The sequence below is a fragment of the Aeromonas sp. 25-AL00135 genome, from assembly GCF_054052385.1.
In genome coordinates this window covers 1-57671 of the sequence record NZ_JBSTYQ010000005.1, presented here as the reverse complement: position 1 = coordinate 57671, position 57671 = coordinate 1, and the positions used below count along the sequence as shown (strand labels likewise).

The 57671-nt window shown below is 58.9% G+C and carries 50 protein-coding genes (1 of these 50 running past the window's edge); 18 read left to right on the top strand and 32 right to left on the bottom strand.

All coding sequences use genetic code 11. The annotated features are described in order from the left end of the window. The 11 genes from nuoG to ACW5XC_RS05695 form a co-directional block, all read left to right on the top strand. On the top strand, positions 1-2123 hold the 3' portion of the coding sequence (nuoG, locus tag ACW5XC_RS05745) for an NADH-quinone oxidoreductase subunit NuoG (RefSeq protein ID WP_042056108.1). 634 nt of this gene lie to the left of the window's left edge; only the last 2123 of its 2757 coding nucleotides appear in the window; the start codon falls outside the window, past its left edge; its stop codon occupies positions 2121-2123. After that, on the top strand, positions 2120-3088 hold the full coding sequence (gene nuoH / locus ACW5XC_RS05740; RefSeq protein ID WP_005337244.1) for an NADH-quinone oxidoreductase subunit NuoH: 969 nt from the start codon (positions 2120-2122) through the stop codon (positions 3086-3088). Before nuoG ends, nuoH begins: the two co-directional genes overlap by 4 nt. Before the next feature lie 10 nt (positions 3089-3098). Further along, positions 3099-3641: an NADH-quinone oxidoreductase subunit NuoI gene (gene nuoI, locus ACW5XC_RS05735; protein WP_005337245.1), complete on the top strand. Its 543-nt coding sequence runs from the start codon at positions 3099-3101 to the stop codon at positions 3639-3641. Between the two features lie 10 nt (positions 3642-3651). After that, positions 3652-4203, top strand: coding sequence for an NADH-quinone oxidoreductase subunit J (gene nuoJ, locus ACW5XC_RS05730; protein WP_042056111.1), 552 nt, complete (start codon positions 3652-3654; stop codon positions 4201-4203). Next, entirely contained in the window at positions 4200-4508 is a 309-nt protein-coding gene (nuoK, locus tag ACW5XC_RS05725; protein WP_005337247.1) for an NADH-quinone oxidoreductase subunit NuoK, read from the top strand. Before nuoJ ends, nuoK begins: the two co-directional genes overlap by 4 nt. Further along, positions 4505-6352, top strand: coding sequence for an NADH-quinone oxidoreductase subunit L (gene nuoL / locus ACW5XC_RS05720; RefSeq protein WP_042056113.1), 1848 nt, complete (start codon positions 4505-4507; stop codon positions 6350-6352). The genes nuoK and nuoL overlap by 4 nt, the downstream gene beginning before the upstream one ends. Positions 6353-6451: 99 nt before the next feature. Next, entirely contained in the window at positions 6452-7996 is a 1545-nt protein-coding gene (gene nuoM, locus ACW5XC_RS05715) for an NADH-quinone oxidoreductase subunit M (RefSeq protein WP_005337249.1), read from the top strand. After that, positions 7993-9456 carry an NADH-quinone oxidoreductase subunit NuoN gene (gene nuoN, locus ACW5XC_RS05710; RefSeq protein ID WP_042056116.1) on the top strand — a complete coding sequence of 488 codons (1464 nt, stop codon included), beginning with the start codon at positions 7993-7995 and terminating at the stop codon, positions 9454-9456. Before nuoM ends, nuoN begins: the two co-directional genes overlap by 4 nt. Positions 9457-9689: 233 nt before the next feature. Beyond that, entirely contained in the window at positions 9690-10826 is a 1137-nt protein-coding gene (locus ACW5XC_RS05705; protein ID WP_042056119.1) for an FIST C-terminal domain-containing protein, read from the top strand. Continuing rightward, positions 10823-12280, top strand: a complete 1458-nt coding sequence (locus ACW5XC_RS05700) for an HD-GYP domain-containing protein (protein ID WP_042056121.1) — start codon at positions 10823-10825, stop codon at positions 12278-12280. Before ACW5XC_RS05705 ends, ACW5XC_RS05700 begins: the two co-directional genes overlap by 4 nt. Before the next feature lies 1 nt (position 12281). Further along, entirely contained in the window at positions 12282-13826 is a 1545-nt protein-coding gene (locus tag ACW5XC_RS05695; RefSeq protein WP_042056123.1) for an HD domain-containing phosphohydrolase, read from the top strand. 63 nt (positions 13827-13889) lie between these two features. On the opposite strand, the gene purL is transcribed toward ACW5XC_RS05695, so the two are convergent. Continuing rightward, positions 13890-17813, bottom strand: a complete 3924-nt coding sequence (purL, locus tag ACW5XC_RS05690; RefSeq protein WP_042056125.1) for a phosphoribosylformylglycinamidine synthase — start codon at positions 17811-17813, stop codon at positions 13890-13892. Positions 17814-17962: 149 nt separating this feature from the next. On the opposite strand from purL, the gene mltF reads away from it, so the two are divergent. After that, the gene (gene mltF, locus ACW5XC_RS05685; RefSeq protein ID WP_042056128.1) at positions 17963-19447 is read left to right on the top strand and encodes a membrane-bound lytic murein transglycosylase MltF; all 1485 of its coding nucleotides are present in this window, start codon (positions 17963-17965) and stop codon (positions 19445-19447) included. A gap of 372 nt (positions 19448-19819) precedes the next feature. On the opposite strand, the gene ACW5XC_RS05680 is transcribed toward mltF, so the two are convergent. The 20 genes from ACW5XC_RS05680 to trmJ form a co-directional block, all read right to left on the bottom strand. After that, complete coding sequence (locus ACW5XC_RS05680; protein ID WP_042056368.1) at positions 19820-20044, bottom strand: zinc ribbon domain-containing protein; 225 nt, start codon at positions 20042-20044, stop codon at positions 19820-19822. A gap of 124 nt (positions 20045-20168) precedes the next feature. Next, the gene (gene der / locus ACW5XC_RS05675; protein ID WP_042056131.1) at positions 20169-21665 is read right to left on the bottom strand and encodes a ribosome biogenesis GTPase Der; all 1497 of its coding nucleotides are present in this window, start codon (positions 21663-21665) and stop codon (positions 20169-20171) included. Between the two features lie 74 nt (positions 21666-21739). Beyond that, positions 21740-22924, bottom strand: a complete 1185-nt coding sequence (gene bamB / locus ACW5XC_RS05670; RefSeq protein ID WP_040066510.1) for an outer membrane protein assembly factor BamB — start codon at positions 22922-22924, stop codon at positions 21740-21742. Then, positions 22917-23567, bottom strand: coding sequence for a YfgM family protein (locus ACW5XC_RS05665; protein ID WP_019446074.1), 651 nt, complete (start codon positions 23565-23567; stop codon positions 22917-22919). Before ACW5XC_RS05665 ends, bamB begins: the two co-directional genes overlap by 8 nt. A gap of 3 nt (positions 23568-23570) precedes the next feature. Continuing rightward, a complete protein-coding gene (hisS, locus tag ACW5XC_RS05660; RefSeq protein ID WP_042056135.1) occupies positions 23571-24848 on the bottom strand; it encodes a histidine--tRNA ligase in 1278 nt (425 codons plus the stop codon). A gap of 138 nt (positions 24849-24986) precedes the next feature. Continuing rightward, positions 24987-26102, bottom strand: a complete 1116-nt coding sequence (gene ispG / locus ACW5XC_RS05655; RefSeq protein ID WP_005333801.1) for a flavodoxin-dependent (E)-4-hydroxy-3-methylbut-2-enyl-diphosphate synthase — start codon at positions 26100-26102, stop codon at positions 24987-24989. Between the two features lie 10 nt (positions 26103-26112). Then, a complete protein-coding gene (gene rodZ, locus ACW5XC_RS05650; RefSeq protein ID WP_042056138.1) occupies positions 26113-27081 on the bottom strand; it encodes a cytoskeleton protein RodZ in 969 nt (322 codons plus the stop codon). Beyond that, positions 27071-27862 carry a PilW family type IVa pilus biogenesis/stability lipoprotein TapF gene (tapF, locus tag ACW5XC_RS05645; protein ID WP_085943024.1) on the bottom strand — a complete coding sequence of 264 codons (792 nt, stop codon included), beginning with the start codon at positions 27860-27862 and terminating at the stop codon, positions 27071-27073. The genes rodZ and tapF overlap by 11 nt, the downstream gene beginning before the upstream one ends. Before the next feature lie 11 nt (positions 27863-27873). Beyond that, positions 27874-28977, bottom strand: a complete 1104-nt coding sequence (locus ACW5XC_RS05640) for a bifunctional tRNA (adenosine(37)-C2)-methyltransferase TrmG/ribosomal RNA large subunit methyltransferase RlmN (protein WP_005344856.1) — start codon at positions 28975-28977, stop codon at positions 27874-27876. 167 nt (positions 28978-29144) lie between these two features. Continuing rightward, positions 29145-29573 carry a nucleoside-diphosphate kinase gene (gene ndk / locus ACW5XC_RS05635; RefSeq protein WP_005333805.1) on the bottom strand — a complete coding sequence of 143 codons (429 nt, stop codon included), beginning with the start codon at positions 29571-29573 and terminating at the stop codon, positions 29145-29147. Positions 29574-29840: 267 nt separating this feature from the next. Then, entirely contained in the window at positions 29841-31124 is a 1284-nt protein-coding gene (pepB, locus tag ACW5XC_RS05630; protein WP_042056140.1) for an aminopeptidase PepB, read from the bottom strand. Then, a complete protein-coding gene (gene pepB / locus ACW5XC_RS05625; protein ID WP_042056142.1) occupies positions 31121-32425 on the bottom strand; it encodes an aminopeptidase PepB in 1305 nt (434 codons plus the stop codon). The genes pepB (ACW5XC_RS05630) and pepB (ACW5XC_RS05625) overlap by 4 nt, the downstream gene beginning before the upstream one ends. Positions 32426-32598: 173 nt before the next feature. Further along, positions 32599-32937 carry an ISC system 2Fe-2S type ferredoxin gene (gene fdx / locus ACW5XC_RS05620; RefSeq protein WP_005333808.1) on the bottom strand — a complete coding sequence of 113 codons (339 nt, stop codon included), beginning with the start codon at positions 32935-32937 and terminating at the stop codon, positions 32599-32601. A gap of 1 nt (position 32938) precedes the next feature. Continuing rightward, positions 32939-34786 (bottom strand): Fe-S protein assembly chaperone HscA, encoded by a 1848-nt coding sequence (gene hscA / locus ACW5XC_RS05615; RefSeq protein ID WP_042056145.1) that lies wholly within the window; start codon positions 34784-34786, stop codon positions 32939-32941. A 28-nt stretch (positions 34787-34814) separates the two neighbouring features. Beyond that, positions 34815-35333 carry a co-chaperone HscB gene (gene hscB / locus ACW5XC_RS05610; RefSeq protein WP_042056148.1) on the bottom strand — a complete coding sequence of 173 codons (519 nt, stop codon included), beginning with the start codon at positions 35331-35333 and terminating at the stop codon, positions 34815-34817. Between the two features lie 118 nt (positions 35334-35451). Next, positions 35452-35775 carry an iron-sulfur cluster assembly protein IscA gene (iscA, locus tag ACW5XC_RS05605; protein ID WP_005333812.1) on the bottom strand — a complete coding sequence of 108 codons (324 nt, stop codon included), beginning with the start codon at positions 35773-35775 and terminating at the stop codon, positions 35452-35454. 15 nt (positions 35776-35790) lie between these two features. Further along, positions 35791-36174, bottom strand: a complete 384-nt coding sequence (iscU, locus tag ACW5XC_RS05600) for a Fe-S cluster assembly scaffold IscU (protein WP_005333813.1) — start codon at positions 36172-36174, stop codon at positions 35791-35793. A 41-nt stretch (positions 36175-36215) separates the two neighbouring features. Next, positions 36216-37430: an IscS subfamily cysteine desulfurase gene (locus tag ACW5XC_RS05595; RefSeq protein WP_013723838.1), complete on the bottom strand. Its 1215-nt coding sequence runs from the start codon at positions 37428-37430 to the stop codon at positions 36216-36218. Positions 37431-37483: 53 nt separating this feature from the next. Continuing rightward, on the bottom strand, positions 37484-37987 hold the full coding sequence (gene iscR / locus ACW5XC_RS05590; RefSeq protein WP_026035025.1) for a Fe-S cluster assembly transcriptional regulator IscR: 504 nt from the start codon (positions 37985-37987) through the stop codon (positions 37484-37486). 92 nt (positions 37988-38079) lie between these two features. Then, positions 38080-38802, bottom strand: a complete 723-nt coding sequence (gene trmJ / locus ACW5XC_RS05585; protein ID WP_042056152.1) for a tRNA (cytosine(32)/uridine(32)-2'-O)-methyltransferase TrmJ — start codon at positions 38800-38802, stop codon at positions 38080-38082. A gap of 187 nt (positions 38803-38989) precedes the next feature. Between trmJ and ACW5XC_RS05580 the strand changes: the two genes are divergently transcribed. Then, complete coding sequence (locus ACW5XC_RS05580) at positions 38990-39406, top strand: hypothetical protein (RefSeq protein WP_005351023.1); 417 nt, start codon at positions 38990-38992, stop codon at positions 39404-39406. Here ACW5XC_RS05580 and ubiT read toward each other — a convergent pair. Next, entirely contained in the window at positions 39359-39892 is a 534-nt protein-coding gene (ubiT, locus tag ACW5XC_RS05575) for a ubiquinone anaerobic biosynthesis accessory factor UbiT (RefSeq protein WP_005344837.1), read from the bottom strand. The genes ACW5XC_RS05580 and ubiT overlap by 48 nt on opposite strands. 189 nt (positions 39893-40081) lie before the next feature. On the opposite strand from ubiT, the gene ubiU reads away from it, so the two are divergent. Together ubiU and ACW5XC_RS05565 are read left to right on the top strand one after the other, a co-directional pair. Then, entirely contained in the window at positions 40082-41077 is a 996-nt protein-coding gene (ubiU, locus tag ACW5XC_RS05570) for a ubiquinone anaerobic biosynthesis protein UbiU (protein ID WP_042056156.1), read from the top strand. A gap of 11 nt (positions 41078-41088) precedes the next feature. Further along, complete coding sequence (locus ACW5XC_RS05565; protein ID WP_042056157.1) at positions 41089-41961, top strand: U32 family peptidase; 873 nt, start codon at positions 41089-41091, stop codon at positions 41959-41961. Between the two features lie 65 nt (positions 41962-42026). On the opposite strand, the gene nlpI is transcribed toward ACW5XC_RS05565, so the two are convergent. From nlpI to queA, 7 genes are all read right to left on the bottom strand, one after another. Further along, positions 42027-42971 carry a lipoprotein NlpI gene (gene nlpI / locus ACW5XC_RS05560; RefSeq protein ID WP_005351017.1) on the bottom strand — a complete coding sequence of 315 codons (945 nt, stop codon included), beginning with the start codon at positions 42969-42971 and terminating at the stop codon, positions 42027-42029. A 90-nt stretch (positions 42972-43061) separates the two neighbouring features. Continuing rightward, positions 43062-43430, bottom strand: coding sequence for a rhodanese-like domain-containing protein (locus ACW5XC_RS05555; RefSeq protein WP_005351016.1), 369 nt, complete (start codon positions 43428-43430; stop codon positions 43062-43064). Positions 43431-43514: 84 nt separating this feature from the next. After that, positions 43515-44462, bottom strand: coding sequence for a protein translocase subunit SecF (secF, locus tag ACW5XC_RS05550; RefSeq protein WP_005337322.1), 948 nt, complete (start codon positions 44460-44462; stop codon positions 43515-43517). Between the two features lie 10 nt (positions 44463-44472). Beyond that, positions 44473-46326, bottom strand: coding sequence for a protein translocase subunit SecD (gene secD, locus ACW5XC_RS05545; RefSeq protein WP_040066527.1), 1854 nt, complete (start codon positions 46324-46326; stop codon positions 44473-44475). 18 nt (positions 46327-46344) lie between these two features. After that, positions 46345-46680 carry a preprotein translocase subunit YajC gene (gene yajC, locus ACW5XC_RS05540; RefSeq protein WP_005337327.1) on the bottom strand — a complete coding sequence of 112 codons (336 nt, stop codon included), beginning with the start codon at positions 46678-46680 and terminating at the stop codon, positions 46345-46347. Positions 46681-46732: 52 nt separating this feature from the next. Beyond that, complete coding sequence (gene tgt, locus ACW5XC_RS05535) at positions 46733-47869, bottom strand: tRNA guanosine(34) transglycosylase Tgt (protein WP_042056159.1); 1137 nt, start codon at positions 47867-47869, stop codon at positions 46733-46735. Positions 47870-47943: 74 nt separating this feature from the next. Beyond that, on the bottom strand, positions 47944-48996 hold the full coding sequence (gene queA / locus ACW5XC_RS05530) for a tRNA preQ1(34) S-adenosylmethionine ribosyltransferase-isomerase QueA (protein WP_042056163.1): 1053 nt from the start codon (positions 48994-48996) through the stop codon (positions 47944-47946). Between the two features lie 212 nt (positions 48997-49208). Here queA and ACW5XC_RS05525 point away from each other — a divergent pair, with 212 nt between their 5' ends. The 3 genes from ACW5XC_RS05525 to ahpF all read left to right on the top strand — a co-directional run bounded on the left by ACW5XC_RS05525 (position 49209) and on the right by ahpF (position 52618). Beyond that, positions 49209-49655, top strand: a complete 447-nt coding sequence (locus tag ACW5XC_RS05525; RefSeq protein ID WP_042056166.1) for a CBS domain-containing protein — start codon at positions 49209-49211, stop codon at positions 49653-49655. A gap of 692 nt (positions 49656-50347) precedes the next feature. Beyond that, complete coding sequence (ahpC, locus tag ACW5XC_RS05520; protein ID WP_005337335.1) at positions 50348-50914, top strand: alkyl hydroperoxide reductase subunit C; 567 nt, start codon at positions 50348-50350, stop codon at positions 50912-50914. Positions 50915-51037: 123 nt separating this feature from the next. Further along, positions 51038-52618, top strand: coding sequence for an alkyl hydroperoxide reductase subunit F (ahpF, locus tag ACW5XC_RS05515; protein ID WP_042056169.1), 1581 nt, complete (start codon positions 51038-51040; stop codon positions 52616-52618). Positions 52619-52752: 134 nt separating this feature from the next. Here ahpF and ACW5XC_RS05510 read toward each other — a convergent pair whose 3' ends face one another. The 3 genes from ACW5XC_RS05510 to ACW5XC_RS05500 all read right to left on the bottom strand — a co-directional run bounded on the left by ACW5XC_RS05510 (position 52753) and on the right by ACW5XC_RS05500 (position 57654). After that, positions 52753-53469, bottom strand: a complete 717-nt coding sequence (locus ACW5XC_RS05510) for an SIMPL domain-containing protein (protein WP_042056170.1) — start codon at positions 53467-53469, stop codon at positions 52753-52755. Between the two features lie 56 nt (positions 53470-53525). Further along, on the bottom strand, positions 53526-54086 hold the full coding sequence (locus tag ACW5XC_RS05505) for a hypothetical protein (protein ID WP_042056172.1): 561 nt from the start codon (positions 54084-54086) through the stop codon (positions 53526-53528). 85 nt (positions 54087-54171) lie between these two features. Beyond that, entirely contained in the window at positions 54172-57654 is a 3483-nt protein-coding gene (locus tag ACW5XC_RS05500; RefSeq protein WP_143182521.1) for a VWA domain-containing protein, read from the bottom strand. Between the last annotated feature and the right edge of the window lie 17 nt (positions 57655-57671).

The following is a 57671-nucleotide window of genomic DNA, read 5'->3' as shown; positions in this document are numbered from 1 at the left end:
CCGAGCGTTACAACCGCAAATGGGACATGCAGTTTGCCCCGAGCGTCTGCCAGCAGTGTTCCGTGGGCTGCAACATCAGCCCGGGCGAACGTTATGGCGAACTGCGCCGTATCGAAAACCGCTTCCACGGCAGCCTCAACCACTACTTCCTCTGCGATCGCGGCCGCTTTGGCTATGGCTATGTCAACCTGGCCGACCGCCCGCGCCAACCGCTGCTGCGTGAAGGTAACGACAAGCTGGCCATCACGGTCGATGGAGCCCTCAACCGCGCCGCCGATGCCCTGCGCACCGCCAGCGGAGTGATCGGTATCGGTTCGCCCCGTGCGTCGCTGGAGAGCAACTTCGCTCTGCGCGAACTGGTGGGTGAAGAGAACTTCTATTGCGGCATGGAGCAGGCCGAATGGGAATGCCAGCAGAAGATCCTGCAGATTTTGCAGCATGGCGGCGTATCAACACCTAGCCTGCGCGACATGGAAGAGGCCGACGCCATTCTGGTACTCGGCGAAGATGTCACCATGAGCGCGGCTCGAATTGCGCTGGCCCTGCGTCAAGCCGTCAAGGGCAAGGCCCGCGAACTGGCCCGCAAGATGAAGGTGGATCTGTGGCAAGTCGCTGCCGTTCAGACCTTGGGTCAGAACGAGCGCTATCCGCTGCTCATCACCAGTCTCGACAACACCCGTCTCGATGATGTAGCGGCCGACAAACTGCACGCTCCCTACGCCGATCAGGCGCGCCTTGGCTTTGCCATCGCCAACATGCTCGACAATGCGGCACCAGCTATCGCCGACCTCTCTGCCGAGCAGCAGGCTCAGGCTGCACGCTGGGCCGAACTGCTTGGCAATGCCAAAAAACCGCTCATCATCGCCGGCTCCAGCGCACGCAGCGTGGCGCTGGTTGAAGCAGCCAGCAATATTGCTCGTGCCCTGAAAGGGCGTGGTCTGGAAGCCAGCATCGCGCTGGTTGCCCAGGAGGCCAACTCGCTCGGCCTGGCCATGCTGGGCGCTCAAACCTTGTCAGACAAGTCGCTCGAAGCCGCCCTTGCACGTATCGAGGCCGAAGAGGGGTTGGCGCTGGTCACTCTGGAGAACGATCTCTACCGCCGCGCGCCGCGCAACCGGGTGGATGCTGCATTGGCGAGACTGCAGCACCTGCTGGTCATCGATCATCAGGACACCCGGACTGCACAAAAGGCTGATCTGATCCTGCCGGCCGCCAGCTTTGCCGAGGCCGATGGCACCCTGGTGAACATGGAAGGGCGCGCCCAGCGCTTCTTCCAGGTCTATGCACCCGCCTTCTACAACGCCGATATTCAGGTGCGTGAAGGGTGGCGCTGGCTGGCGGCGCTGCAAGGGGCGATCGAACGCAAGCCGCTGCGTTGGCAGAACTTCGACCAGGTCAATCATGACTGCGCCACCAGCAATCCGCTGCTCGCTACCATGCTGGAAGCGGCGCCCAACGCAGGCTTGCGGATCCGTGGCATGCGACTGGCCCGTGAGCCACACCGCTACAGTGGTCGCACCTCCATGCTGGCGGATCAGAACGTCAGCGAGCCGCGGGTAGCGCAAGATCCCGACTCCCCCTTCAACTTCTCCATGGAAGGGTATGCCGGAGCCCGTCAGCCGCTGCCGCAAGTACCGTTCGCCTGGGCGCCGGGCTGGAACTCTCCCTCCGCCTGGAACAAGTTCCAGGATGAAGTGGGTGGCAAACTGCGTGCTGGCGATCCGGGTCGCCGTCTGCTGGAAGCAACAGACCCGCAGGCAGAAGGCAAGGCGCTGCTCGGCTGGTTCACCACCATCCCCGCCCCCTTCAAGGCCGCAGAGGCGCTGCAAGTGGTCAATTATGCCCAGCTGTTTGGCGGTGAGGAGCTGTCGGCCCGCAGCCCGGTCATTCAGGCCCGGATGAACGAACCCGAGCTGGTGCTCAATCCCCTTGATGCGCAGCGTCTGGCCCTCCACGGGGGCAGTCAGGTCTCCTTCTCCTGGGGCGGTAGCCACTGGCAACTGCGTCTGCGGCTTAGCGATCAGCTGAGCGCCGGTCTGGTGGGACTCCCCCTTGGGGTGAACGGCCTGCCGACGGCCCTGCAACAAGCCTCAATCACTAACCTGCAGGAGGTGATCGCATGAGCGAGTCGCTGATCGATCTGTTGCTGGAGGTGGGCAAGGCACTGATCGTGCTGGTGGGGATCGTAGGGGCAGGCGCCTTTATGAGCTTTATCGAGCGCCGTCTGCTGGCCCTATGGCAGGATCGCTACGGCCCCAACCGGGTGGGGCCGTTTGGTCTGCTCCAGCTGGCCGCCGACATGATCAAGATGTTCTTCAAGGAGGACTGGATCCCGCCGTTTGCCGATCGGCGGATCTTTATCCTGGCCCCCATCATCGCCTTCACCGCCTTTATTCTGGCGTTTGCGGTGGTGCCCATCACCCCCACCTGGGGCGTGGCGGATCTCAATGTGGGGCTGCTCTACATCCTGGCCATCGCGGGGCTGGCGGTCTATGCGGTGCTGTTCGCCGGCTGGTCAAGCAACAACAAATACTCATTGCTCGGCAGCTTGCGCGCCTCGGCCCAGACCCTCTCCTACGAGGTGTTCCTGGGCTTGTCGCTGATGGGGATCGTGATCCAGACCGGCAGTTTCAACCTGCGGGATATCGTCGAGGCACAGGCAGACTTGTGGAACGTGGTGCCCCAGATCCTGGGCTTTGTCACCTTCCTGTTTGCCGGTGTCGCCGTCACCCACCGTCACCCGTTCGATCAGCCGGAAGCCGAGCAGGAGCTCGCCGACGGCTATCACATCGAGTATGCGGGGATGAAGTGGGGTCTCTTCTTCGTGGGCGAATATATCGGCATCGTGCTGATCTCCTCGCTCATCGTGACCCTCTTCTTCGGTGGCTGGCACGGCCCCTGGCTGCCCCCCTTCATCTGGTTTGCCCTGAAGACCGCCTGTTTCATGGTGTTCTTCATCCTGCTGCGGGCCTCCCTGCCTCGCCCGCGCTTTGACCAGGTGATGTCGTTTGGCTGGAAAGTCTGCTTGCCGCTGACCCTGATCAATATGCTGGTCACCGCGGCAGTTGTACTGATAAGTACGCAGTGAGGCACTCAATATGAAAATTGTTAGCATTATTCAGGGTGTCGGCACCCAGTTACGCAGTCTGGCCATGGTCTTCTCCCATGCCTGGCGGCCCCGTGAAACCCTCAACTATCCGGAGCAGGCTGTCTATGCGGCCCCCCGCTACCGCGGTCGCATCGTGCTGACCCGCGACCCCGACGGGGACGAGCGCTGCGTGGCCTGCAACCTCTGCGCAGTTGCCTGCCCGGTCGGCTGCATCTCGCTGCAAAAATCTGAGCGGGAAGATGGTCGCTGGTATCCGGAGTTCTTTCGCATCAACTTCTCTCGCTGCATCTTCTGCGGCCTGTGTGAAGAGGCCTGCCCCACCACCGCCATCCAGCTGACGCCGGATTTCGAAATGGGTGAGTATCGCCGCCAGGATCTGGTGTACGAGAAGGAAGATCTGCTGATCAGCGGGCCCGGCAAATACCCGGACTACAACTTCTATCGCATGAGCGGGATGGCCATTGACGGCAAGCCGAAAGGGGATGCCGAAAACGAAGCCAAACCCATCGATGTCAAGAGCCTGCTGCCCTGAGGAGTCAATCATGGAACTGGCATTTTATGCCTCGGCCCTGGTGGCCATTTACAGCACGCTGCGGGTGATCAGCACCAGCAATCCCATGCATGCGCTGCTCAATCTCATCATCTCCCTCATCGCCGTGGCCATGATCTTCTTCTGCCTGGGTGCCGCCTTTGCGGGCGCCCTGCAGGTGATCGTCTACGCCGGCGCCATCATGGTGCTGTTCGTGTTCGTGGTGATGATGCTGAACCTGGGCTCAGCGCAGGCGCAGGAGAAAAACTGGCTCACCCCCATGACCTGGGTGGGGCCAGCCCTGCTCTCGCTGATCCTGCTGGGCTTCCTGGCCCACGGCATCCTCGGTGTTACCGGCGGCCTGCTCGGGGTGACCGATGTCACCGCCAAACAGGTTGGTGTAGAACTCTTTGGCCCCTATGTGCTGGCGGTGGAGCTCGCCTCCATTCTGCTGCTGGCGGGTCTGGTAACCGCCTATCACCTGGGTCGGGAAGAGAAGAGCGGTGAAGTGCTCTCAGTCCCCCGCACAGCATCCCGCTCTGCACAAGAAGGAGGTCAGCAATGAATGGAATCCCTATGGAGCACGGCCTCCTGCTGGCCGCGGTGCTCTTCTGCATCGGCTTGTGCGGTCTGCTGATCCGCCGCAACCTGCTCTACATCCTGATGAGTATCGAAATCATGATGAATGCCTCGGCACTGGCGTTTGTGGTGGCGGGTAGCCGCTGGGCCCAGGCCGATGGCCAGATCATGTATATCCTGGTGATTTCTCTGGCGGCAGCGGAGGCCAGTATCGGCCTTGCCCTGTTACTGCTGCTCTATCGTCGTTACCACACCCTGAACGTGGACACTGTGAGCGAGATGCGCGGATGAGCCTCTTATATCTGACTTTTCTATTTCCGCTGCTGGGATGGCTGGTGCTGGCCTTCTCCCTCGGCCGGTTTGGCGAGCGTACCTCTGCAATGATCGGGGTGGGCTCCATTGGCCTGTCGGCCCTCACTACCCTGTGGGTGGGCATCGACTTCCTGGGCAACCCGCCCGAGGGGGGCGTCTATGTCCAGCGCCTGTGGCAATGGATGGCGGTGGGCAACTTTACCCCGAGCTTCTCGCTGGCACTGGATGGCCTGTCGCTGACCATGCTGGGGGTGGTGACCGGGGTGGGTTTCTTTATCCACCTGTTCGCCTCCTGGTATATGCGCGGTGAAGAGGGCTACTCCCGCTTCTTTACCTACACCAACCTCTTTATCGCCAGCATGCTGTTTCTGGTGCTGGCTGATGACCTGCTGTTTGTCTACCTCGGCTGGGAAGGGGTAGGGCTGTGCAGCTATCTGCTGATCGGCTTCTACTACAAGGATCGCAAGAACGGCGCAGCGGCCCTCAAGGCATTTGTCGTGACCCGGGTGGGTGATGTCTTCCTCGCCATCGGCCTATTTATCCTCTATCGGGAGCTGGGCACCCTCAATATCCACGAGCTGCTGGTGCGCGCACCGACCCTGTTTGCCGAGGGCTCCCCTGCCCTGTCGCTGGCCTGCCTGATGCTCTTGGGCGGCGCGGTCGGCAAATCGGCACAGCTGCCGCTGCAAACCTGGCTGGCGGATGCGATGGCAGGCCCGACGCCCGTCTCCGCGCTGATCCACGCCGCCACCATGGTGACCGCCGGTGTCTACCTGATTGCCCGTACCCACGGCCTGTTCCTGCTGGCGCCAGAGATCCTCCATCTGGTCGGGCTGGTTGGCGCCATCACGCTAGTGCTGGCAGGCTTTGCCGCGCTGGTTCAGACCGATATCAAGCGGATCCTCGCCTACTCCACCATGAGCCAGATTGGCTACATGTTTCTGGCACTGGGTGTCGGCGCATGGGAAGGAGCCATCTTCCACCTGATGACCCACGCCTTCTTCAAGGCGCTGCTGTTCCTCTCCGCCGGTGCCGTTATCGTTGCCTGCCACCATGAGCAGAACATCTTCAAGATGGGTGGCCTGCGCAAGAGTCTGCCACTGGTCTATGCCTGTTTCCTGGTGGGGGGCTCGGCGCTGGCGGCGTTGCCGCTGGTCACTTCCGGTTTCTACAGTAAAGACGCCATCCTGTGGCAAGTAGAAGCCTCGGGCCAAAGCGCGCTGCTGTGGGCAGGTCTGGTAGGGGCATTCCTCACCTCGCTCTACACCTTCCGGCTGATCTTTATCGCCTTCCATGGCCAAGAGCAGACCAAAGCCCATGCGGGCCACGGCCTGGCTCACCATCTGCCGCTGCTGGTATTGCTGGTACTTTCTACCGGCATAGGCGCGCTGATCACCCCGCCACTGGCAGGTGTACTACCCGCAGGCCCGGGGGACCATATCGAAGAGGGGCGCCATGCACTGGAAATCACCTCTGGCATCATCGCCATCGCAGGCATTGCGCTGGCCGCGTTTCTGTTCCTTGGTAAGCGCCGTCTGGCCACCTCCATTGCCAACAGCGCACCGGGCCGCCTGCTCAGCACCCTCTGGTTCAACGCCTGGGGCTTTGACTGGCTCTATGACCAGCTGTGGGTCAAGCCCTATCTGCTGGCGACCCGGCTGCTGGCCCGAGACCCGCTGGACTGGATGATGGGCCTGCCCGCCTGGTTTGCCCTGCGTGGCAACCAGCTGCTGGCCTGGACCGTGACCGGCAAGTTGCGCTGGTATGCCGCTTCCATGGGGATCGGTGCCGCACTGGTGCTGGCACTGCTGCTACTGGGGTAAACGCGATGAACAACACGAAAATCGTACAGCCGGGCTGTTTGCCGATCTTGATGGAACAGGGCGTGCAATCTCATATGAACTTGAACGAGAGCTGATACCGTGACCTTACTCTGGATCTTGTTAATTCCTTTTATCGGCGGCTTGCTCTGCTGGCAGATGGAGCGTCTCGGCGGGCAGTTTGTCCGCTGGGTAGCCCTGCTCTCCATGAGCGCCAGCCTGCTGCTCTCCTGTGCCATCTGGCTAAGTGGTGATTTCTCCCTTGCCACCACGGGCCTAGACAGCGCGGGCGTCTCCGGTGCTGCCTCCGCCTGGGCCGCCGAGTGGCGCCTGCCGTGGATCCCCCGCTTCGGCATCTCTTTGCATCTGGCGGTGGATGGCCTGTCGCTCCTGATGGTGATCCTCACCTGCTTTATCGGGGTACTGGCCATTCTCTGTTCGTGGAAAGAGATCGTGCAGCGCATCGGCTTCTTCCACCTCAACCTGCTCTGGATCCTGGGCGGCGTGCTCGGGGTCTTTATGGCGCTGGACCTGTTCCTCTTCTTCTTCTTCTGGGAGATGATGCTGGTTCCCATGTACTTCCTGATTGCGCTCTGGGGCCATTCGGTCACTGACGGCAAATCACGGATCAACGCCGCAACCAAGTTCTTCATCTACACCCAGGTGAGCGGCCTTATCATGCTGGTGGCCATCATCGGGCTGGTGCTGACCCACCAGCATGCCACCGGAGTCTTCACCTTCAACTATCTGGAGCTACTCAATACCCCGATGAGCAAGGGCGTTCAATGGCTGCTGATGCTGGGCTTCTTTATCGCCTTCGCGGTCAAGATGCCGCTGGTGCCGCTGCACGGCTGGCTGCCGGATGCCCACAGTCAGGCGCCGACTGCAGGCTCGGTGGATCTCGCTGGTATTTTGCTCAAAACCGCGGCCTATGGCCTGCTGCGCTTTGCCCTGCCGCTCTTCCCCGAAGCCTCCGCCGAGTTTGCTCCCTACGCCATGGTGCTTGGCCTGATCGGGATCGTCTACGGTGCCATCGTGGCCTTTGCCCAGACCGACATCAAACGGCTGGTAGCCTACACCAGCATCTCCCACATGGGCTTTGTGATGATCGCCATCTACTCGGGTAGCGAGCTGGCCCTGCAGGGCGCCGTGGTGCAGATGATCGCCCACGGACTCTCCGCAGCCGGCCTCTTTATCCTCTGCGGTCAGCTCTACGAGCGGTTGCACACCCGAGATCTGCGCCAGATGGGCGGCCTGTGGGGACGCCTGCGCTATCTGCCCGGCGTGATGCTCTTCTTCTCGGTGGCGTCGCTCGGCATGCCGGGCACCGGCAACTTTGTCGGCGAGTTCCTGATCCTGGTCGGCAGCTTCCAGGTTGCCCCTGTTATCACGGCAGTCGCCACCTTCGGTCTGGTACTGGCCTCGGTCTACTCCCTCATCATGTTGCAGCGCGCCTGCTTTGGCCCCGCCAAGGATGAGAGCATGCTCAAGGGACTGGATCGCCGCGAGCTGACCATGATGATGGTGATCGCGGGACTGCTGGTTCTGCTTGGCCTCTATCCCCAACCCGTGATTGATACCGCCAGCAGCAGCCTTATCAACGTGCTGCACTGGTATCTGCTGCCGACTGCTGGAGCCCTGCAATGACTTTCTCCGCTTCCCAACTGCTGGCACTGCTTCCCCTGCTGTTGACCACCGGGGCCATGGCGGCCCTGATGCTGGCCATCGCGTGGCGCCGCTGTGTCACCACCGCCTTTACCGTGACCATTGTTGGCCTCAATCTGGCACTGTTCTCGCTGCCCATCGTGATGGCTCAGGGGGATCAGGGGGTCACCCCGCTGCTGCAAGTGGACAGTTACGCCGTCTTCTATATGGGACTGGTGCTCATCGGCGCCCTGGCCACCTGCACCTTCGGTCAATCGTGGCTGAAAGCCTACCCGGACAACCGGGAAGAGTTCTTCCTGCTGCTGCTGATCGCCACCGCTGGTGGTCTGGTGCTGGCCTGCTCCCGTCACCTCGCCTCTCTCTTTATCGGGATCGAGATGCTGACCCTGCCGATGTTCGGTCTGGTGGGTTACGCCTACCGCGAGCGCCACTCGCTGGAAGCAGCGGTGAAATACATGGTGCTCTCTGCCGCCGCCACCGCCTTCCTGCTGTTTGGCATGGCGCTGCTCTATGCACAGGCTGGCAGCCTGAGCTTTGCTGCCCTGGGGCAGACCCTGGCCGAGAGCCCGGCTCACCATCCGCTGCTGATGGGCGGTTTGGGGTTAATGCTGGTCGGCTTTGCCTTTAAACTCTCCCTGGCCCCCTTCCACCTCTGGACCCCGGATGTCTACGAAGGTGCCCCGGCACCGGTCGCCACCTTCCTCGCCACCGTCAGCAAGGTGGCGGTTTTTGCCGTGCTGTTGCGCTTCTATCTGGCGGTACCGGCGGCGAGCGATCCCATGATCCACTGGCTGCTGGCAGCCATGGCGGTCATATCCATCATGGTCGGCAACCTGCTGGCCCTGGTGCAGACCAACGTCAAACGGATGCTGGGTTACTCCTCCATCTCCCACTTCGGTTACCTGCTGGCGGTGATCGTGGCGAGCCGATTCGGCCAGATGCCGGTGGAAGCGGCCGGGGTCTACCTGCTGATGTATCTCTTCACCAGCCTCGGCGCCTTTGGCGTCGTCAGCATGATGTCGAGCCCCTATCGCGGCAAGGATGCAGACTCCCTGCACAGCTATCGTGGTCTGTTCTGGAAGCGCCCCTATCTGACTGCCGTACTGACGGTGATGATGTTGTCACTCGCGGGCATCCCGATGACCCTCGGCTTTATCGGCAAGTTCTACCTCATCGGCGTCACCGTCGAGGCGCAGCTTTGGTGGCTCTCCGGTGCCATCGTGCTCGGCAGCGCACTGGGTCTCTACTACTACCTCAAGGTGATGGTAACCCTCTATCTGCGCGAACCGGGTATGCAGCAGCGCGATGCCAGCGCCGACTGGGCTCTCTCCTCCGGTGGTGTGGTAGTGCTGCTCTCTGCCGTGCTGGTGGTGTTGCTGGGGCTCTATCCCCAGCCGGTCATCAGCCTGGTACAAGGGTTCCAGCACGTGGTATTGCAGTAACCTTTACCGTCGCTACCCCTCATTACCCGCAAAACCGGCAGCCTTGGCTGCCGGTTTTCTATTTGCGGACCGACAGCATCGCGCACTCCACAGTGCCAGCAAATGACAGATCAGTCAGCGAGGGTGATGCCCATCATGGTTTTTGCCATACAACCAGAACCGGGCGAGATCCTCATACCCTCTTGAATTCCTTATTGATATATTGGTTATATTCTGGAATGGAGTTCAGATTGATGAAGCAACACTACGTTTGCCAATTTAACCCGACAGAACTGGCCGCCACGCTGGCACCCTTGCAAGGAGGCAAGCTGACCATACTGCTGGCCGAACAGGATTGCGCGCAGGTTCCCCTGTTGCAGCAGTTGTGCCGCGACTTCAACATCGCCCTGGATGGCGCCATTTTCCCCCAGCTGATCGGTGCGCAAGGATTGTTGCCGCAGGGTGCCTGGCTACTGCCCAGAGCCAACCCCTATCACGCCACACTGCTGCCTCTGACACCGCAAGCCAGCGCAGCATCCCTTGCCCACCGGATTGCGGAACAGGTGGAGAGCATGCTGGCCACCTGGCCAACCCCTTCGCCGCCACCAACCCTGTTTCTGACCTTCGACAACCTCATTCCCAATATCGCCTCCATTCTGGATGCGCTTTATCTGCAACTGGCCAATCGCGTCAACTATGCCGGCGCCAACGCAGGCAGCGGCAGCTTCACCCCCCTTGCCTGCCTGTTCGACAATCAACGGCAACTTGCCTACGGGGTCAACTGCACGCTGCTGCCCAGCAACAGCTTTCCTTTTCTGGAACATGGTTACCAGCTCTCGGCCCAACCGATGCTGGCCACCAGCAGTGAAGCGAACAAGATTGCCTACATCGATTGGCAACCGGCCTTTCAAAAATATCAGGGGCTGATCCGCCAGCAATTCCAGCACACTATGGTGCGCGAGGAGCTCTACCGTTTCGTGGTGCACATGCCACTGGGCCTGCTGCGGGCCAACGGGGATGTGATTGTCAGGATCCCCGTCGAGGCAAACGATGACGGCGCCCTGCTCTGCGCCGGCGAGGTCGCGGAGCACAGCATCCTCACCCTGCTGAAGGCGCCAGAGAGTGCCACCGAACATACCTGCTCACTGGCCAGGCGCCTCAACCAGCAACAAACCCTCACCCGGGCACACTTGTTGGAGGTCTACTACTGCGCAGGACGCCAGCTGCACTTCGACCAGCAGACGGTGACCGAGCTGCGCACCCTGCTGACCCACTCGGGGGCCGGCGATCTGGCAGGAGCCCTCTCCCTTGGCGAAATTGGCAGCGTGCGCCATGGGGATTACCCCCAATTTCATAACGGCGCCATTCTCTGTAACGGGGCAGTGATATGAACAACGACCACGCCATGGCCATCGTCTGCGATCTGGCGCTCTGCATCGGGCGTGAAGTGACGCTGGATGCGCTGCTCACCAAGGTACTGCAACGTTTGATGCATCACTGCGCCACGCCGGTTGGCGCGGTATTGCAGCAACAACGGGAGGGATACAAGCTGCTCAAGGTGATCGGCGACGAGCAGCTGCGTCAGCACACCGGCACCACCCTGACCCTGCCTGGGTGGGTCAGCGAGGAGGAGCACTGCCTGCTGCAACAGACGCTCCCCCTGCCGGGCAGCCGCCCCTACCAGTTTGCCTATCGGCTCAAGGTTGAAGGGGGTTATCTCATCTTGCTGCTCGCCCCCCAGCCACATCAGCAGATCGTACCGGTCTGCCATCTGTTCAGCCCGGTGCTAGGCAACCTGGCCCGCGCCATTTCCCTCTGCAAGGACAGCGAGCTGCTCGCCCTGCGTCAGCAGGCCGAACTGAAGGATCTGAAACACTTCAACGAATCCCTGCTCAAGGCTATCCCGATCCCGGTGTTCTACAAAGATATCGAAGGGCGATTTCTGGGCTGCAACCAGGCCTTCAATCAGGTGATCGGCATCGGCAAGGAGGCACTGCTGGGTCGACGGGTCGAGGAGCTGCTGCCAGTCGGGCTTGCCGAGGCCTACAGCATGCGGGAAGCCGAGTTGCTGCGAAGTCGCCAGCCCCAGTGCATCGAACAGCAGTTGCATGACCGCAATGGCATGCGCTATCAGGTCATCTGTTTCAAGGATCTCTTCTATGACCATCAGGGGATGGTTGCCGGCATCATCGGCACCCTGGTCGACATCACCCGCCTCAAGGAGAGCGAGCGCCACCAGCGTGACCTGCTGTTCCAGACCATCAGTGCCCTCGCCAGCGCCATCAGCCACAAGGATCGCAACAGTGCGGGCCATGAGCTGAGGGTGCGCGATTTGGCACTGGCCATCGGGCAGGCCATGCAACTGCGGCAAGAGCGGCTGGATGCGCTAGGACTGGCGGCCATGGTGCACAATATCGGCCTGCTGCAGATCCCCACCGAGATCATCACCCGCCCACGTGAATTGCGGCCGGTGGAGCTCGAACTGATCAAGCAGCACCCCCAGGCCGGCCACGATATTCTCAAACAGATCGACTTCCCCTGGCCCATCGCCACCATAGTGCTGCAGCACCACGAAAACCTCGATGGCAGCGGCTATCCACAGGGGCTGGCGGGCAACGCCATTACCCTGGAGGCGCGCATTATCCGGGTGGCCGACTCGCTGATCGCCATGACCTCCCATCGCCCGTTCCGCCGGGCCATGCCCCTGAGTGACGCCTTTGCCGAACTGACCCGCTATGCCGGGATCCATTACGATGAAAAAGTGGTCAACAGCTGTATCGTGCTCTGGCAGACCGGCTACCACTTCGGTCCTCCCATCAGTCAACTTGCAGACAAGGCGGGATAAGATGTCAGAACTCCTCACCTCCTGTGTACTCCCCCACCCACTGACCGATGCGCTCCCCTCCTCGGCGCTGTTGCTGACCCAAGTGATGGATCAGCTTCCCTATCGGGTGCTGCTCAAAGACACCCGATTCAGCTACATCGCGGGCAACCGCCTGCTGGCGGCGGATCTTGCCCTCTCACCAGAGGCTCTGGTGGGCAAGAATGACTGCGACTTTTTTCCCCCCGAACTGGTACAACGCTATCGGGAGGATGACGCCCGAGTCATGCGCGAGGGGATACACCAGCACATCGAAGAGCCCTATCTGAAGGGGGGAGAAGCCCGCTGGCTCAGCAGCACCAAGTTTCCCCTACGTGATGAGGCGGGGGTCATCGTGGGGGTCGGCGTCTTCTTCGAAGACATTACCGAGCAGAAGTGGCAGCAGGAGAAACTGCAACAGCACACCTGGACCCAGCAGGCGATCAGCCGCGCCCACCACGCCCTGCTCAAACCGGGCGATGAGCCGCAACTGCTGCAGGATATCTGCGATGCCATCGCCGTCGATGACCGTTTTCCGCTGGTGGCAGTGCTGCAAGGCCAGCCCGAACTCGCCCACCCGCCGAGGATCGTGGCGCAGGCAGGCAGTGCCGATGCCTCGGAACAAACGCTGTGGTTGAACGATGAGGCCCTCACCCAGGCCATCCTCCACCAGCGGCGCCTCAATCAGGTGATCTTCCACGAGCGGCCCCATACCGGCCGCCACCCGTTGCGCTCCCGCCTGCTTATCCCCTTGCCACTGCAGGAGGATCAGGCCGGTGCGCTGATCATTCACAGCGACCAGCCGCGGTTGTTCAGCCAGGAGGAGGAGCAGCTCTTCATCCAGCTGACCGACTACCTCACCTATGGCCTGCAGGCGCGCCATACCCAGCAGGCTTATCTGCGCTCGCAACAGGAGAAGATCTTCCATGCCCGCCAGCTGGAGCTGGCACTGGAAGATGCGCTGGGTGCCATCGCCGCCGTGCTGGAGCAGCGCGATCCCTATACCGCTGGCCATCAGAAACATGTGGCCAAGCTGGCCCAAGCCATCGGCCGGGAGCTCAGGCTGGAAGAGAAGCGGCTGCGGGGGATCTATCTGGGCGCCATGGTGCACGATATCGGCAAGATCCAGGTACCGGCTGAAATTCTCACCAAACCGGAACGCCTCACGCCACTGGAGTTCGAGCTGGTCAAGGAACACCCCGCCATCGGCTATCTGGTGCTCAAGGATATCGACTTCCCCTGGCCCATCGCCCGGATGATCCACCAGCACCACGAGTATCTCGATGGCTCCGGCTATCCGCTGGGACTCAAGGGGGATGAGATCCTGCTGGAGGCCCGCATCCTCACCGTCGCCGATATCGTCGAATCCATGTCCTCGGATCGCCCCTATCGCGCCGCCCTCGGCATTCCCCAGGCCAGGGAGCAGATCATCCAGATGCGCGGCCATCAGCTCGATGCGGATGTGGTGGATGCCTGTCTGCGGATCCTCGACCGGGGAGACTTTATCCCCCAACCGCTCGGCAAGCCGTAACGACACGGATAAAAAACCGGCCAATTGGCCGGTTTCTGTTTTTATGCGCTGGTGCTGTCTCTATTAACCCAGACGAACCCGGGCGTTGCGGAACATCCGCATCCAGGCGCCGTCCTCGCCCCAGTTGTCGGGGTGCCAGGAGTTGGCCACGGTGCGGAACACCCGCTCCGGATGCGGCATCATGATGGTGGCGCGACCGTCGGTGGTGGTCACTGCGGTGATACCATCCGGCGAGCCATTCGGGTTGGCCGGGTACTGCTCGGTCACGCTGCCGCGGTTGTCGACAAAGCGCAGCCCTACCAGACCGCTCTGCTGCAGTGCGCTCAGGTGAGCGGCATCGCGCACCTCGACACGCCCTTCCCCGTGGGAAACGGCAATGGGCATCACGGAGCCTGCCATCCCCGCGAAGAAGGCCGACGGGGACTCCTGCACCTCAACCAGACTGAAGCGGGCCTCGAAGCGCTCGGAGCGGTTACGTACAAAGCGCGGCCACAGATCGGCACCCGGGATGAGATCCCGCAAGTTGGACATCATCTGGCAACCGTTGCAGACACCCAGAGAGAGGGTATCGCCACGCTCGAAGAAGCGCTGGAACTGCTCGCGGGCGTTGTCATTGAACAGGATGGACTTGGCCCAGCCTTCCCCCGCCCCCAGCACATCACCGTAGGAGAAACCGCCACAGGCCACCAGGGTCTGGAACTCCTCCAGCTTGATGCGACCGGAGAGAATGTCGCTCATATGGACATCGACCGCCGCGAAACCTGCACGATCGAACGCCGCCGCCATCTCCACATGGGAGTTGACTCCCTGCTCGCGCAGCACCGCCAGACGGGGGGATACCCCACGGGCAATGTAAGGTGCAGCCACATCCTCGGACGGGTTGTAAGTCAGCTTGGCATGCAGACCCGGATCGGTGGCGTCCTGACGGGCCGCGTGCTCACTGTCGGCGCACGCCGGGTTGTCGCGCAGGCGCTGCATCTGCCAGCTGGTCTCGCCCCAGATGGTGCGAAGAGCGGTACGGCTGGCACGATAGACCTCCTGACCGCCCCGCTGCAGGGTGATGAGATCCCCCTCGCGCACGGTGCCGAGCACATGGGAGCAGGCTGCCAGACCGTGACCGGCCAGCAGGGTCATCACCGCCTCTTTATCTTCGCGGCGCACCTGAATGACGGCGCCCAGCTCTTCGTTGAACAGCGCAGGCAGCAGTTCGCCGCCGATGCGATCGAGCTGGATGTCGAGGCCACAGTGACCGGCAAACGCCATCTCGGTCAGGGTGACGAACAGGCCACCGTCGGAGCGGTCGTGGTAGGCGATCAGTTTGCGATCAGCCACCAGCGCCTGAATGGCGTTGAAGAAGCCCTTGAGCTGGACCGGATTGTCGAGATCCGGCGCCTTGTCACCCAGCTGGCGATAGACCTGCGCCAGCGCCGAGGCGCCGAGGCGCTGTTTGCTGTTGCCAAGGTCGATGAGGATAAGGTCGGTTTCACCGAGATCGGTACGCAGCTGCGGAGTAACCGTGTTGCGCACATCCTCGACCCGGGCAAAGGCGGAGATGAGCAGGGAGAGCGGCGAGGTGACGCTGTGCTCCTTGCCATCCTGCTGCCAGCGGGTCTTCATGGACATGGAATCCTTGCCCACAGGAATGGTGATGCCCAGGGCCGGGCAGAGCTCCTCGCCCACCGCTTTGACCGCCTCATAGAGACCGGCATCTTCCCCCGGGTGACCGGCAGCGGCCATCCAGTTGGCGGAGAGCTTGACCCGCTTGAGGGAACCGATGTGGGCCGGCGCCAGGTTGGTAAGCGCTTCCGCCACCGCCATGCGAGCGGAGGCGGCATGGGAGAGCAGCGCCACCGGGGTACGCTCGCCCATGGACATGGCTTCGCCGTGATAGCTGTCATAGGTGGCAGCGGTGACGGCGCAGTCAGCCACCGGGATCTGCCAGGGGCCAACCATCTGGTCGCGATTGACCAAGCCAGTCACGCTGCGATCGCCGATGGTGATAAGGAAGGACTTCTCCGCCACGGTCGGCAGACGCAGAACCCGCTCGGCCGCGTCACTCAAAGTGATGCCATCGAGCTGGAGCGCTTTGCCCTGTGCAGGCAGGGTCACCACGTCGCGGTGCATCTTGGGCGCCTTGCCGAGCAGCACGTCCAGCGGCAGATCGATGGGCTGATTGTCAAAGTGGCTGTCAGAGAGGGTCAGATGCTTCTCTTCGGTCGCGGTGCCGATGACGGCATAGGGTGCGCGCTCACGCTCGCACAGCGCCTTGAACAGCGGCAACTTGTCCTGCGCCACTGCCAGTACGTAACGCTCCTGGGATTCGTTGCACCAGATCTCCAGCGGGCTCATGCCCGGCTCGTCGCTCTGAATGGCGCGCAAATCGAAACGACCGCCACGCTCACCGTCGTTGACCAGCTCCGGCATGGCGTTGGAGAGACCACCCGCCCCCACATCGTGGATAAAGACGATAGGGTTGTCGTCACCCAGCTGCCAGCAGCGATCGATCACCTCCTGGCAACGGCGCTCCATCTCGGGGTTGTCACGCTGCACCGAGGCAAAGTCGAGATCTTCGGCCGACTGGCCGGAGGCCATGGAGGATGCGGCACCACCGCCCAGACCGATGTTCATCGCCGGGCCGCCCAGCACGATCAGCGCCGCGCCGACCGGGATCTCCCCTTTCTGGACATGTTCGGTGCGGATGTTGCCGATGCCGCCTGCCAGCATGATGGGTTTGTGGTAGCCACGCACCTCGACGCCGTTGTGGCTCGGCACCTCCTCTTCGAAGGTACGGAAGTAACCGAGAATGGCCGGACGGCCGAACTCGTTGTTAAACGCGGCGCCGCCGAGCGGCCCCTCCTGCATGATGTCGAAGGCACTGACGATACGGCTCGGCTTGCCGAAATCCTGCTCCCAGGGCTGCTCGAAGCCGGGAATGCGCAGGTTGGAGACGGAGAAACCGACCAGACCCGCCTTGGGCTTGGCACCGCGACCGGTTGCACCCTCGTCGCGGATTTCGCCGCCGGAGCCGGTGGCTGCCCCCGGGAACGGGGAGATGGCGGTCGGGTGGTTGTGGGTCTCCACCTTCATCAGGATGTCGACCTGTTCCTGGTGATACTGGTATTCGCCGTTGGCCGGGCTCGGGAAGAAGCGGCCACCCTGGCTCCCTTCCATCACGGCGGCGTTGTCTTTATAGGCAGAGAGGACATGATCCGGCGTCTGCTCGAAGGTGTTCTTGATCATCTTGAACAGCGACTTGGGCTGCTGTTCGCCATCGATGGTCCAGTCGGCATTGAAGATCTTGTGACGGCAGTGTTCGGAGTTCGCCTGGGCGAACATGTAGAGCTCGATGTCGTTGGGGTTGCGACCCAACTTGGTGAAGTTCTCCACCAGATAGTCGATTTCGTCGTCGGCCAGCGCCAGACCGAGCGCCACGTTGGCTTCGGCCAAGGCTGCGCGACCACCGCCCAGCACATCCACCTGGGTGAAGGGGCGCGGCTCGTGGTGAGCAAACAGGGCGGCAGCTTCGCTCATCTCGGCAAACACCACTTCCATCATCCGATCATGGAGCACGGCGGCAATGGCGCTGCGCTGGGCGGCACTCAACTCACCCTGCCCCTTGATGGTCAGGTAATAGGCAATACCACGCTCCAGCCGCTTGACCTGTTTCAGGCCGCAGTTGTGGGCGATGTCGGTTGCTTTGGAAGACCAGGGGGAGATAGTGCCGGGGCGGGGGGTAACAAGAAACAGCTGACCGCTGGGGGTGTGTTCGGGGATGGTCGGGCCGTAGCGCAAGAGCTGGCCCAAGGTCGCTCGCTCGGGGGGAGAGAGGGGGCTTGTCAGCTCGGCAAAGTGCACATACTCGGCATAGACATCCTCTATCTCTACTCCGCTCTCTACTCCACTCTCATTTCTCATCTGTGCGAAGCGTTGCAGCAGTTTTTGGACACGAAAATCAGACAGTGCTGGGGCACCACGCAAGATATCCATATGACCTTTCTCACCAAGTTTTAAAGTGGGGGGGAATTGAGACGCGCGTATTATAGGGATCTGGCTCACAGCGGACAAACGTTTTTCTCACTTCGTGCAGTGTGACTCTGCGCACACTCTCTGGTATAAAGGTGCCTCTTTTTTGACAAATGCCGATTTTTTCAACAAAGGTACTCACCTACTTGCGCTGCATTTTTCGACTGTTTATCGGGCTGTTGTTGACGCTGACACTGGTTGGCTGCGACTTCTATAGCCCCTCCAGCCAGCTGGAGCAGATCCGCCAGCGAGGCGAGATCCGGGTTGGCACCATCTATGGTCCCACCTCCTATTACCAGCGTGACGACCTCGCCCAGGGGTTCGATTACGAGCTGGCGCAAAATTATGCCGACTGGTTGGGGGTGAAACTCACCATCATCCCGGTCGACACCACTGACCAACTGGTCACCCTGCTGAAAAAGGGCAAACTCGATCTGGCGGCTGCCGCCATCATGGTCACCCCCGAACGGCGCGAGCTGTTTCGCTTCGGCCCGGGCTTCTACCAGGTCTCTCCCAAACTGGTCTACCGCAACGGCAAACCCAAGCCTGCCTCGTTAAACGATATCAAGGGCAAGCTGGTGGTGGCCGCCGGCTCCACCGGTGAAGATCTGCTCAAAGAGATGAGTAAAGAAAATCCGAAACTAGCCTGGAGCACCAGCGACAACGCCGATGTGGAGGAGCTGCTCAAGCTGGTGGTGGATGGCAAGATTGACTACACGGTGGTGCAGGATACCGTGCTGGCCCGTACCCAGCGCTACTACCCGGAGCTCACCGAGGGGCTGACCTTGGCCCAGAAGCAGACCGTTGCCTGGGCCATGAGCAAGCTGCCCGATGACAGCCTCTATGCCAGCGTGATCGACTTCTTCGGTCAGCGCTTTATGGATGGTGCCATCGCCAAACTGGACGAGAAGTACTTCGGTCATGTGCAAAACTTCGACTTTGTCGATACCCGTACCTTCCTCAAACGCGCCAAGAGCCTGCTGCCCAAGTACCAGCCGCTGTTCCAGACTCACGCCAAGAATATCGACTGGCGTCTGCTCGCCGCCATCAGCTATCAGGAGTCCCACTGGGACCCGCAGGCCCGCTCCTACACCGGCGTGCGCGGCATGATGATGCTGACCGAGCCCACAGCCAAGGCGATGGGAGTCAACGACCGGCTTCATCCGGAAGAGAGCATCAAGGGTGGCTCCCTCTATCTGCAACAGATGATGGAGAAGGTGCCGGATTCGGTGCCCGATGACGAGAAGGTGTGGTTTGCCCTCACCGCCTACAACATCGGTTACGGCCACATGATGGACGCCCGCCGCCTGACCAAAGAGCTCGGCAAGAATCCCGACGCCTGGAGCGACGTGAAAGAGGTGCTGCCGCTGCTGCAACAGGCGCGCTGGCACCGCAAGGTACGTTACGGCTATGCCCGTGGCAGCGAGGCGCGCAACTATGTCAACAACGTACGCCAGTATTACCAGAGTCTGCTCTGGCTCGACAACGAGCAGCAGAAGGCACATCAGCGGGAGAGTCTCGACAACGACAGCGAACCCGAGCTGGCCGAGCGCCCCACCGCCATTGCCGAAGTGGTCAATCAGATCACCATGCGCTAACCAGCCACTATTCGGCTGTTTTCACGCAAACTTCTCTGTTACCATCGATTCACATCGGAGCCTATCCGAAATCGCATTGTTTTCATTATGTTGAGAGATTAAATAACAGCAATTTCGGATGGGCTCCATCAATGACCCAAGGCCGGGATGGCCAACTGAGTTGGGAGGAGACCAAGATGCAAAAACGTAGAAAAATCAGTCTGGTCAGAAAAGCGAAGTGCAGCTGGAGCCCCAGACGCAAACTCAAGCTTAATGACATCAAGCGCAATCTGTGGCGCAGAAATCGATCCTATACCCTGCTTATTGCAGAGCACACAGCATAAACCCGGCATTCGCCGGGTTTTTTATCTTCTTTCTCACCTGATTATCGTCTTACACCAGCGCAGCCTTGAACTGTACCGACCGCTTGGAGATCAGGGAGTTGCAGTGGTTGCAGAAGTAATCCACTGCGCCGCACGCCTTGAGACGCTCCAGCTCCTGCTGGCAGGTGGGGCAGATGGCCGTAACGTGAACGTTAGCCTGGCACTGGCCACAGGTTTGCTCCTTGCTGCGGGTATCCAGTTCAGCCTGGCATGACGGACAAAGCAGGGCTTCCATAATCAACTCCTCGAAAAGTGGATCTGCCATGGTCTGGCTCCATGGCAGATCCCCCTCCCCTTATTCCTCACCCTAACATGGCGAGGATAACAAAGCGGCTGCCGGTGAGGGCAGCCGCAAGGACTTATTTCTTCTTCATTTTCAGCAGGCGTTTGCGCTGACGTTCCTGACTCAGGGTCATGGTGTTCTTCTTGCCTTCAAACGGGTTGACCGACTCCTGGAACTCGACCCGGATCGGCGAGCCCATGATCTTGAGGGACTTGCGGAAGTAGTTGATCAGATACCGCTTGTAGGAGTCCGGCAAGTCGTTCAGCTGGTTGCCGTGGATCACGATGCGCGGCGGGTTGTAGCCACCAGCGTGAGCATACTTGAGCTTGACGCGGCGACCGTTGACCATCGGCGGCTGGTGATCTTCCTGCGCCATCTGCATGATGCGGGTCAGCATGGCCGTGCTGGTACGACGGGTGGCGGACTGGTAAGCCTCCTGAATAGATTCAAACAGATGGCCGACACCGCTGCCGTGCAGGGCGGAGATGAAGTGGACGCGAGCGAAGTCGATGAAGCCCAAGCGACGATCCAGCTCGTTCTTCACATCCTCTTTCACCTTCTGATCCAGACCATCCCACTTGTTCACCACCAGCACCACGGAGCGACCGGCGTGGAGCACATAGCCAAGGATGCTCAAGTCCTGATCGGTGATGGTCTCCTGGGCGTCGATCACCAGCAGGCAGACGTTGGCATCTTCGATGGCTTTCAGGGTCTTGATAACGGAGAACTTCTCCACCGTCTCGTGCACCTTGCCACGACGACGTACACCGGCGGTGTCGATGACCACATACTTCTGCTCGTCACGCTCCATCGGAATGTAAACGGAGTCACGGGTGGTGCCGGGCATGTCATAGACGATGACCCGATCTTCACCCAGCATACGGTTGGTCAGGGTAGATTTACCGACGTTGGGGCGACCAACGATGGCGAACTTGATGGGCAGGTCGGCGAACGGGGTCTCCTTGGTGTCCTCTTTGGTATCGAGTTCACCGGCAGCCACCATGCGCAGCAGGGCTTCTTCGTCGAAGTCCTCCTCTTCCTCATCCTGCGCATCATCATCGGTAGTGGCGTCGACCAGGGTCTCCAGATGGGGAGCCAGGGCCAGTTCCAGCAGGCTCAGCACGCCACGACCGTGTGCGGCCGCGATCTGGTAGACCTCGCCCAGCGCCAGACCGTAGAACTCGGAGACCGCGGAATCACCGTCGATACCGTCGGTCTTGTTGGCCACCAGAAATACCTTCTTGTGGGCCTTGCGCAGGTGCTCGGCAATGGCTTGATCCGCTGCGGTCAGACCGGCACGGGCATCCACCATGAACAGCACGACGTCCGCTTCTTCGATGGCCAGCAGGGATTGCTCGGCCATCTTCAGCTCGATCCCCTCTTCGGTGCCATCGATACCGCCGGTATCGACCACGATAAATTCCAGCTCGCCCAACTTCGCCTGACCGTATTTACGGTCCCGGGTCAGACCGGGAAAATCGGCAACCAGGGCATCCCGAGTACGGGTCAAGCGGTTAAACAGGGTGGATTTCCCCACGTTGGGGCGGCCCACCAGGGCTACTACAGGAGTCATAAAAGCCTCATTCTCAAGACGACAAAGGCTCCGGGTCCGAAGACCAGGAGCCGGATATTCACATTATCGGACGATCAAGGACGCTTGAGGGCGTACAACTTGCCGTCACGGCTCTGCACATACAGGGTCTCGCCATCCACCAGCGGGGCGGCGTAGAGACCACTGCTATCGAGCTGCTGCATCGCCTTGATGGTACCGTCGGTACGATCAAGCCAATACAGGTATCCTTCCACATCACCCACCACTACATAGTCACCGAAGATGACAGGTGCAGTGACGGTACGATTTTCCAGCTGGGTGTTGGACCACAGCTCCAGACCGTTGCGACGGTCGATGGCAAACAGGTGGCTGCGGCTGTCGGTCAGCACGATGGCATTACCGGTCATCGCCAGATCGCGATAGCCGGAATACTTGCGCTTCCACACTTCATCGCCGGTCATCAGTTTGCGCGCCATCAGCTGACCGTTGTAGGCGATGGCGTAGAGCTCATCACCGGCAATCAGCGGGCTGGCATCGACGTCAACCATGCGGTCCAGCTCGGTGGCACCGCGCGGATCAGCCACCTTGGACTGGCGCACCGGCTGGCCATTGCTCAGCAGGGCGATGCCCACCTTGCCATCGGCACGACCGTAAATCACGGCGCCGTTGGTGATCACCGGTGCACCGGCACTGCGCAGGGTCAGCGGCGGCTGCTCTTCGGAGAGCGACCACTGCATCTTGCCTTCATCAGTGTCGAGGGCGATCAGGCGACCGGAGGTGGTCAACACCACCACGCGGCCATCTTCCACCGCGGGGCTTGCCACCACTTCACCGGGCACATTGGTCTGCCACAGCACTTCACCGTTCTCTTCGTTCAGGGCGTAGACCACCCCGTTCTCGGAGCCGAGGAACAGCTTGCCGTAACGGGAGACCAGGCCGCCGGAAAGGCGGGCGCTGCGCTTGTCGGCGTTGACCGGCAGGTCGGCCAGATCGACACTCCAGAGGCGATCGCCACTGGCACGGTCAAAGGCGCTGACATCGCCGTCGCGGGCCGCCGCGTAGATGCGATCCTCTTCCACCACCGGCTTGAGCTGGGAGTAGAAGTCACCGATACCATCACCCACAGTAGATGACCATGCGGTGTCGGCAGTGAAGGCAGATTCAACCTTGGGCAGCGGCGCCATCGGGTTGAGATCCTCTTCGGAACTGAACAGGGAGCACCCCTGCAGAGCGAAGGAGACCGCAGCCCCCAGCGCCACCATCTTGAATAGATTACGCATCCGGTGCCTCACCAGTCGCAACGGCCGGCAGGGCCAGATCGTCCATTTTCAGCTTGAGCTCGGCGCTACCCTGCAGGCCGCCGGCATCGGCCGCTGCCTGATAGGCATCACGAGCCTCTTCGGTCTTGCCCTGCTTTTGCAGCACATCACCACGGGCTTCGGCTACCTGCGCCTTGAAGGCCTCATTCTGGATGGTCGCCAGCTTGGCCAGCGCTTCATCTGCCTTGCCCTGATCATTCAGCACACGGGCCAGACGCAGCGCCGCGATGGGACGAATGCTCTCGTCACCCGTGGTCGCCACCAGCTCCAGCTGCTCGGCAGCCAGATCCAGCTTGCCCGCCTTGACGGCAGCGGCAGCCAGTTGCAACGCGGCCAGTTCACCGTAGGAGTCACCCTTGTTGGCAGTGACAAACTGCTGTGCCTGCTCGAAACCGGCGGTATCGCCCTTGGCCAGCTGCTCAATCACCTGGTTGTAAGAGTGGGAGGATGCCTCCATGGTCTCTTGCTGGTGCTGGTTGTAATAGCGCCAGCCGAACAGACCGACCAGACCGATCACGGTCCCGGCAATCACCGAGGTTCCGTTCTCTTTCCACCACTCCTTGATAACCTCAACCTGTTGTTCTTCGGTGGTATAGACTTCCACAGCTTACTCTCCTTTGGCTGCCAGCAGGGCAATGGCGGCGTCAACCTTGACGGTCTGTTGCTCGGCCTGACCACGCAGATATTTGATAGTGATCTCCCCGTTTTGCACCTCGGTCTCACCAAGGATCAGGGCGATTGCCGCGCCGCTCTTGTCGGCACGTTTGAGTTGTTTCTTGAAGTTGCCACCACCGCAGTGGCTCATCAGGCGCAGGTCCGGCAGGGCATCGCGCAGACGCTCGGCCAGCTGGAAGCCAGCCTGTTCGGTCCCCTCGCCCACCATCGCCAGATAAACATCCACCGCCGGGCGGATATCGGCGTTGAGCTCGAGGGTCTCCAGCATCAGCACCAGACGCTCCATGCCCATGGCAAAGCCTACGGCCGGGGTCGGTTGACCGCCCAGCTGCTCCACCAGACCATCGTAGCGGCCACCGGCACAGACGGTGCCCTGGGCACCCAGACTGCTGGTGACCCACTCGAACACGGTCAGGTTGTAGTAGTCAAGACCACGCACCAGACGCTCGTTCACTTCGTATTTGATACCGGCAGACTCGAGCAGGCGCTTGAGTCCCTCGAAGTGGGCCAGGCTCTCTTCGCCCAGATGGTCGAACAGACGCGGGGCATCTGCCAGAATGGCCTGCACCTTTTCATCCTTGGAGTCGAGTACCCGCAGCGGGTTGCTGTACATGCGGCGCTGGCTCTCTTCGTCCAGCTGATCCTTGTACTGCTCCAGATAGGCCACCAGCGCATCGCGGTAAGCGGCACGCTCGGCGCTCTGACCCAGAGTATTGAGCTGCAGGGTGACATGCTCGCTGATGCCAAACAGACGCCACAGACGGTGGGTCAGCATGATCAGTTCAGCGTCAATGTCCGGCCCGTTGATGCCAAAGAGCTCGACACCAAACTGATGGAACTGGCGGTAACGGCCCTTCTGGGGACGCTCGTGACGGAACATGGGGCCCATGTACCACATCCGGCGTTCCTGGTTGTAGAGCAGACCGTGTTCAATACCGGCACGGACGCAGCTGGCGGTCCCTTCCGGACGCAGGCTCAGGCTGTCGCCGTTGCGATCTTCAAAGGTGTACATCTCTTTTTCGACCACGTCGGTCACTTCACCGATGGCGCGCTTGAACAGATGAGTCTGCTCGACAATCGGCATGCGCACTTCGCTGTAGCCATAGCTGGCAACGACCTGGCGCAGGATCTGTTCAACCTTCTGCCATACCGGGCTCTGCTCCGGCAGGCAATCATTCATACCGCGAATAGCTTGGATCTGTTTTGCCACGTTGATACTCGAGAAAAAGAGGTAAAATTTGGCCGCATTATAGGGATTTTCCCCCCCAAGGTAAAATCAGGGAATCCGGATGCGGGATTTAAAATCAGTCACCTGGAAAAAGGGCCACCCAATGTGGCCCTGTTTCGCTCACTCCTTGTCCATCGGGATCCGGTTAGCGGGATCCAGCATGGCGGCGCGGGCGCGAATGCGGCGCTCCAGAGTTGGAATGAGATCCTTGTTGTCGAGCCGATCGACCCGCTGGCCCCCTTCATAGAAGGCACTCTTGTTGGCGGCACCCGCCAGACCAAGATCGGAGACGAGTGCTTCGCCCGGGCCATTCACCACGCAACCGATGATGGAGACATCCATCGGGGTGATGATATCTTCGAGCCGCTCTTCCAGCGCATTGACGGTGGCGATCACATCGAACTCCTGCCGTGAGCAGGATGGGCAAGCGATAAAGTTGATGCCACGGGAGCGAATACGCAGGGATTTGAGGATATCGAAACCGACCTTCACCTCCTCCACCGGATCCGCCGCCAGCGAGATACGCAGGGTATCGCCGATGCCGTCGGTAAGCAGCATGCCCAGACCGATGGCAGACTTCACCGCGCCGGCACGGAAACCGCCCGCTTCGGTGATGCCAAGGTGCAGCGGCTGTTCAATCTGCTTGGCGAGCAGGCGATAGGCACCGACTGCCAGGAACACATCGGAGGCCTTGACGCTCACCTTGAAGTCCTGGAAATCGAGACGATCGAGATAGTCCACGTGACGCATGGCGGACTCTACCAGCGCCTCTGGGGTCGGCTCGCCGTACTTCTCCTGGATATCTTTCTCCAGCGACCCGCCATTGACCCCGATACGGATCGGGATATTGAGGTCGCGCGCGCAATCGACCACAGATCGCACCCGCTGCTCATTGCCGATGTTGCCCGGGTTGATACGCAGGCAGTCGGCACCGTACTCGGCCACTTTCAGGGCGATGCGATAGTCGAAGTGGATATCGGCAACGATGGGGATGCGGGTCTGCTGTTTGATGAGCCGGAAGGCTTCCGCCGCTTCCATGGTGGGCACGGAGACACGGACGATATCGGCACCGACCCGCTCGATCCGCTGGATCTGCTCGATGGTGGCGGCGACATCTGTGGTCTTGGTGTTGGTCATGGTCTGCACGGTAATGGGGGCATCGCCCCCAACCGGTACATTACCAACCATGATCTGTCTGGATTTACGACGAATGATGGGTGATTCGTGAGAAGACATGGGAAACAGATTACTCCTGCGGCAGTGAGAAGCGGGCTGTACGACCGTTGTTGTAACGGCTCATATCAAACGACTGACCCTTGTAGTCAAGCTTGACGGCCATGGGCGCGCCAATGATGAACTTCAGGGGCTCGGCGCCTTCCAGCACCAGCTCGTCGTTGGCCTTCTTCAGACCACTGAACAGGGTCTTGCCGTTGGCATCCTTCACATCCAGCCAGCAATCGGCGGTGAAGCTCATCTTCAGTTGCGGCGCAGTCGCCGGATCAACGACAGCCTCTTCAGATTCAGTGCCATTGGCGCCGGATACCGCTGCATCGGTCGCAGTGCCGACAGCCGCGCTGACATCGCTCGGGGCAACAGCCGCAGAAACAGGCGCCAGGGTAGCAGTCGCATCGGAGACCACCGCAGGGGCAATCACGTCCGTGGCTGCCGGTGCGTTGGCTGCGCCTTCCACCGGAGCGGTGTTAATTGCATCGGGCGGCGTGATAGCCGGTTCAGCCGGAGTCGAACTGGTTGCACTCATCTCGGTGGCTGCCAGCGCTTCATCACCGGCGGAGCGGCGTGAAGTACTCTGCCACCACCAGGCGACCGAGAGCGCAATCAACACCAGGATCACCAGCCAGGTCACCACCTTGAGCCGACTGTCGTTGGCTTGCTGGCGGGAGCGACGGGAGAAGCTCTGCATGTCGATATTGTCGGGAGGGGTCAGACCCAGCTTGTCGTAAGCGGCCAGAATGGTCTCGTCGGGGATCCCGACCAGCTTGGCATAGGTACGCAAATAACCCCGAATAAAGGTGTGGGAGGTGTGCTTGTCGTAGGTATCCGATTCGATAGCGGCGATCAGGGTCAGACGAAGGTGAATGCGGGACGCAACCTGTTCTCGTGTCCAGCCAAGCTGTTCACGGGCGTTGCGCAGCAATTGGCCTGGGCCTACTGCCTGGGAGTCGTCTTGGAAATCGTGTTGCTGTTCAATAGTCATTGGCTAAATAACGCTTGGCTTGTTGCGAAGTGGGATATTGCCTTACCAGCTCAGTCCCGAATTGGTGAAGTAATGCCGGCTTGTCCATTGCCTGCGCCAGCCGAAGTCTCAACCAGAGACTCTCCTCGTTCTCGTCTGACACATCGGCAAAACGGGCGAGGTAGGACTGCACATCAGGCAGCTTGCCATCTTTCATGGAAAGCTCGGCCAAGTCCAGCAATAACCCTGGATTGCGGGGATTATACCCCAAGGCCAGGCGATAGTACTCGCCTGCTTTATCATTTCTGCGATTTTGCAGCGCACAAAGTGCCGCATTTTCATAGGTATCGGCAATTTTTACATAGCCTGGCTGAATAACAGCCTGATTGAACGCCTGATCTGCCTCGGCATACCTGCCGCGATCACAGAGGAAGGCACCATAGTTGTTCATTGCGTCAGCATTGGACGGATCCATGGCAAGGGCGTTCTTGTAATGGGTCTCGGCTGCCTTGAAATCTCCTACCTTCTGGTAAAAGTAGGCAAAACCGATCTGGATCTGGGGGTTGGAGGGGTCATACTGGAGGGCGCGGTCAAGATTGAACTTGGCCTGCTCGGCATTGCCCTGACGCAGGTACTGGATACCCAGGTCAAGGCGGGTTTGGGCAGCCGCCTTGAGGTCAGGACCCACTTCACGCTGGGTCGAGTTCTGGCCAGCGTAAGTGGTCTCGGTCACACAGCCTGGCAGCGCGCAGAGCGCTGCCACTACGATCAATGTACGTGTATCCATTCCCTGTCTATACAATGGCTTAGCATTTAAACCATTTTGACGGAAATCCCATCCTGTTGCATCCGATTTTTGATAGTTCGCTTGGTACGGTCAATCACGTCACCCACCAGCTGACCACAGGCAGCATCGATGTCATCACCACGGGTCTTGCGGACAATCACGGTGAAACCGTACTCCATCAGCACCTTGGAGAAGCGATCGATACGGCTGTTGCTCGGCTTGCCGTAAGGGTTGCCCGGGAAGGGGTTGAACGGGATCAGGTTGATCTTGCTCGGAGTGTCCTTGAGCACCTTGGCCAGCTCGTGAGCATGCTGCATATCGTCATTGATATGATCGAGCAGCACATACTCGACTGTCACCCGACCACCGTTGGCATTGGATTTGGCCAGGTAACGACGGACACCGGCGAGGAACTCCTCGATGTTGTACTTGTCGTTGATCGGCATGATCTCTGAACGCAACTTGTCGTTCGGGGCGTGCAGGGAGATAGCCAGCGCCACGTCGATCTGGTCACCCAGCTTGTCCAGCGCAGGTACCACGCCAGAGGTGGAGATGGTCACCCGGCGTTTGGAGATGCCAAAGCCGTAGTCATCCATCATCAGACGCATGGCGGGCACCACATTGGCGAGGTTGAGCAGCGGCTCGCCCATCCCCATCATCACCACGTTGGTGATGGGACGCTTGCCACCGACCACGCGGGCCGCACGCCACACCTGACCGATGATCTCGGAGACTTTCAGGTTGCGGTTGAAGCCTTGTTGGGCGGTAGAGCAGAACTTGCACTCCAGCGCACAGCCAACTTGAGAGGAAACACAAAGGGTCGCGCGGTCATCTTCCGGGATGTAGACGGTTTCTACCTCCTGATCGCCCACCTGCAGGGCCCACTTGATGGTGCCATCGGCAGAGCGCTGCTCGCGGCTGATCTCGGGCGCCTTGATCTCGGCGATCGCCTTCAGGCGCTCTTTGAGCACCTTGTTGACGTTGGTCATCTGATCGAAATCATCACACCCAAAGTGATAGATCCACTTCATGACCTGATCTGCCCGGAATGGCTTCTCGCCCAGTTCGACGAAAAAGGCACGCATGGCATCCCGATCAAGATCCAGCAGGTTGATTTTTGTTTCGCTCATCAATGGCCTCAGTTCAAACACTTCATCAATTATTGGCTGACGACGTCAGGGGGCGGTATTGTACAAATAATGGGTCTGGCTTTCCACCTGGAGAATAGAGGGATATTGCGTAAACGGCGAAAACAACAAAGGGAGCCGAGGCTCCCTTGGGTCATCATCCACGTAAATCAGCCGCGCGGGCAGATCTCGTTGTCAGAGAAAAAGTAGGCAATTTCGCGGGCAGCGGATGCCGGTGCATCGGAGCCATGTACTGCGTTGCGATCGATGCTCTCGGCATAACAGGCACGCAAGGTACCAGCCAGCGCCTCTTTCGGGTTGGTAGCACCCATGATCTCGCGATTGCGACGGATGGCGTCTTCCCCTTCCAGCACCTGCACCATGACAGGGCCAGAAGTCATGAAGCTGACCAGATTGTCATAAAAAGGCTTGCCCTGATGCTCGGCATAGAAACCGGCAGCCTGTTCACTGCTCATGTGCAGCATTTTGGATGCCACCACTTTCAAGCCTGCGCTTTCGAAACGGCTATAGATGGCACCGATCAGATTCTTGCTGACAGCATCCGGTTTAACGATAGAGAAGGTACGTTCGATGGCCATTGATATCTTTCCTTAACTACAGAGTTTTATTGTTAGAATCCATGTTCGCTGGCGATTATACGTAAACAAAAACCGGAAAAACACACAAACAAGCAACTTTTTATTAAACATCACTCCCTTGCAATCAACATCCACACTCATCTTGACCGAGCAGAGCCGGAAAATATGTGCGCTTGCGCACGATAGTTACCTTAAGCCGCCAAAACCCCATCTTTTGTTCACAATTCGAACAGCATGAAAAAGGCACCCGAAGGTGCCTTGTCTCGCCTATTTGGCTTCCGCCAGCAAGGCCCGCGCTATGGTGCGCATCCCCAGGGTATTGGCCCCCGGCGCCCAGAGGGCATCGCCGTTGTCACTGAAGCAAGCTGCCAGATCGATATGCAGCCACCCCATCCCTTCGTTGGCAACGAAACGGGAGAGAAAACCCGCCGCGTTGGAGGCGCCACCCGGCCCGCCCCCCTTCACCGGACGGCTGTTGGCCGTGTCGGCGTAATGGGAGGGGCACTGCTGGCGGTGCCAGGGCTCCAGCGGCAGCGGCCAGGCAGGCTCATGCTCGGCATCGGCATAGGTCATGGCCCGGCTTACCAACCCTTTGTCGAGGCCGAACAGAGCATTGTAGCGCCCACCCAGCGCCATCACGGCTGCGCCGGTCAGGGTCGCGGCATCGATGATCAGCGGTGCGCCGGACTCGCTCGCCAGTTGCAGGCCGTCGGCCAGCACCAGCCGCCCCTCGGCATCGGTATTCACAATCTCGACCGTGGTGCCGTTCTTGTAGGTGAGGATGTCGCCCAGCTTGTAGGCGTGGCCGGAGACCAGGTTCTCGGCGCAGCAGAGAATGAGCTTCACCCGCTTGTCGAGCCCGCGCAGCATAGCCAGCGCCAGCGCACCGGTGACAATCGCCGCACCACCCATGTCGCACTTCATGGTGAGCATCCCCTCGGAGCTCTTCATGGAGTAGCCGCCGGAGTCAAAGGTGATCCCCTTGCCCACCAGCGCTGCCGCTACCGGCGCCTTGGGGTCACGCCCCGGGTTGAAGTCGAGCTCCAGCAATACCGGTTCGCGCGCACTGCCGCGGCCCACCTGATAGAGGCCGACCCAGCCCGCCTGTTGCAGCGCTTCGCCTTTCAAAATGCGATGACTCACATTGTCCGGCGCCAGCTCGGTAATAAAGGAGGCTGCTTCCACCGCCAGCTCCAGCGGGCCCAACTGCTCCGGGGTGGCATTGGTCATCTCGCGCACCCAGCGGCCGCAGAGCCAACGCGCTTCCAGCTCCTCTCTGTCCTCTTCCGAGGACATGGCCCACTGCAGTTGCACCTCCGCCTTGGGGGTTTGCAGCCCTTGGGCAAAAGCCCACTGCTGTTCACGCTCCCAGTGACCAGCCAGGGTCACTTTCTGGATCCCCTGCTGGCAGAGGCGACGGGCCGCCTGCTGGATATCGAGCAGCGGATTGGCCGTCACCAGATGGATTACCATGCCGTCGGCACGGTGAGAGAGCAGCGCCCCCTCCCCCCACTCGGCCGGTGCAAATTCACGACTTAACCAGACATTCATGCGGTCACCTCCTGCAGCCAACGTGCGATGGTGCGCAGACCGTGCCCCTTGGCACCGGTCGCCCAGAGATCGTTGCCCGATTTCTGATAAGAGGCCGCCAGATCCAGGTGCACCCAGCCTTTGCCCTCATCGCGCACGAAGCGGGAAAGGAACGCTGCAGCCGTGGTGGCACCGGCCGTGCCTTCGGCTGAGGCGACGTTGCCCAGATCGGCAAAGGCCGAGGTGAGCTGGCTGGCATGCCAGGGTTCCAGCGGCAGCGCCCACGCCTGTTCGTTTTCCACCTTGGCGGCGGCCAGTGCGCGCTGCTGCTCGGTCTCATCGAGGGCAAACACCGCATTATAATCGCGCCCCAGCGCCATCTTGGCGGCGCCGGTCAGGGTGGCTGCGTCAAGGATATAAGCTGCACCGCTATCGGAGGCCGCCATCAGGCCATCGGCCAGCACCAGACGACCTTCCGCATCGGTGTTCTGGATCTCGACCGAAACCCCATTCTTGTAAGTGAGGATGTCGCCCAGCTTGAAGGCGTGGCCGGAGACCAGGTTCTCGGCGCAGCAGAGAATGAGCTTCACCCGCTGGTTCAGACCGCGGCTGATAGCCAGCGCCAGCGCGCCGGTCACCATGGCCGCGCCGCCCATATCGGACTTCATCGGCAGCATGTTGTCAGACGACTTCATGGAGTAGCCGCCAGAATCAAAAGTGATCCCCTTGCCCACCAGCGCCGCCACCACGGGCGCATTGCGATCACCGGTCGGGTTGTAGTCGAGCTCCAGCAGCACCGGCTCGCGCTCGCTGCCACGGCCAACCGACCAGATCCCGATATGGCCGGACTCGCGCAGCGCTTCACCGGCGGTAATGCGGGCAGTAACCTGATCCCCGGCCAGACCACGAATGAGCAACAGGGCCGATTCCGCCAGACTCATGGGGTAGATCTCTTCCGGACAGCCATTGGTGATGTCACGTACCCAGCGAGCCGCCTTGAGCAGCGCATCCAGTTCACGGGCTTCCGCGTCGCTCTGCTGGCCGAAATCCAGCTCACGCGCTCCCTTGGCGGCGTAGAACCCCTGGGCGAACGCGTAGCGACGCTCCAGATCCCAGCCTTCACCGACCAGCGTCACCCGCTTGATCCCGCTCGATTCGAGGCGACGGGCGGCGCGCTGAACGGTACGCAGAACATCCTTCTCCTGACCGGCGGCACCAAGATGGATCAGTGCCTCGTCGCCATTGAAACTGAGCTGGGCGCCCTCGCCCCAATAAGCGGCCGCAGCCTGGGTGGATAACGCTACCTTCATCATGTCAGCCATCGTGTTTGCTTCCTTTTTACTGGCACTATGTATAAGCACTCTTTATGGGAAAGAGCTTATTGGCAAAGAGAGAATAACGAATACAAAAAAGGCCGTGCCCCCGAGGGTCACGGCCTTCCACCATATCACTGAAGCACCACAGGATGCTGCACGTGCAATTCACTCATGTGTAATTAATGGCGTTCAGAGGCAAGGTTCAGGGTGTACTTGGGCAGTTCCACCACCAGATCCTCGTCCGCCAGTTTTGCCTGGCAGCTGAGGCGCGATTCCGGCTCCAGCCCCCACGCCTTGTCCAGCATGTCGTCTTCCAGCTCGTCACTTGGCTCGAGTGAGTCAAAGCCCTCGCGCACCACGCAGTGGCAGGTAGTGCAGGCACAGGATTTCTCGCAGGCATGCTCGATTTCGATACCGTTGCGCAGCGCCACATCCAGAATGGTCTCGCCGCTTTGCCCCTCGAGGGCGGCGCCATCCGGACAGAGTACGGGATGGGGAAGAATGATCAGTTTTGGCATATTACACCTTGTTGACGTTTTGTCCGGTCAGCACCTTGCGGATGGAGGCGTCCATCCGGCGGGCTGCAAACTCGCCACTGACAGCATCGGCTGCCTCAATGGCTTCTTTGATTTGATGGGTTGCGCCGCTGTTGCGCATGGTCAGCAGATGGGCGATGGCGGCATCAATCTCGGCACGCTCGGCAGCATTGAGCAGGGCATCGCCATCAGCGGCCAGCGCCGCATTGAGACTCTCGACCACCCGGTCGGCTTCAACCTGCTGCTCGGCCAGCATGCGGGCATCCATATCCTGCTGGGCGTTCTCGATGGAGGCGCTCAGCATGTTGAGGATATCCTGCTCCGCCAGCCCGTAAGAGGGCTTGACCTGGATCTCGGCCTGCACGCCGGAGGATTTCTCCATGGCGCTGACCGAGAGCAGACCATCCGCATCCACCTGGAAGGTGACGCGAATATGGGCGGCGCCGGCTGCCATCGGCGGAATACCGGTCAGGGTAAAGCGGGCCAGGGAGCGGCAATCGGTCACCAACTCGCGTTCACCTTGTACCACGTGAATGGCCATGGCGGTCTGACCATCCTTGAAGGTGGTGAACTCCTGGGCGCGGGCAACCGGGATGGTGGTGTTGCGCGGGATCACCTTCTCGGCGAGGCCACCCATGGTCTCCAGACCCAGCGACAAGGGGATAACGTCCAGCAGCAGCATCTCGGCATCGGGCTTGTTGCCCACCAGAATATCGGCCTGGATGGCGGCGCCGATGGCGACAACCTTATCCGGATCGATGCTGGTCAGCGGCGTACGCTGGAAGAACTCGCCCACCAGTTCACGCACCAGCGGCACCCGGGTGGAGCCACCGACCATCACCACTTCCAGCACTTCCACCTGCTCGAGACCGGCATCGCGCAGGGCGCGGCGACAAGCCAGCAAGGTCCGTTTCACCAGCGGGGTGATGAGCTCATCAAACTGGCTACGGCTCACTGACCCCTGCCAGCCCGCAAAGGTGCACGCCACCTGCTCGGCATCGGTCAGACCGTGCTTGACGGCAGCGGCCACATCCAGCAGCTCGCGCTGCAGATGGGCATCCAGCTCACCGGTGAGGCCCGCCTGTTCCTTGATCCAGTCCGCCAGCAGGTGATCGAAGTCATCACCGCCGAGGGCGGAATCACCGCCGGTCGCCATTACTTCAAACACACCGCGATGCAGACGCAGGATAGAGATATCGAAGGTACCGCCCCCCAGATCGTAAACCGCGATCACCCCTTCCTGACCGGAGTCAAGGCCATAGGCAATCGCGGCCGCAGTCGGCTCATTGAGCAGGCGCAGCACGTGCAGACCAGCCAGACGGGCGGCATCCTTGGTGCCCTGACGCTGGGCATCATCGAAATAGGCCGGCACGGTAATGACCACGCCATCGAGATCGCCCCCGAGAGTCTGGGCGCCACGCTCGGCCAGCTTTTTGAGAATTTCGGCCGAGACCTGCACCGGATTGACCAGCCCCTGACGGGTTTGCAGTTGCGGCATGCCATTGTCGGCAGCAATGAACTGGTAGGGCTGCTGGCGAGTATCAATATCGGCCAGCGCCTTGCCCATCATCCGTTTGACCGAGACGATGGTGTTGTGAGGATCGAGTGCCGCTTCGCGCTTGGCATCAATCCCCACTCGAATGGCGTCGCTTTGATAGTGCACCACTGACGGGAGCAGGTCGCGCCCTTGCTCATCGCAAAGAGTATCAGCGTGACCGCTGCGAACCGCAGCGACGAGAGAGTTGGTGGTGCCGAGATCGATGCCGACGGCACGTTTGTGCTGATGAGGAACAGCGCTCTGGCCGGGTTCGGCGATTTGCAGTAATGCCATGGGTAATGAAACTTCCAGCGTTAAAGGATCAAGACTCGAGAAGCGAGTCTTCGAATCGTTCCAGCTCTTCAAGGAGCTTGTCGACAAACTTGAGTTTGCGAACGCAATCAGCGGCAGCGAGATCTTTACCGGCGGCAAGAGACTCGGTCAGCTGCTGCATCAACATCTGGTGATCATGCCTGATCTCGCTGCGAAAATCCTTGATGGCGCGCTCAGGGTCTGCGTCATCTTTCAGATCGGCCAGACGCTCGCGCCACTCCAGCTGCTGTATCAGAAACGCGCTATCTTGCAGGGTCTGCTGTTCACCACGGATATCAGTGCCACGCAGGGAGAGCAGATATTCTGCACGGCGCAGCGGCGCCTTGAGGGTGGTGAATGCTTCGTTGATCTGGGCGGCACGTTGCACCGCAGCCAGCTGCTCCCGTTCGGGGGCGGTGGCAAAACGATCAGGATGGAATTGGGTTTGCAGCTGGCGGTAGGTATCAGCCAACTGACGGGTATCGAGCTCGAAGCCTTCAACCAGCCCAAACAGCTCGAAATGATTCATGCAAACCTCTTGGAAACGTTCGCCACAACCTCACTCGCCCCTGGCAAATGAGATATGGTTGAACGGGTCATGGGCGACCCGCTCAACCACAGACGAAGGATCATTGACGTCAAACATCTCAGACACTGAAGCTTTCGCCGCAACCACACTCGCCTTTGGCGTTGGGATTGTTGAACTGGAAGCCCTCGTTGAGGCCCTCCTTGACGAAATCCAGCTCGGTGCCATCCAGATGGATCAGGCTCTTGGCATCAACAATAATCTTGACGCCCTGCTGCTCGAACACCTGATCTTCATCGGTCAGTTCATCAACGAACTCCAGCACGTAGGCCAAACCGGAGCAGCCGGTGGTTTTGACGCCGAGGCGCAGGCCAATGCCCTTGCCCCGGTTAGCCAGAAAAGAGGAAACCCGTGCCGCGGCGGCATCTGTCATGGTAATAGCCATACTGCTCTCCGGCGCTTAGAGACCTTTCTTCTGCTTGTAATCGGCGATGGCGGCCTTGATGGCGTCCTCAGCCAGAATGGAGCAGTGGATCTTCACCGGTGGCAGGGCCAACTCTTCAGCGATATCTGTGTTCTTGATGCCAGCCGCTTCGTCCAGGGTCTTGCCCTTGACCCATTCGGTCACCAGGGAGCTGGAGGCGATGGCGGAACCGCAGCCGTAGGTCTTGAACTTGGCATCTTCGATGATGCCTTCGTCGCTGATCTTCAGTTGCAGCTTCATCACGTCGCCACAGGCGGGCGCACCGACCATGCCGGTTGCAACGCTGGGATCATTCTTGTCGAAACCACCGACGTTGCGAGGATTCTCGTAGTGGTCGATTACTTTTTCACTGTAAGCCATATCTCACTCCTGCTAATTCTGTTGCTCACTAACCAGATAGATCAGTGATGAGCCCATTCGACCGTGTTCAGATCGACGCCGTCTTTGTACATCTCCCACAGAGGGGACATCTCACGCAGACGACCGATGGAGTCACGAATAAGCTTGACCGCGTAGTCAATCTCTTCCTCGGTGGTGAAGCGACCCATGCTGAAACGGATGGAGCTGTGTGCCAGCTCGTCGTTCAGACCCAGTGCGCGCAGCACATAGGAAGGTTCCAGGCTGGCGGAGGTACAGGCCGAACCGGAAGAGACTGCCAAATCTTTCAGCGCCATGATGAGGGATTCCCCTTCCACATAGGCAAAGCTGACGTTGAGGTTGCCCGGAACACGTTGCTCCAGATCGCCATTGATGTAGACGGCTTCAATGTCCTTGATGCCATTCCACAGACGCTGGCGCAGTGCCAAGATACGCTCGCCTTCACTCACCATCTCTTCTTTGGCGATGCGGAAAGCTTCGCCCATCCCGACGATCTGGTGGGTCGGCAGAGTACCGGAACGCATGCCGCGCTCGTGGCCGCCACCGTGCATCTGGGCTTCCAGACGAACGCGGGGTTTGCGGCGAACAAACAGTGCACCGATCCCTTTCGGACCGTACACCTTGTGCGCTGAGACGGAGAGCAGGTCCACTTTCAGTGCTTCCACATCTACCGGGATCTTGCCCACACTCTGAACGGCATCCACGTGCAGCAGGATCTTGCGGGAACGGCACAACTCGCCGATGGCGGCAATGTTCTGAACCACGCCGATTTCGTTGTTCACATGCATGATGCTGACCAGGATGGTGTCATCACGCATGGCATTCTCGATCATCTCGATAGTGAACAGGCCGTTGGGCATCGGCTCAAGATAGGTCACCTCGAACCCTTCACGCTCCAGCTGGCGACAGGTATCGAGCACCGCCTTGTGTTCGGTCTTGGAGGTGATGATGTGCTTGCCCTTGCTGGCATAGAAGTGGGCAACACCCTTGATGGCCAGGTTATTGGATTCGGTAGCACCGGAAGTGAAGACGATCTCGCGGGGATCGGCACCGATCAGATCTGCCACTTGATTACGGGCCAGATCCACCGCCTCTTCAGCTTGCCAGCCAAAGCGGTGAGAACGGGAAGCCGGATTGCCGAACAGGCCATCCATGGTGAGACACTGCATCATTTTTTCTGCGACACGCGGGTCCACCGGACAGGTTGCCGAATAATCAAGGTAAATAGGCAGTTTCATGTTTTTCTCCGTCACAGTCCGGGTCATACAGAGTCCCGCTGTGGAAAGCACGTTTATAGTTGGACTTTCAAGCTCACATCGCCGTGTTCTGCCCGATCAACCAGGGACAACACGGTCTTCATTTGTTCATCTTGCTTGCCGGCAATCCGGCGCACATCGGCCTGGCGTACCAGCTCAGCCAGCGTGATATCCCCGAGGAAGCTGGAGATCCGCTCACTCAAATCACGCCACAGGGAGTGAGTCAGGCACTGGGTACCGCCGTGGCAACCGCCCTTGCCGAGACACTTGGTGGCATCGACCGACTCATCGACCGCGGTGATCACCTGACCAACCGAAATCTCGCCTGGGGCCAACCCGAGGCGATAACCACCACCCGGGCCACGCACGCTGCTCACCAGACCATGTTTGCGCAGGCGGGCAAAGAGCTGCTCGAGATAGGACAACGAGATGCCCTGGCGCTCGGAAATATCGGCAAGGGGGACGGGCCCCTGCTCTGCATGCAGCGCCACGTCGAGCATGGCGGTTACAGCGTAACGTCCTTTTGAAGTCAGTCTCATGTGCCTTACCGTCTTGCGAAGCAATTTAATGGGGCACATGGTCACATACCCGACCAAATCAGTCAAGTATATGGTTGAGTAAATCAGTCGGATTAATCCGGTACGCGCGCTTTCTGCACCGAGGTCAGAATACCGCGCAGAATGTTGAGCTCCGCCGCTTCCGGCCGAGCCCGATTGAACAGGCGACGCAGCTTGCTCATCACATGACCCGGATGGTCATCGGCAATAAAACCGGTCTTCATCAGGGTTTGTTCCAAGTGCTGATAAAACCCTTCCAGTTGAGCGGCACTCGGATAGGCCATCTCATCTTCAGGCTCGGCGGCCTGCCCCTGCAGCCAGCGCATCCGCACTTCGTAACAGAGGGTCTGCACCGCCATGGCCAGATTGAGAGAGCTGTAATCAGGATTGGCCGGAATGGCCACGTGGTAGTGGCACTTTTGCAATTCGTCGTTGGTGAGACCGGTGCGTTCACGGCCAAACACCAGCGCGACCGGATGCTGCATCCCCTCAACCACCGACTTTTCGCCGGCCTCACGGGGATCGAGCATGGGCCAGCTCAGGGTTCGCGAGCGGGCGCTGGTGCCAATCACCAGACCACAATCGGCGATCGCGTCGTCCAGTGTCGGGACGATACGGGCATTGGCAAGCACATCGCAGGCACCAGCCGCCAGGGCGAAGGCATTGTCATCCGGCAAGGCTTGCGGATCAACCAATACCAGCTGGGTCAACCCCATGGTCTTCATGGCGCGGGCCGCAGACCCCATGTTGCCGGTATGAGAGGTGTTTACCAAAACGATACGAATCTGATCCAACATGCCCAGTCAATCTTCAGTCAAAAATGGCGCGCAATTGTAACATAAGAGAACACGATGTTGGCACCGTAAAAGCCGAGCCATTTCAGAACAAAACCACCCGTTTGTATAACAAACCAGCATGAGGGAAGTGAGAGGGGGGGACTAAACTTGATGGATATCCGATAAACGGCACAGGAGACACCACGCCATGCTTCCTCCCTTTATCTATGAGAGATTGCCCAGCCTCTACCTGCTGGCAGCCATTGCCATTATTACGTTGAGTGAACAGCCCCTGCTCTGGTTTGCAGGCGCCTTGCTGTTTATCGCCGGAGCGGTGACCTGGATGATGCGCTCCAGCTACCGACGTACCGATCTGATTATCTTTCCGAGCAAACGCTGGCTACAGCCGGAGTGGCTGTATGAAGCGCAACCCTTTATCTGGCTGGCTGCGGGGCTGGCCATGTCACAGCTGCCCGCCCCTGCGGCACTCATCGCCTTGGTGCCCTGTCTGTGGGCCTGTCGCTGCCTCTGGGCACGGCACCATTATCGTCGCCATGCCCATGGGGTGATTGTCCACTTAAGACGGGATCCCGCCCGGCGCCGTCTGCACAGGAGCCTGCGCTGACTCGGTGCGGGCGCGTTCGATAAACGTCGCCAGATCCATCAGGGGATACTTCATCAGGCTTGGCAAGCCATCGAGATCCAGACTGTCCATCAGGTTTTTCACCTCAAGGCCCAGTTCGGTATCCCCTTCTATCTTCAGCTTGCGCTGGAAAAAGAGCGAATCCGGATCCTCTTTGCGACCAGCGATGAGGATCAGGTCGTTGGCGGTACCGCTGAAGCAGACATCGGCCTTGTCACACTCGCGAGCCACCACCAGCTGGCCATTCTGCTCACTGATAAACCAGCACAGCTCCAGATCAGAGACTTCGACTTTCAGCCACTTGTCTGCCAGAAACTCGAAATCGCCATCTTCGATAGCCTCTTTGAAAACCCGGGCCAGTAAACTCTCCATCAGCTGCTTTTGCAGATTGAACGGAACCAGCTTGAGGGGATGGCGCAAGAAGCGCGGAGCCTGTTCGACCAGGCGGCGTTGCAGTTGTTGAAACACGATAGACTCCCTTTTTTGCGCATTCAAACACAGGGAGAGTGGCAAGATCCTGTTGGAAATCAAACTTGTGCAGGGTTACCTCAAGAAGGGTAAAGCCACACAAAGCTGCCTCAGGTCAAAAAGCGGGAGTGCATGGCTGCATACAATCAGGGCTCGTTTGCCCTTCATATGCACTCTCGGAGCGTACCAATGGAATTACTCTGTCCGGCAGGCAGTTTGCCGGCACTGAAAACCGCCGTGGATAACGGGGCCGATGCCGTTTATATCGGTTTCAAGGATGACACCAATGCCCGCCACTTTGCCGGTCTCAACTTTACCGACAGCAAACTGGAGAAGGCGGTAGATTATGTGCATCAACATGGTCGCAAGCTGCATATTGCCATCAATACCTTTGCCCATCCCGGGGCCGATACTCGATGGAAACAGGCGGTTGATCGCGGGGTGGCCCTCGGCGCCGATGCGTTAATCATCGCCGATCTCGCCGTGCTGGAATATGCCAGCCGCCACTACCCCGAGATGGAACTCCATGTCTCGGTGCAGGCCAGCGCCACCAATGCCGCCGCCATTCGCTTCTATCAGCAGCAATTCAATGTCACACGGGTGGTGCTGCCCCGGGTGCTCTCCATGCATCAGGTCAAGCAGCTGGCCCGCGAGACCGATGTTGGCCTTGAGGTATTCGCCTTTGGCAGCCTCTGCATCATGGCCGAGGGGCGCTGCTATCTCTCCTCCTACATGACTGGCGAGAGTCCCAACACCGTCGGCGCCTGCTCACCGGCCAAGTTCGTCCGTTGGGAAGAGACCGCGAACGGCCTCGAGTCGCGGCTCAACGAGGTGCTGATCGACCGCTATGGCCCGGGCGAAAATGCTGGCTATCCGACCCTGTGCAAGGGGCGTTTCGACGTGGATGGCCAGACCTACCACGCGCTGGAAGAGCCCACCAGTCTCAATACCCTGGGTCTCCTGCCCGAGCTGTTCAAGACCGGGATCCAGTCGGTCAAGATTGAAGGGCGCCAACGCAGCCCCGCCTATGTGGAGCAAGTGACCCGGGTGTGGCGTGCGGCCATCGATGCCTATCAGGCCAATCCCGAGGCCTATCAGGTCAAAGCTGAGTGGGATGCCCAGCTCGCCCGCGTCTCCGAAGGTAGCCAGACTACCCTCGGCGCCTACCATCGTCAGTGGCAATAAGGAGTCCACCCATGCAATTTTCTCTCGGGCCTCTGCTCTTCTACTGGCCCAAAGCCGATACCGAAGCCTTTTACCATGCCGCCGCCGACAGTCAGGCCGACATCATCTATCTGGGAGAGACCGTTTGCAGCAAGCGGCGCGAACTCAAAGTCGATGACTGGATTGCGCTGGCCCGTCAGGTCGCTAACTCCGGCAAGCAGGTGGTGCTCTCGACCCTCGCCCTTATCTCCGCCCCTTCCGAGCTCAAGGAAGTGAAGCGGCTGGTCGACAATGGCGATCTGATGGTCGAAGCCAACGATCTCGGTACGGTACAACTCGCCTGGGAGGCAGGGATCCCCTTCGTCTGTGGCCCCGCCATCAACGCCTATAACGCCGATGTGCTGCGCATGTTGCTCAAACAGGGGATGAAACGCTGGGTCATGCCGGTGGAGCTCTCCCGTGACTGGCTGATCCAGCTCAATCAGGATCTGGGCTCCCTGCGCGACCAATTTGAGGTGGAGGTGTTTGCCTACGGCCATCTGCCGCTCGCCTACTCGGCGCGCTGCTTCACCGCCCGCTCCCTCGACAAACCGAAAGACAACTGCGAGCTCGCCTGCATCAACTACCCCACCGGACGACTGGCCAACAGCCGCGAGGGGCAGCGGGTGTTCAATCTCAACGGGATCCAGACCCAGTCCGGTTACTGCTACAACCTGGGTAACGAGCTGGCTGATATGGAAGGTCTGGTAGATGTGGTCAGGCTTTCGCCGCAAGGGATGGAGACGCTGGAGATGCTGGCCCGCTTCAAAGCCAACCGGCAGGGCAATCAGCCCCTCGTTCTGCAGCAGGATCGCGATTGCAACGGCTACTGGCGCCAGATCCCCGGCATGAGCCTGGTGGAGTAAACCCGCCATACGCCCAACAAAAAGGCCTCATCGCGAGGCCTTTTTTACCACTATCTGGCAGTAGATCAGGAGGGCTGATCACCCTTGTTACGAGCGCTCTGGGCACCTGGCGGCAAGGGTTTGCGTGCCATCAACTCCAGCTCCAACAGCGCATAGCGGTGCTCGATAAAGTCATAGACGTTGTTGGATAAGGCCAGCTTGAAGTAGCTGATGGCTTCCTTGCGGTTGCCTTTGCCCAGCTCGAACTTGCCCAGATAGAAGTAGGTTTCACACAGGCGCTCGGCAAGCTCCCGGTTATCCTTCACCCCTTTCACCACGTTGCCCATCAGCTGGGAAGCGTTGATCTCGCCAGTATAGAGACGAACCAGATCCCAGTTCCAGGCATCGTCATCGTACTTGTTGAGACGCTCGCGCATCCGGCTCATGGCGGCCGACGGGTCGAGTTTCTGCTCGGCCAGATAGAGCCAGATCACCCGATAGGGGTCTTCCGGCTGCGCCTCGTAGAAACGCTTCATATCGGCCGCGGCCAGTTCGGGACGGTTGCCGTAATAGAGGGCGATGCCACGGTTGAGATAGGCATAGTCATAGTCCGGCGCCAGTTCGAGGGCAGAATCGAACGCATCATAGGCTTCGTCGTAATTCTGCTGCTGCACCAGATAGACGCCGATGAAGTTGTAGGCTTCGGCGAAATCCGGTTTCTCCCGCAGGGCACGGTTGAAATCGAGCCGCGCGAGGGAACGCAGACCAACCCGATCAAACACCACGGCACGCTCATAGAACAACTCTGCCCGTTGCTCGGTGGTCAGTTCCATTTCACTGAGCATCTGCCCGAGTCGGGCGAGCGCCAGCTCACTCTGGTAGGAGACCTGCAGGGGGGTCGCCAACACCAGTGAAGCAGGCTGCGGCTTGGGAACCTTGGGGGTGTTAACCTGACTGCTACTGCTGCAACCCCACATGGGAAGCAACAACAGGATACCGAGGAGGTATCCAATCCCTTTCCTGACGTTCAATGAACACTCCGACGCTTACGCTTGACCCCGCATATGGTAAAGGTCAACTGCCGCTTTGTCATGTAGCTGTGCCCCTCTACCTCAAATAAATCAGGATTCGACAGGGTATCCGGCATCGCACCAACCGCGAAAGCCGCCGTCGACGCTGATCACCTTGCGATAACCCATCTGTTGCAGGTTGTCCGCCGCCAGAATGGAGCGAAAACCACCACCACAATAGAGGTAGAGCTCGGTCTCAAGATCCGGGAACTGGGTCTCGATATCCCGCTCAATCACGCCACGACCCAGATATCGGGCTCCGGGCAGATGGCCCCTGGCCCACTCGCTCTCTTCCCGCACGTCGATCAGGTGAAACGTGCGCCCTTCGTCCTGCCAGCGCTTGATCTGGTGAACATCGGTTTCGGTGATGCGGGAGCGGATCCCGTCAACCAGCGCCAAAAAACGGGGATTGTGATGCATGACAAACTCCTGTTGTTTAAATCATGTGCGTCAGCAAACGACTCGCAGAGATAAGAAAAGAGCGCCATGAGGCGCTCTTCACTGTTACGGCAGGATTTCCTGTTGGTCCGCACCCTCTTTCTCTACCTGGGTTGGCAGCATGTGCTCGCGCTTGACGCCGAGGAACATGGCAAACGCACTCGCCACATAGATGGAGGAGTAGGTACCGAACGCCACACCGATCACCATGGCCACGGCAAAACCGTGGATCAGCGCACCGCCCTTGAGCAGCAGAGCCAGCACCACGATAAAGGTAAGGCCGGAGGTGATGATGGTACGACTCAGGGTCTCGGTCATGGAGAGATCCAGAATGTACTCGGTATCACCTTTACGCACCTTGCGGAAGTTCTCCCGCAAGCGGTCGAACACCACGATAGTATCGTTCAGGGAGTAACCCACCAGGGTCATCAGTGCCGCCAGTACGGTCAGGTCGAACTCGTACTGGAAGTAGGCAAAGACACCCAGCGTGATCACCACGTCGTGCACCAGAGAGAGAATCCCCCCCAGCGCCAGACGCCATTCGAAACGCACTGCCACGTAGGCCAGGATACAGAGGATGGAGGCCAGCATGGCCAGCGCACCGTCTGTCGCCAGTTCATCACCCACGGAAGGGCCGACGAACTCGACGCGTTTGAGCACTGCGCCCTCGTCGAGCTGCTTGGCCGCCGCCAGCACTTCGTTACCCTGTTGTTCTACCTTGACCCCCTCTTTCGGGGTCAGGCGGAACAGCACGTCACGGCTGGAGCCAAAGTGTTGCAGGGTTGCCCCTTCAATCTTCTGCTCTTCCAGAGCGTCATGGATCTTGTCCAGGCTCACCGACTGCTGGAACCCCACCTCGATAGTGGTACCACCGGTAAAGTCCAGACCCCAGTTCAGCCCCCGATCAAACAGGAAGAACAGGGCTACCACCATCAGCACGGAAGAGAAAACCACACCCGGCTTGGCATAGCGCATAAACGGGATCGGTTTTTCAAAATGTAGAATCTGAAACATCTCTCTATCCTCAGATGGGCAGCTTGTCGATACGCCGTCCACCCCAAGCCAGGTTGATAATGGCACGGGAAACTGTGATGGCAGTAAACATGGAGGCGGTCAGACCAATGCCCAGCGTCAGGGCAAAGCCCTTGATGGCGCCAGTACCGATACCGAACAGGATCACGCAGGTGATCAGCGAGGTCACGTTGGAGTCGGCGATGGTGGAGAATGCCCGATCAAAGCCCAGATGGATGGCTTGCTGAACACCGCGACCGTTGCGGATCTCTTCACGAATACGCTCGTAGATCAGCACGTTGGCATCCACCGCCATACCCAGCGTCAGGACGATACCGGCGATACCCGGCAATGTCATGGTGGCCCCCGGGATCATCGACATGATGCCGACAATCAATACCAGGTTCATACAGAGCGCCAGGTTGGCAACCCAGCCGAACGCGCGGTAGTAGACCCCCATGAACAGCACGATCACCAGCATGGCCCAGCCGATGGCTTCCATACCGCTGTCGATGTTCTGTTGACCCAGGCTCGGGCCAATGGTGCGCTCTTCCACGATCTGGATCGGGGCGATCAGGGCACCGGCACGCAGCAGCAGCGCAAGGTTGTGGGCTTCGTTGGCGTTGTCGATACCTGTGATACGGAACTGGCTGCCAAGACGCGACTGGATGGTGGCGACGTTGATCACCTCCTCCTGCTTGCGGAACTTGCGCTTGCCATCCGGACCCGGTTGACCGACCGGCTTGTACTCGATGAAGACGGTCGCCATCCCTTTACCGACGTTGTCCTTGGTAAAGTTGGCCATCTTGTTGCCACCCTGGCCATCCAGCTTGATGTTGACCTGGGGACGGCTGTACTCGTCGAAACCGGACTGGGCACCCACAATGTGGTCACCGGTCAGGATCACCCGCTTTTGCAGCACCACGGGACGACCATTGCGATCGTTGTAGACCTTGGAGCTGGGCGGGACACGGCCATCGGCCGCAGCCTGGATGTCGGCAGTCTCATCGACCATGTGGAATTCCAGGGTAGCGGTTGCCCCCAGGATCTCCTTGGCGCGAGCAGTATCCTGAATACCGGGCAGTTCAACGACAATGCGCTCGGCGCCTTGCTGTTGTACCAGCGGCTCGGCCACGCCCAGTTCGTTGACCCGGTTACGGATGATGGTGATGTTCTGCTCGAGGGCGTACTTCTTCACTTCCTTGATCTTGGCTTCGCTCAGACCAGCCAGCAGGATGAACTCATCCCCTTTCTGCTCGGTAGTGAAAGTCAAATCAGGGTTCTGACGACGCAGATGAGAAACGGCGCGTTCCTGATCGGCTTCGTCACGGAAGATCACCTGCACCTGATCTCCGACCCGGCGTACGCCGGAGTAACGGATCTTCTGGGTGCGCAGCTCGGAGCGGAAATCCTGCACCATCTGCTCTTGCTGCTTGGTCAGTGCTTCGGCCATGTCCACTTCCATCAGGAAGTGCACACCACCGCGCAGATCAAGACCCAGCTTCAGAGGCGCCGCACCGATGGCTTCGAGCCAGGCGGGAGTGGAAGGTGCCAGGTTGAGTGCGGTAATGAAGTTGTCGCCCAGCTTGTTGGCAACGATATCGCGCGCTTTCAGCTGGTCTTCGGTGTTCTTGAAACGGATCAGGATAAAACCGTGCTCGAATGCAGCATGTTTGACCGGGATCTTGGCCGCTTCAAGGGTCTCTTTCACCAGATCAAGAGTATCTAGCTTGACTTCGGCACCACGGCTGGCAGAAACCTGCAAAGCCGGATCTTCGCCGTAAAGATTGGGGGCTGCATATAGAAAACCGATGGCGATCACCAGGATCACCATCAGGTATTTCCACAGCGGATAGCGATTCAACACGCTGTGCTCCTTGGGAGATTAAAGGGACTGGATAGAACCCTTGGGCAGAACGGCAGAGACGAAGTCCTTTTTGATGGTGACTTGAGTCTGGTCGTTCAGGGCGATCACCAGGTAATCGCTGTCTGCAGCCACTTTGGCAATTTTGCCAACCAGGCCACCGGAAGTGAGCACTTCATCACCCTTGGACAAGGAGCTCATCAGATTGCGGTGATCCTTGGCACGTTTGGCCTGGGGACGATAGATCATGAAGTAGAAGATCAGGCCGAATACGGCCAGCATGATGATCATTTCCATACCACCACCCTGTGCACCCGGTGCTGCGCCTTCTGCATACGCCTTGGAGATAATGCTCATTTAACAACCTCTTATTGATGTAGATTTAAAAAAACAAAATTATATGTTGTTGTTATTTAACGTCATTTTCAGCTAACGGAGGCACAGGCTTCCCTTGCCGACGGTAAAACTCTGTTACAAAGTCGTCTAATTTACCCTGCTCGATCGCGTCCCGCAAACCCTGCATCACACGCTGGTAGTAACGCAGGTTATGAATCGTATTCAGACGGGCACCAAGGATCTCGTTGCACTTGTCCAGATGGTGCAGGTAGCTACGGCTGTAGTTCTTGCAGGTGTAGCAATCGCACTCGGCATCCAGGGTGCTGGTGTCGTTGCGGTGCTGGGCGTTGCGGATCTTCACTACGCCATCGGTGGTGAACAGGTGGCCGTTGCGGGCGTTGCGAGTCGGCATGACGCAGTCGAACATGTCGATACCACGGCGCACCCCTTCCACCAGATCTTCTGGCTTGCCGACACCCATCAGGTAGCGCGGCTTGTCGGCCGGGATTTTCGGGCAGACGTGCTCTAGGATGCGGTGCATGTCCTCTTTGGGTTCACCCACGGCCAGACCACCGACCGCATAACCGTCGAAACCGATCTCCAGCAGCCCCTTGAGGGAGACATCCCGCAGATCTTCGTAGACCGAGCCCTGAATGATGCCGAACAGGGCGTTCTTGTTACCCAGCGCATCAAACTTGTCGCGGGAACGCTTGCCCCAGCGCAGGGACATCTCCATGGACTTGCGCGCTTCTTCATAAGTGGCCGGGTACGGGGTGCACTCGTCGAAGATCATCACAATGTCGGAGCCCAGATCGTACTGGATCTCCATGGATTTCTCGGGGTCGAGGAAGATCTTCTCGCCATTGATGGGGTGACGGAAGTGGACGCCCGCTTCGGTGATCTTGCGAATATGGCCCAGGCTGAACACCTGGAAACCACCGGAGTCGGTCAGGATCGGGCCCTGCCAGTTCATGAAGTCATGCAGATCGCCGTGGGCACGCATCACTTCCTGACCCGGACGCAGCCAGAGGTGGAAGGTGTTACCCAGCAGGATCTGGGCGCCGGTTTCACGCACTTCTTCAGGGGTCATCCCCTTGACGGTGCCGTACGTCCCGACCGGCATAAAGGCCGGCGTTTGTACCACACCACGTTCGAAGGCCAGTTGACCGCGACGGGCACGGCCGTCGGTGGTTTTCAGTTCAAATTTCATTGCTACCTCGGCTGCGTCAGATAAACAGTCTGACAATAGGAGGGCCGCTCACGGCCCGGTAAATAAGCTGAAGCTTATGCTTCAACCTGGCGACGGGTGACGAACATGGCGTCCCCGTAGCTGAAGAAACGGTACTGCCCGACCACGGCTGCCTGATAGGCCGCCATCACGTTGTCATAACCGGCAAAGGCGCTGACCAGCATGATCAGGGTCGACTCCGGCAGATGGAAGTTGGTGACCATGGCATCGACAATCTGGAACTGGTAACCAGGGAAGATGAAGATATCGGTGTCACTAAAGAAGGGCGCCAGCGGTTTGCCCTGCGCCAGGGTGACCTTGGCCGCGCTCTCCAGCGAACGCACCGACGTGGTCCCCACCGCGATCACCCGGCCACCACGGGCACGGGTGGCCGCGATGGCATCTACCACCTCTTGCGGCACTTCCGCATACTCGGAGTGCATATGGTGATCTTCAATCTTATCTACCCGCACCGGCTGGAAGGTCCCCGCCCCTACATGCAGGGTGACGAAGGCCGTTTCAACCCCTTTGGCCCGAATTTTCTCAAGCAGCGGCTCATCAAAGTGCAGACCGGCGGTCGGCGCCGCGACGGCGCCCGGCTTTTGATTGTAAACGGTCTGGTAGCGCTCCTTGTCGGCATCCTCGTCGGGACGATCGATATAGGGGGGCAGCGGCATGTGGCCGATGGCCTCCAAAATCTCCAGCACCGGACGCGGGTCGAGGAAGTGGATCTCGAACAGGGCGTCGTGGCGGGCGCGCATCTCGGCTTCAACACCACCATCCATGATCATCCGGGTGCCGGGCTTGGGCGCCTTGGAGGCACGGACATGGGCCAGCACGCTGTGCTCGTCCAGAATGCGCTCGACCAGTACCTCCAGCTTGCCGCCGCTGGCCTTCTGGCCAAACATGCGTGCCGGAATGACACGGGTGTTGTTGAATACCAGCAGGTCACCCGGATTGAGCTGATCCAGCACATCCACAAATTGACCGTGGCGCAGGGCGCCAGTTTGACCATCGAGCTGCAACAGGCGGCTGGCGGTACGCTCTGCCATCGGATAGCGGGCAATCAGCTCGTCTGGCAGATCAAAATGAAAATCGGATACTTGCATCTTTCACCTCGGGGGGAATCGGCGGCTAGTCTAGTTATCCCCATCTTCCAAGGCAACCCAAAAGACCAAAAACCCAAGAGAGACAAGGGGTAGCGAGCAATATTGAGACACACCTCCGGTTAATGATTCTTTAATGTTCTGTATTGACCCTGATCATGTTTTGCCAGTTGGGGCTGGGCTAGGGTGAAAGCAGATACACAAGGAGGCCCACCATGATGACCCTATCCGAAATCATGACCGATCATCCCTTCACTCTGGGTCCGTCAAACAGTGTCAAACAAGCGATGGACCTGATGCAGCAGGAGCGGATCCGCCACATTCCCATCGTCGACGAGCAGCATCACCTGCTGGGGTTGGTAACCCTCACCGATATCCTGGCCACCCGGGAATCCAAGCTGCTGCTCATTAGCCCGGAGCGGGAAGCCGAATTTACCGACAGCGTGCAACTCGACGAGATCATGACACGGCAAGTGGCGAGCGTAGATCCTCACGCCGGCATCAAGGAGGCGGCACTCTACCTGCAGCGGCACAGATATGGCTGCCTGCCGGTACTCAAAGGACGCAAGCTGATCGGCATTGTCACCGAGTCGGACTTTATTGCCGTGGCCATCAACCTGCTGGAATTGATGGAAGAGCAGGAACCACCTACCGACTTTTGATAGATTGCCATGTAATTAAATTACAATAAAAGCGTTTTCAGCCGTCAAAATAAGCTGAAATGATGAAACACTTTCATTTTGATTGAAAAATTACACCAAATGCTTGCCTTGTGATCTGCGTCACACTATCATCCCTCTCATGCAATAGTTGCCGAGGGGGAGACGAGGGATTGTGCACCCATTATCTTCCTCTCATATGTCTGCAAGTTTGCACACCCCGTAGTTAGTCTTTGCTGTAAAGCATTTGTTTATATAGCCATTCCTTGTTTGATGACCCGGCCCTGTCGTTGCGATAGCGCCGGGATTTTTTTATCTGCGCTTTTCGGCTTCCCCCTTACCAGCACATCCCCCATCGCTGCGAGCAGCGGCCTCAACCTCCTGCGCCACCCGTTTGCACCACCGTTTATCTCATCGCGTCATCGTGGATCTGCACACCCCTTCTTATGCCTTGAAAAGGCGATGTAGCGCACAGATATTGAACCACGACAAGGAGTTATCTCAGTAGGCCAGAGATATTCATGTTAGGTACAGCCATAGTGAGCTATCTAATAAGTAGATTTAAGCGATTCAAAATTGCGGCTTTTATCGATTAGCGGAAGCCCCTATGATGAATCCATCGAAAGTTAAGCGCCTCGTCTGGCAAGACTCTTCAACACCAGACCGGCATATGTACATCACCAAGGAGCAATTACATGTCTACCTACATCAACACTGAAATCAAGCCGTTCAATGCTACCGCCTACCACAATGGCAAATTCGTTCAGGTGTCTGACGCTGACCTGAAAGGCAAGTGGTCCGTGGTCTTCTTCTACCCGGCTGACTTCACCTTCGTTTGCCCGACCGAGCTGGGCGACCTGGCTGACAACTACGCTGAATTCCAGAAACTGGGCGTCGAGATCTACTCTGTCTCTACCGACACCCACTTCACTCACAAAGCATGGCACGACACCTCTGACACCATTCAGAAGATCCAGTACCCGATGATTGGTGACCCGACTGGTACCATCACCCGCAACTTCGGCGTGATGATCGAAGAAGCTGGTCTGGCTGACCGCGGTACCTTCGTAATTGACCCGCAGGGCATCATCCAGATCGTCGAGATCAACGCTGGCGGCATCGGCCGTGACGCACTGGAACTGCTGCGCAAAGTTAAAGCGGCCCAGTACGTTGCCTCCCACCCGGGTGAAGTGTGCCCGGCTAAATGGAAAGAAGGCGAAGCCACTCTGGCCCCGTCCCTGGACTTGGTAGGCAAGATCTAAGCCTCCCGCTTCCAAGACCGGCCCGCTTCAGGGCCGGTCTGCTTTCCGGCCTTGCCAAATAGACCTGAAAGCAGACCGACTCACATTTAATGCCAACTCGCTATTACAAGAAGGAATTCGACCATGTTGGATACCAACCTCAAACAACAGCTGAACACCTATCTGCAGTACATCGTCAATCCCATCGAGATCAGCGTGTCCGGCAACGACAGCGACAAATCTGCAGAGCTGCTGGCACTGGCCAGCGAGATCGCCGAGATGTCACCCAAGATCACCCAGACCTCTGGCACTGCCGCTCGCAAGCCTTCCATGAGTGTCGCGCCGCAGGGCCAAGCCCCGCGCGTTCACTTTGCCGGCATCCCCATGGGTCATGAATTTACTTCTCTGGTACTCGCCCTGCTGCAAAGCGGCGGCCACCCCTCCAAGGCCGATGCAGCCGTGCAGGAGCAGATCCGCAATCTCAAGGGTGAGTTCCACTTCGAGACCTATATCTCCCTCTCCTGCCACAACTGCCCGGACGTAGTTCAGGCCCTCAACCTGATGGCGACCCTGAACCCCGGTATCACCCACACCATGATCGATGGCGCCCTGTTCCAGGACGAGGTCGCCGAGCGTCAAATCATGGCGGTACCGAATGTCTACCTGAACGGCCAACCGTTCAGCCAGGGCCGCATCTCGCTGGAAGAGATCGTCGCCAAACTCGACACCGGTGCCGCCGAGCGCAAGGCTGCCGAGCTGAATGAGAAAGATCCCTACGATGTTCTGGTGGTGGGCGGTGGCCCGGCTGGCGCCGCAGCGGCCATCTATGCCGCCCGTAAAGGCATTCGCACTGCCATCGTTGCCGAACGTTTCGGTGGTCAGGTGATGGACACCGTCGGCATCGAGAACTTTATCTCCGTGCCCTACACCGAAGGCCCCAAACTGGCCGCCAGCCTGGAGCAGCACGTCAAACAGTACGGCGTGGAAGTGATCACCGAGCAGCGTGCCGCCGCCATCAGTAAAGATGGATATGTGAACGTGGATCTCGCCTCTGGCGCCACCTTGAAGAGCCGCGCCGTGATCCTGGCGACCGGTGCCCGCTGGCGCGACCTGAACGTGCCGGGCGAGCTCGAGTACCGCACCAAGGGCGTGGCCTACTGCCCGCACTGCGATGGTCCCTTCTTCAAGGGCAAGCGAGTAGCGGTGATCGGTGGCGGTAACTCCGGCATCGAGGCAGCGATCGACTTGGCTGGCATCGTCGAACACGTCACCGTAGTGGAATTTGCCGATACCCTGCGTGCCGATGAAGTGCTGCAGAAGAAGGCTCGCTCCATGGGCAATATCGACATTATCATGAGCGCTCGCACCACCGAAGTGATCGGTGATGGCAGCAAGGTGGTCGGTATGGACTACGAAGATCGCACCACTGGTGAGATCAAACACCTGGCGGTGGCGGGGATCTTCGTCCAGATCGGCCTGGTACCGAACACCGAGTTCCTGAAAGGGAGCGAGATTGCCCTGACCCGCTTTGGCGAGATCGAGATCGATACCAAAGGGGCGACCTCCCTGCCCGGCGTCTACGCCGCAGGGGATGCCACCACGGTACCGTTCAAGCAGATCATCATCTCCATGGGTGCTGGCGCCACCGCCGCACTGGGTGCGTTTGATTACCTCATCCGCAACCCGGCGCCGGAAGCGACCAAGGCTGATGCTGTGACCGCCTGATAAACCCAGCCAACAAAAAGCCGATGCTCGATTAAGTAAACACGAGCGTCGGCTTTTTATATCTGCATCGATGCACAATAAAAACCCCGCAGCAAATGGCGGGGTTGTTCATGACTGGACTTAAACGACGGGCATCACTCCAGCAAGAAAACAGCCTCGATATTATCACTTACCGTGATCTGCTGTTGTTGATAGCTGTTGTCCGCCATATCCGCCGCAGGAGCAGCCATCGCCATGGCCTGCACCACCTTCAGGTTGCGGCTGTAGGCGGTAATGGGCGAAGCATTGCGGTACTCCACACTGTAGACCTTGCCAAGCTTCATCCCGAACGCCTTGGCCAGAGATTCAGCCTTGGTTTTGGCATCCTCAACGGCATTCAGACGGGCCTGCGCCTTGATGACCTGCGGCGATTTCAACCCGTACTCAATCTGGGATACGGACTCCAGCCCGGCTTTGAGTGCGGTATCCATCAGGGGGCTCAACTTGTCGAGCTGATAGAGCTTCACCGCCAATTGTCGCTGAGCACGATACCCCAACAATACCGGCTTCTTGTTTTCGCCATACTGATATTCCGGCGAGACCATCAGGTTGCCAGCCTCAACATCGCTGCGCTTGATCCCCAACCCTTCCAGTTGGCTGAAAAAGGCTGCGACCTTGGTATCGACCTGCTGCTTGGCCTTGAGGCCCTGCTTATCCAGTGCACTCACCGCCACATTGAGGGTGAGCATATCGGGTTCGGTCTTCTGCTCGGCATAACCGCTCACCACCAGATGGGGCGCTTGCGGCACTTCAATCGCCAGCAGCGGAGCACTGACAACCAGAGCGGAAAGAGTAAGAAGGGGACGCCACATAGAAAAAAACCTCAATCGGAAAGATTGAGGCCATTATGCCCGTGCAGTTACGGGATTCATATATCATGCGAGGGGGGGAACTGATCCAGTATCTGATTGGTCAGATCGAGACTGATGGTGACCACGCTGCAGACATCTGGGCTCTGCTCTACCTTATCTTGTGACGATGTCGCACCGCAGACCTGCACCTCATCATCGAAATGGAACGAGTCCCACGACAGAACATGTCCTTGCACCGCCTGTCCGAGATCGGTGCCACCAATTGCCTCCTCCATCGCAGACCAAGGGATGGTATCAGACGGCCCAAGCAAATTTTGCAACAACGGAGGGTGAAAACTGACCAGTGGATACTCCTGCTGACCCTGCTCATGGCCAACCAGAATCATGTTATGGGCAGACTCGGTATCCAAAACAGGCACATAGGTGATAGAGGCTGCAGCAAAGTCAACATAGAGCGAGCCCGCGACATCACCGGCCTCATTCTCTATCTCCATCCCATCCAGCCGATCACCGGCGATCGAGGCCTGATAGCCAAACTGACCTGCGCAGGTAATGTTGCCCTGTCCATCCCAGCTATAACGGATGCCATCAATGTCGACCCAGTTGAATGACTGCATGATTACCCTCTCTTCTACGGCCGCTATCTTATCCATCCACCTAAAGAAAAAACAGGGGCCAGGCAAGCCCGGCCCCGAGAGAGGGTTACGGATCAACCTTCAAGTTACCGTCATCCAGCAAGTGCTTGATGATCTCCTGATTGGAGCCCAGTGAGGCGAGGTCGAGTGAGTTCTGGAACTGGATGGTCAGTTCCGGGCTCCCACCGGCCCCGGCAGGATCTATCGTCAACGTCTTGGTCGTCGTGTTGAACTGCAGATAGTTGTCCAGCACGGCTGCCAGATCCTCGTTGTTCCCCACTGCAGGTACGCCGACCAGCAGATCCGAGAGATCCAGTACATCTCCACCATTGTTGGTATCACCTAAAGTGAAATCAGTAATGGTATCGATACTGCCGTCCGCATCCCCCGCCAGCCACTTGAAGGTGTCACTCTCCCCACCACCGGTCATGGTATCGCTGCCAAGGCCGCCGATCAGAATGTCCTTACCAAGGTCGCCCGTGAGTATATCGCTACCAGAACCACCATCCAGATAATCATCACCGACACCTCCAACAAGGGTGTCGTTCCCTTCCTGGCCAAAAAGGATATCGTTGCCACTGCCACCATATAGGGTGTCATTACCACCACTGCGGCAACTCTCCCCACTCAGCTCAGTAATATGGGTCCGGATGTAATCCACCGTCTGTTCACGTGTCCACCCATGACTGGACTCCAGCGTTTCAAATACCAGCCAACCAGAACCTTGGGGCAGATCCAGTCCCAACTCGCTGGCCAGCGTATCGGTATTGAGTACATCGCCAAACAGGATGTCATTGCCAACACCACCATCGGCCACGTCATTGCCGGCCCCCAGCAACACAGTAATCTGATCCCCCTCGGTCAGGGCTGCCGTCAACTGCTCGGCACTGGTCACAATCTGGGCATCGCCGATCGGGGCATTGAAACCCTGCTCGATCCGGATATTGTCTATCCGTACCTCAGCATTCCGGTCATTGGAGCTGTCGAGCAGTTCGAACACAAACCCGTATTGCCCGACAGGCAGTCCATCGGTTGTGATAGTGCTGTAAGCCGTCAAAACAGACGAACTAACGCCAGTAATGGTGCCCGTTTGCACTGGATTGAGCATATCCCAGACACCACCCTCGAGTTTCACCAACTTCCAGGTGAAGCTGTCGCTGCTATTAACACCATTCAAGGCATACTGGAACTGCAGACTTGCTCCGGCTTGTGCCGCAGAAACCTGGATGGCATTGGCCACGGCGAGCGCCAATATTGTCCTGTCAGAATCAGAACCGGTTCGATCATCCCGGATCCGCAAGCTTCCATTCGTAACAGTATGCGATCCCTGAGCATCACCACTGAGCACCCATCCCGAGGCGGCATTTATGCCGCTACCACTACCAAATGTGGCCAAGTCAAGGAAGCTGCCTGCCGAGTAAAACTGATCTGCCGTTTCAGTCGTGTTATCAAAGAACTTCAACAAATCCTTGTTAACATCATTGGTCACCCCGATTGCATTGACCTGACTGATGGCACTGAGTGAAACAAAAGCATCCACCGACTCCTTGATCACCTCAAATGTGGTGCTGTTGCCTGGTCCGGCGACCTGATTGCTGTCATTGAGGTAGTAAGTCGGGTTACCATCCGTGACAAAGAATGTCAGGTTCTGGTAACCGGGAGCAGCCTTGCTACCATCATTGAACCACTGCACGGCCTGATTGAACGCGGCTTCATAGTTGGTGCCACCATTGGCAACCAGTGCATCAATGGCATTGGTCAGGTTGCTCACATTACTGGCATCAAGCCCTACTATTGTCACACTCTCGCTGGCATTCGCCGCAAAACCAATCAAGGTGACATTGATCTCACCATCATGATCTTTCAACTGGTTGGCCAAATGGGTCAGGGAGGCCTTGAGCATATTCAGTCGTGATCCAGCCATACTGCCAGACACATCGACCACCAGGGCAATATTGTAATTCTCACCCGGGATGAAATTGGTACTGGTGCCTCCGATGTCCCCCACCACAATATCGTGACCAGCACCGCCTGCAACCAGACCATCCAGACTACCGTTGGAGTTGGGCACCTTGTGATCATCATCCGTGCCGGGGGTCCCGGTAGTGTCGGGGGTATCCGAGGTGTTGCTGCCCACAACCAGAATATTGGACGCGACGGGAGGCTCATTGCTCTTGACCGATACAGTAAAGTTGGCGCTGGCTTTATCTCCATCGGCATCAGTCAAGGTAGCACTGAAATCAAGGTCAATATCAGGAGGCGTGATCTTGTCGATCACTCCGAAATTCTCGATCCTCACTGAGTCATTGCCATTCAGCACAAAGCGGACATAAAGCTGGCTGAACTCCCCATCGGGTTCTATGCTGGCCAACTGCATCGACCCTTTGAGTCCTGACAGAACAAGCTCTCCGGAATCGACGACGGTCACGCCATCGGCAGCATAAGCCACCCACTGTATGGTGCTGGTATTGGTGTTGCCAACCCCGTAGACGTTGAAAGAGAGCCCATCAACAGCTGCAGTCGTGGATACCTTGAACCCTTCGTTATTATCCAGGTTGCCGTTCTTAATCCCGAAACCATTGTTGTTCGGGTTGAGATTATCTGCATCACTCCCCGGCAGATTCTGAGGATTATTGACGCTGCCATTGAACAGCAGACCATCGAACAGGACACCAATCCCGCCAGCAGTAACTCCGATCGTCTCAACAGGCCCGCCAGCACCGAACTGTGCTCCGATCGAGAAAGTCTGGGTTGGCTGGGGAGTAACCAGTTCAAAGCTGTAAGTATTGTCGTCATTGAGTGTCAATGTATAGAACACTTTAGGTGGCTGTCCACTACCATCAATGGTTGCTACCAGAGTCTTGCCATCAGTCGACAAGGTTTCGGTGATCCCTGCCAAATCAGGCCATCCAGTCAGTTTCAGTCCACCAGTACCCAGAGGGCCATCAGCACCAAAAGAGACGCCAAACAATCCACCGGTAGTGATGTCGGCTACATTCATCACTTCCAGACTTTCGATGCCTGTGATCACGGGCATATCGTCTTCAATAACAACACTGACCTGCTTGGTATCACTCAAGTCACCATCACTGGCTGACAGGTTGAAGGTAAATGTCTTCAGTCCTTCCTTATTGTCTCCAAATTCATGATCGATGGGCCCCAGCAAGGTGACGGTATATTTACCAACCGGATCTACAGATACTTGTATGACTGGGATCCCTCCCGCTGAACCCACCAGTGTCGCAGACCCTATACCACTCCACACAACTGGTACCCCTCCAGAGCTCAGGCCAGATGGAGCAGAAAGAGTGAACGTAAAGGTATTGCTGTCGATATCTGTCACACTTGCCGTCGCATGGGTCGAGGTGCTATCGGTAATATCGCCAGGATTGGGTGAATTGTCTGGATTGGATCCCGGTAATCCCTCCTCGGATATGCGCAGATCCGAGACAGTCAGCATGGGAGCATCGTTAGTTGCAGTGACGGTCACGGTGAAATCCTGATTGGCCGCCCCACCCTCGTCCGTGGTCCCCGCCACATTGCCATTCACCACCCCGCTCCAGTCCG

Coding starts and splice junctions, on each gene's coding strand:
- nuoH (WP_005337244.1), top strand. CDS start 2,120: ATGAGCGAGTCGCTGATCGATCTGTTGCTGGAGGTGGGCAAGGCACTG.
- nuoI (WP_005337245.1), top strand. CDS start 3,099: ATGAAAATTGTTAGCATTATTCAGGGTGTCGGCACCCAGTTACGCAGT.
- nuoJ (WP_042056111.1), top strand. CDS start 3,652: ATGGAACTGGCATTTTATGCCTCGGCCCTGGTGGCCATTTACAGCACG.
- nuoK (WP_005337247.1), top strand. CDS start 4,200: ATGAATGGAATCCCTATGGAGCACGGCCTCCTGCTGGCCGCGGTGCTC.
- nuoL (WP_042056113.1), top strand. CDS start 4,505: ATGAGCCTCTTATATCTGACTTTTCTATTTCCGCTGCTGGGATGGCTG.
- nuoN (WP_042056116.1), top strand. CDS start 7,993: ATGACTTTCTCCGCTTCCCAACTGCTGGCACTGCTTCCCCTGCTGTTG.
- ACW5XC_RS05705 (WP_042056119.1), top strand. CDS start 9,690: ATGAAGCAACACTACGTTTGCCAATTTAACCCGACAGAACTGGCCGCC.
- ACW5XC_RS05700 (WP_042056121.1), top strand. CDS start 10,823: ATGAACAACGACCACGCCATGGCCATCGTCTGCGATCTGGCGCTCTGC.
- ACW5XC_RS05695 (WP_042056123.1), top strand. CDS start 12,282: ATGTCAGAACTCCTCACCTCCTGTGTACTCCCCCACCCACTGACCGAT.
- purL (WP_042056125.1), bottom strand. CDS start 17,813: ATGGATATCTTGCGTGGTGCCCCAGCACTGTCTGATTTTCGTGTCCAA.
- mltF (WP_042056128.1), top strand. CDS start 17,963: ATGCCGATTTTTTCAACAAAGGTACTCACCTACTTGCGCTGCATTTTT.
- ACW5XC_RS05680 (WP_042056368.1), bottom strand. CDS start 20,044: ATGGAAGCCCTGCTTTGTCCGTCATGCCAGGCTGAACTGGATACCCGC.
- der (WP_042056131.1), bottom strand. CDS start 21,665: ATGACTCCTGTAGTAGCCCTGGTGGGCCGCCCCAACGTGGGGAAATCC.
- bamB (WP_040066510.1), bottom strand. CDS start 22,924: ATGCGTAATCTATTCAAGATGGTGGCGCTGGGGGCTGCGGTCTCCTTC.
- ispG (WP_005333801.1), bottom strand. CDS start 26,102: ATGTCTTCTCACGAATCACCCATCATTCGTCGTAAATCCAGACAGATC.
- rodZ (WP_042056138.1), bottom strand. CDS start 27,081: ATGACTATTGAACAGCAACACGATTTCCAAGACGACTCCCAGGCAGTA.
- ACW5XC_RS05640 (WP_005344856.1), bottom strand. CDS start 28,977: ATGAGCGAAACAAAAATCAACCTGCTGGATCTTGATCGGGATGCCATG.
- ndk (WP_005333805.1), bottom strand. CDS start 29,573: ATGGCCATCGAACGTACCTTCTCTATCGTTAAACCGGATGCTGTCAGC.
- pepB (WP_042056140.1), bottom strand. CDS start 31,124: ATGAATGTCTGGTTAAGTCGTGAATTTGCACCGGCCGAGTGGGGGGAG.
- pepB (WP_042056142.1), bottom strand. CDS start 32,425: ATGGCTGACATGATGAAGGTAGCGTTATCCACCCAGGCTGCGGCCGCT.
- fdx (WP_005333808.1), bottom strand. CDS start 32,937: ATGCCAAAACTGATCATTCTTCCCCATCCCGTACTCTGTCCGGATGGC.
- hscA (WP_042056145.1), bottom strand. CDS start 34,786: ATGGCATTACTGCAAATCGCCGAACCCGGCCAGAGCGCTGTTCCTCAT.
- hscB (WP_042056148.1), bottom strand. CDS start 35,333: ATGAATCATTTCGAGCTGTTTGGGCTGGTTGAAGGCTTCGAGCTCGAT.
- iscA (WP_005333812.1), bottom strand. CDS start 35,775: ATGGCTATTACCATGACAGATGCCGCCGCGGCACGGGTTTCCTCTTTT.
- iscU (WP_005333813.1), bottom strand. CDS start 36,174: ATGGCTTACAGTGAAAAAGTAATCGACCACTACGAGAATCCTCGCAAC.
- ACW5XC_RS05595 (WP_013723838.1), bottom strand. CDS start 37,430: ATGAAACTGCCTATTTACCTTGATTATTCGGCAACCTGTCCGGTGGAC.
- iscR (WP_026035025.1), bottom strand. CDS start 37,987: ATGAGACTGACTTCAAAAGGACGTTACGCTGTAACCGCCATGCTCGAC.
- trmJ (WP_042056152.1), bottom strand. CDS start 38,802: ATGTTGGATCAGATTCGTATCGTTTTGGTAAACACCTCTCATACCGGC.
- ACW5XC_RS05580 (WP_005351023.1), top strand. CDS start 38,990: ATGCTTCCTCCCTTTATCTATGAGAGATTGCCCAGCCTCTACCTGCTG.
- ubiU (WP_042056156.1), top strand. CDS start 40,082: ATGGAATTACTCTGTCCGGCAGGCAGTTTGCCGGCACTGAAAACCGCC.
- ACW5XC_RS05565 (WP_042056157.1), top strand. CDS start 41,089: ATGCAATTTTCTCTCGGGCCTCTGCTCTTCTACTGGCCCAAAGCCGAT.
- ACW5XC_RS05555 (WP_005351016.1), bottom strand. CDS start 43,430: ATGCATCACAATCCCCGTTTTTTGGCGCTGGTTGACGGGATCCGCTCC.
- secF (WP_005337322.1), bottom strand. CDS start 44,462: ATGTTTCAGATTCTACATTTTGAAAAACCGATCCCGTTTATGCGCTAT.
- yajC (WP_005337327.1), bottom strand. CDS start 46,680: ATGAGCATTATCTCCAAGGCGTATGCAGAAGGCGCAGCACCGGGTGCA.
- tgt (WP_042056159.1), bottom strand. CDS start 47,869: ATGAAATTTGAACTGAAAACCACCGACGGCCGTGCCCGTCGCGGTCAA.
- queA (WP_042056163.1), bottom strand. CDS start 48,996: ATGCAAGTATCCGATTTTCATTTTGATCTGCCAGACGAGCTGATTGCC.
- ACW5XC_RS05525 (WP_042056166.1), top strand. CDS start 49,209: ATGATGACCCTATCCGAAATCATGACCGATCATCCCTTCACTCTGGGT.
- ahpC (WP_005337335.1), top strand. CDS start 50,348: ATGTCTACCTACATCAACACTGAAATCAAGCCGTTCAATGCTACCGCC.
- ahpF (WP_042056169.1), top strand. CDS start 51,038: ATGTTGGATACCAACCTCAAACAACAGCTGAACACCTATCTGCAGTAC.
- ACW5XC_RS05510 (WP_042056170.1), bottom strand. CDS start 53,469: ATGTGGCGTCCCCTTCTTACTCTTTCCGCTCTGGTTGTCAGTGCTCCG.
- ACW5XC_RS05505 (WP_042056172.1), bottom strand. CDS start 54,086: ATGCAGTCATTCAACTGGGTCGACATTGATGGCATCCGTTATAGCTGG.